Source organism: Psychrobacter sp. PSi21 (genome assembly GCF_054960615.1).
The window spans coordinates 57,672-105,581 of record NZ_JBHNYR010000012.1; the positions used below are offsets into that span (position 1 = coordinate 57,672).

General features: G+C 44.5%; 38 protein-coding genes, 1 tRNA gene and 2 pseudogenes (1 of these 41 cut by a window edge). 24 read left to right on the forward strand and 17 right to left on the reverse strand.

The genetic code is table 11. The features are described 5' to 3' along the window. Both ACFI32_RS09610 and ACFI32_RS09615 read right to left on the reverse strand, forming a co-directional pair. Positions 1-825: the 5' portion of a bestrophin family protein gene (locus tag ACFI32_RS09610; protein WP_462626367.1), read on the reverse strand. Its footprint begins 102 nt before the window's first position; 825 of the gene's 927 nt are visible here — the first part of the coding sequence; its start codon is at positions 823-825; the stop codon falls past the left edge of the window. A 190-nt stretch (positions 826-1,015) separates the two neighbouring features. Then, positions 1,016-1,597, reverse strand: coding sequence for a TetR/AcrR family transcriptional regulator (locus ACFI32_RS09615; protein ID WP_462626369.1), 582 nt, complete (start codon positions 1,595-1,597; stop codon positions 1,016-1,018). 185 nt (positions 1,598-1,782) lie between these two features. Here ACFI32_RS09615 and ACFI32_RS09620 point away from each other — a divergent pair, with 185 nt between their 5' ends. Beyond that, positions 1,783-2,196, forward strand: coding sequence for a RidA family protein (locus ACFI32_RS09620; protein WP_462626371.1), 414 nt, complete (start codon positions 1,783-1,785; stop codon positions 2,194-2,196). A 220-nt stretch (positions 2,197-2,416) separates the two neighbouring features. On the opposite strand, the gene ACFI32_RS09625 is transcribed toward ACFI32_RS09620, so the two are convergent. After that, positions 2,417-2,668, reverse strand: coding sequence for a contractile injection system protein, VgrG/Pvc8 family (locus ACFI32_RS09625; protein ID WP_462626410.1), 252 nt, complete (start codon positions 2,666-2,668; stop codon positions 2,417-2,419). A gap of 245 nt (positions 2,669-2,913) precedes the next feature. Between ACFI32_RS09625 and ACFI32_RS09630 the strand changes: the two genes are divergently transcribed. From ACFI32_RS09630 to ACFI32_RS09665, 8 genes are all read left to right on the forward strand, one after another. Continuing rightward, on the forward strand, positions 2,914-3,132 hold the full coding sequence (locus ACFI32_RS09630) for a DUF1810 family protein (RefSeq protein ID WP_462626411.1): 219 nt from the start codon (positions 2,914-2,916) through the stop codon (positions 3,130-3,132). 61 nt (positions 3,133-3,193) lie between these two features. After that, complete coding sequence (gene ppiC, locus ACFI32_RS09635; protein ID WP_462626373.1) at positions 3,194-3,472, forward strand: peptidylprolyl isomerase PpiC; 279 nt, start codon at positions 3,194-3,196, stop codon at positions 3,470-3,472. Positions 3,473-3,577: 105 nt separating this feature from the next. Further along, entirely contained in the window at positions 3,578-4,441 is an 864-nt protein-coding gene (locus ACFI32_RS09640) for a LysR substrate-binding domain-containing protein (protein ID WP_462626375.1), read from the forward strand. A 250-nt stretch (positions 4,442-4,691) separates the two neighbouring features. Then, positions 4,692-6,116: an aspartate ammonia-lyase gene (locus ACFI32_RS09645; RefSeq protein ID WP_462626376.1), complete on the forward strand. Its 1,425-nt coding sequence runs from the start codon at positions 4,692-4,694 to the stop codon at positions 6,114-6,116. 1,158 nt (positions 6,117-7,274) lie between these two features. Continuing rightward, complete coding sequence (locus tag ACFI32_RS09650) at positions 7,275-7,625, forward strand: IS630 transposase-related protein (protein ID WP_462626377.1); 351 nt, start codon at positions 7,275-7,277, stop codon at positions 7,623-7,625. Positions 7,626-7,886: 261 nt separating this feature from the next. Continuing rightward, positions 7,887-10,370: a tellurite resistance TerB family protein gene (locus ACFI32_RS09655; RefSeq protein ID WP_462626378.1), complete on the forward strand. Its 2,484-nt coding sequence runs from the start codon at positions 7,887-7,889 to the stop codon at positions 10,368-10,370. A 25-nt stretch (positions 10,371-10,395) separates the two neighbouring features. After that, positions 10,396-11,709, forward strand: a complete 1,314-nt coding sequence (locus ACFI32_RS09660; protein ID WP_462626379.1) for an ATP-binding protein — start codon at positions 10,396-10,398, stop codon at positions 11,707-11,709. 117 nt (positions 11,710-11,826) lie between these two features. Further along, positions 11,827-14,091, forward strand: a complete 2,265-nt coding sequence (locus tag ACFI32_RS09665) for a DEAD/DEAH box helicase (RefSeq protein WP_462626412.1) — start codon at positions 11,827-11,829, stop codon at positions 14,089-14,091. A 337-nt stretch (positions 14,092-14,428) separates the two neighbouring features. On the opposite strand, the gene ACFI32_RS09670 is transcribed toward ACFI32_RS09665, so the two are convergent. Further along, positions 14,429-14,503, reverse strand: a tRNA-Gly gene (locus tag ACFI32_RS09670). A 265-nt stretch (positions 14,504-14,768) separates the two neighbouring features. Here ACFI32_RS09670 and ACFI32_RS09675 point away from each other — a divergent pair. Together ACFI32_RS09675 and ACFI32_RS09680 are read left to right on the forward strand one after the other, a co-directional pair. Continuing rightward, the gene (locus tag ACFI32_RS09675; RefSeq protein ID WP_462626380.1) at positions 14,769-16,439 is read left to right on the forward strand and encodes an alpha-keto acid decarboxylase family protein; all 1,671 of its coding nucleotides are present in this window, start codon (positions 14,769-14,771) and stop codon (positions 16,437-16,439) included. 308 nt (positions 16,440-16,747) lie between these two features. Further along, positions 16,748-17,917 (forward strand): hypothetical protein, encoded by a 1,170-nt coding sequence (locus tag ACFI32_RS09680; RefSeq protein ID WP_462626381.1) that lies wholly within the window; start codon positions 16,748-16,750, stop codon positions 17,915-17,917. 8 nt (positions 17,918-17,925) lie between these two features. Here the strand turns inward: ACFI32_RS09680 and ACFI32_RS09685 are convergent, their stop codons facing one another. The 5 genes from ACFI32_RS09685 to ACFI32_RS09705 all read right to left on the reverse strand — a co-directional run bounded on the left by ACFI32_RS09685 (position 17,926) and on the right by ACFI32_RS09705 (position 23,781). After that, complete coding sequence (locus ACFI32_RS09685) at positions 17,926-19,059, reverse strand: HupE/UreJ family protein (protein ID WP_462626382.1); 1,134 nt, start codon at positions 19,057-19,059, stop codon at positions 17,926-17,928. Continuing rightward, a complete protein-coding gene (locus tag ACFI32_RS09690; RefSeq protein ID WP_462626383.1) occupies positions 19,056-20,309 on the reverse strand; it encodes a tetratricopeptide repeat protein in 1,254 nt (417 codons plus the stop codon). Before ACFI32_RS09690 ends, ACFI32_RS09685 begins: the two co-directional genes overlap by 4 nt. 77 nt (positions 20,310-20,386) lie before the next feature. Further along, a complete protein-coding gene (locus ACFI32_RS09695; RefSeq protein ID WP_462626384.1) occupies positions 20,387-20,671 on the reverse strand; it encodes a hypothetical protein in 285 nt (94 codons plus the stop codon). A gap of 27 nt (positions 20,672-20,698) precedes the next feature. Then, positions 20,699-22,228: a DUF4331 domain-containing protein gene (locus ACFI32_RS09700; protein WP_462626385.1), complete on the reverse strand. Its 1,530-nt coding sequence runs from the start codon at positions 22,226-22,228 to the stop codon at positions 20,699-20,701. A 410-nt stretch (positions 22,229-22,638) separates the two neighbouring features. Next, on the reverse strand, positions 22,639-23,781 hold the full coding sequence (locus tag ACFI32_RS09705) for a siderophore-interacting protein (RefSeq protein WP_462626386.1): 1,143 nt from the start codon (positions 23,779-23,781) through the stop codon (positions 22,639-22,641). A 436-nt stretch (positions 23,782-24,217) separates the two neighbouring features. Here ACFI32_RS09705 and ACFI32_RS09710 point away from each other — a divergent pair, with 436 nt between their 5' ends. From ACFI32_RS09710 to amaA, 6 genes are all read left to right on the forward strand, one after another. After that, positions 24,218-25,171, forward strand: a complete 954-nt coding sequence (locus ACFI32_RS09710; protein WP_462626387.1) for a LysR substrate-binding domain-containing protein — start codon at positions 24,218-24,220, stop codon at positions 25,169-25,171. Positions 25,172-25,376: 205 nt separating this feature from the next. Further along, positions 25,377-26,726: an aspartate aminotransferase family protein gene (locus tag ACFI32_RS09715; protein WP_462626388.1), complete on the forward strand. Its 1,350-nt coding sequence runs from the start codon at positions 25,377-25,379 to the stop codon at positions 26,724-26,726. A gap of 47 nt (positions 26,727-26,773) precedes the next feature. Beyond that, a complete protein-coding gene (gene hglS / locus ACFI32_RS09720; RefSeq protein ID WP_462626389.1) occupies positions 26,774-28,228 on the forward strand; it encodes a 2-oxoadipate dioxygenase/decarboxylase HglS in 1,455 nt (484 codons plus the stop codon). A gap of 127 nt (positions 28,229-28,355) precedes the next feature. Then, positions 28,356-29,852 carry an L-piperidine-6-carboxylate dehydrogenase gene (gene amaB / locus ACFI32_RS09725; protein WP_462626390.1) on the forward strand — a complete coding sequence of 499 codons (1,497 nt, stop codon included), beginning with the start codon at positions 28,356-28,358 and terminating at the stop codon, positions 29,850-29,852. 263 nt (positions 29,853-30,115) lie between these two features. After that, complete coding sequence (gene nhaC, locus ACFI32_RS09730; RefSeq protein WP_462626391.1) at positions 30,116-31,591, forward strand: Na+/H+ antiporter NhaC; 1,476 nt, start codon at positions 30,116-30,118, stop codon at positions 31,589-31,591. A gap of 57 nt (positions 31,592-31,648) precedes the next feature. Then, positions 31,649-32,935, forward strand: coding sequence for an L-pipecolate oxidase (gene amaA, locus ACFI32_RS09735; RefSeq protein WP_462626392.1), 1,287 nt, complete (start codon positions 31,649-31,651; stop codon positions 32,933-32,935). A 108-nt stretch (positions 32,936-33,043) separates the two neighbouring features. Here the strand turns inward: amaA and ACFI32_RS09740 are convergent, their stop codons facing one another. Beyond that, complete coding sequence (locus ACFI32_RS09740) at positions 33,044-34,051, reverse strand: GlxA family transcriptional regulator (RefSeq protein ID WP_462626393.1); 1,008 nt, start codon at positions 34,049-34,051, stop codon at positions 33,044-33,046. Positions 34,052-34,373: 322 nt separating this feature from the next. Here ACFI32_RS09740 and ACFI32_RS09745 point away from each other — a divergent pair, with 322 nt between their 5' ends. From ACFI32_RS09745 to ACFI32_RS09760, 4 genes are read left to right on the forward strand one after another with little or no spacing between them, the layout of a single operon-like run. After that, positions 34,374-36,179, forward strand: a complete 1,806-nt coding sequence (locus ACFI32_RS09745; RefSeq protein WP_462626394.1) for an acyl-CoA dehydrogenase — start codon at positions 34,374-34,376, stop codon at positions 36,177-36,179. 17 nt (positions 36,180-36,196) lie between these two features. Next, positions 36,197-37,213, forward strand: a complete 1,017-nt coding sequence (locus ACFI32_RS09750; RefSeq protein ID WP_462626395.1) for an NADP-dependent oxidoreductase — start codon at positions 36,197-36,199, stop codon at positions 37,211-37,213. Further along, positions 37,203-37,985, forward strand: a complete 783-nt coding sequence (locus ACFI32_RS09755; RefSeq protein WP_462626396.1) for an SDR family NAD(P)-dependent oxidoreductase — start codon at positions 37,203-37,205, stop codon at positions 37,983-37,985. The genes ACFI32_RS09750 and ACFI32_RS09755 overlap by 11 nt, the downstream gene beginning before the upstream one ends. A gap of 31 nt (positions 37,986-38,016) precedes the next feature. After that, positions 38,017-38,778 carry an SDR family oxidoreductase gene (locus tag ACFI32_RS09760; RefSeq protein WP_462626397.1) on the forward strand — a complete coding sequence of 254 codons (762 nt, stop codon included), beginning with the start codon at positions 38,017-38,019 and terminating at the stop codon, positions 38,776-38,778. Between the two features lie 239 nt (positions 38,779-39,017). Here the strand turns inward: ACFI32_RS09760 and ACFI32_RS09765 are convergent. Then, positions 39,018-39,673: pseudogene (locus tag ACFI32_RS09765) on the reverse strand (IS1595 family transposase). A 62-nt stretch (positions 39,674-39,735) separates the two neighbouring features. Between ACFI32_RS09765 and ACFI32_RS09770 the strand changes: the two are divergent. From ACFI32_RS09770 to ACFI32_RS09780, 3 genes and pseudogenes are all read left to right on the forward strand, one after another. After that, the gene (locus ACFI32_RS09770) at positions 39,736-40,836 is read left to right on the forward strand and encodes a Hint domain-containing protein (RefSeq protein WP_462626398.1); all 1,101 of its coding nucleotides are present in this window, start codon (positions 39,736-39,738) and stop codon (positions 40,834-40,836) included. Then, positions 40,782-41,282, forward strand: coding sequence for a hypothetical protein (locus ACFI32_RS09775; protein ID WP_462626399.1), 501 nt, complete (start codon positions 40,782-40,784; stop codon positions 41,280-41,282). Before ACFI32_RS09770 ends, ACFI32_RS09775 begins: the two co-directional genes overlap by 55 nt. 242 nt (positions 41,283-41,524) lie before the next feature. Next, positions 41,525-41,716: pseudogene (locus tag ACFI32_RS09780) on the forward strand (hypothetical protein); the annotation flags it as partial. A 124-nt stretch (positions 41,717-41,840) separates the two neighbouring features. Here ACFI32_RS09780 and ACFI32_RS09785 read toward each other — a convergent pair. The 6 genes from ACFI32_RS09785 to ACFI32_RS09810 all read right to left on the reverse strand — a co-directional run. Further along, complete coding sequence (locus tag ACFI32_RS09785) at positions 41,841-43,205, reverse strand: GW dipeptide domain-containing protein (protein WP_462626400.1); 1,365 nt, start codon at positions 43,203-43,205, stop codon at positions 41,841-41,843. 131 nt (positions 43,206-43,336) lie between these two features. Then, positions 43,337-43,603, reverse strand: coding sequence for a hypothetical protein (locus ACFI32_RS09790; protein ID WP_462626401.1), 267 nt, complete (start codon positions 43,601-43,603; stop codon positions 43,337-43,339). A 143-nt stretch (positions 43,604-43,746) separates the two neighbouring features. Next, positions 43,747-44,430, reverse strand: a complete 684-nt coding sequence (locus ACFI32_RS09795) for a hypothetical protein (RefSeq protein WP_462626402.1) — start codon at positions 44,428-44,430, stop codon at positions 43,747-43,749. Then, positions 44,427-46,814, reverse strand: coding sequence for a hypothetical protein (locus ACFI32_RS09800; RefSeq protein WP_462626403.1), 2,388 nt, complete (start codon positions 46,812-46,814; stop codon positions 44,427-44,429). The genes ACFI32_RS09795 and ACFI32_RS09800 overlap by 4 nt, the downstream gene beginning before the upstream one ends. Before the next feature lie 10 nt (positions 46,815-46,824). Beyond that, positions 46,825-47,400, reverse strand: coding sequence for a hypothetical protein (locus ACFI32_RS09805; protein ID WP_462626404.1), 576 nt, complete (start codon positions 47,398-47,400; stop codon positions 46,825-46,827). 38 nt (positions 47,401-47,438) lie between these two features. After that, positions 47,439-47,910 (reverse strand): hypothetical protein (locus ACFI32_RS09810; RefSeq protein ID WP_462626405.1); only part of this gene is annotated, 472 nt, incomplete at its 5' end.

Below are 47,910 nucleotides of genomic sequence, written 5' to 3' on the forward strand. Positions count from 1 at the left end.
CGGTAGCTGATTGGCTGCCAAGCCAAACGGATCTTCTAGCTCTTCGCTGAGGGTGTCGAGACCAAAAAAAGTATAAGCAATCACTGCACAAACCAGTGGCGTCATCCAGCCAAGTGAAGACACCAGCCCAAAGGGCAGCAAGATGCAGTAAAGGTAGGTGGTGCGATGTACCAATAGCATATAGGCAAAGGGTAGCGGCGTATTGAGTATGCGTTCGCAGGCAGCCAACACGATGGTCATAGAGTTTAGGCGCTCATCCATGTTTTGAATGATTTGCTCTGATACCATCTGCTCACGTCGGATCTGTCCTAGGGTCTGACCCATCAGGCGCATAATGGCATCAGGTACATTACGGGCGTGACGTAAGCGCTCGTATTGCTCTGACGTGACATAAGACTCAATATCTGCCCACGGTGCACTGCCACGCAGACGGTGACGGGTGGCATGGGTAAAGGCAATGGTAAGATGAATCATAGCGCGCTGCATCTGCCTCCCTTGCTCGGTATCGGCATCGATATAAGACAACACTTGGCGGGCGAGGTTACGGGCATCATAGACCAGCTGTCCCCATAGCGTCCGCGCCTCCCACCAGCGCTGATAACTGGCATTATTGCGAAAGCCAAGAAACAATGACAGCGCGATACCCAGTAAGGTAAAGGTGGCCGTACCATAATAGGGGAATGAGTCGGGTAGCCAGTGCTGGATAATGGTGGTCAGTAAGCTCAGCAAGGTGACCAGCAAAATTTGCGGATAGATCTTGGGAACGATAGAGCCACGCAGGGTGAAAAATATTCTAAATGGGTGCGGCTGCTGGCGAACAATCATGGGGTTTCCTAGCGGTGGAGGCGGTATCATTCTAATACAGAATTCAAATCTGTAAAGCCAATAACCCCGCTATAAATAGCGCCAGAAAAAATGAGCGTTGTAGCGTGTATCAAGCGACTGATAAGCTGATGAAACCAACAAACAGCCAAGTCACTTTGCCCAATCTCGATAAGCGTCGGGTAAGGCGCAATTATGCTTTAAGCCCAGATAAAATGAGCTTAAATGCCGCCAAAGCATTGGGTAGCGCCTCTTGTGGATTGGGACTTGCAGCAATCCAAAGTGAGGCGTTCATACCAGCACCATTAATGAGTATGGCGGCGACTTCTGGATCGACTTCCTTCATTGTGCCTTCTTGAATTAACTGCATTACAATCTGCTGGGTAGATAACAAGCAGCGATTTTGACTGGGCCAAAGAGAAGGGTCTCCTAGAACTGCAGGACCATCCAATAAGATAATTCTTTGGATTTCTGGATCAAGGGCGCTTTCTATATAAGTCTCTCCCTCAATCAGCAATCCTTCCCATAGGCTTGCACAGCTTTTTGCTCTGGTTTTTGCCTTTGCTACCATCTCTAAGTCAATTTCTTCAACGACTGCGGCAAACAGTCCTTTTTTGTCCCCAAAGTTGTGATAAAGCGCCCCTCGGGTCAGGTTTACCTCTGCAGTCAGTTTATCCATCGATGTGTCTGAATAGCCATATTCAGCAAATGATTTTCTGGCTGCAGCGAGTATGTTTTTTCTAGTTTCGGCCATTTTTAACGCGCGTTTTGACATGAGTGTGCCTTCAAATAAACAATATAAAATGACATACGACACGTATATTAACTTGACATACGCGACGTATGTTATAAATTCATATACGTAACGTATGTTACCTCATAGGACATACCATGAAAAGGGCTGCATGTGTTGCAAGCCAAGCGACAATCAATATCAATCAAAACTTATCGGAGACACTCATGACGCAAAAAACAGCCATATTTCCAGAAGGCAGACACGCGCTGTATGAAAAGCACGGTTATTCTGCTGCCATTCAATCAAAAGATTTGCTCTTCGTTTCTGGTCAAGTAGGCAGCCTGCAAGATGGCAGTGCAGAGATCGATTTTAAGCAGCAAGTCATCCTTGCTTTTGATAATTTACGTCATACCTTGGCGGCGGCAGGATGCACGTTTGAAGATGTCATTGATGTGACGACCTTTCATACAGACCCTGAAAATCAGCTGAGTTCGGTACTGACCGTGAAAAACAAAATTTTTAAAGAGCCACCATATCCTGCTTGGACGGCAGTGGGCGTGACGTGGCTTGCTGGTTTTGATTTTGAAATAAAGGTGATTACTCGATTGCCGAAAGCAGTGAGTGAGAGACAAGACTAAATATCAAAGATGATGACGAAGAGTCTTAAGTATCCGTAAGACTGAAAATAGATGCATAAAGAAATAAGCGCTAGAGCCTTATATATATGGCATTGCAAGGCATGAAATCAAGGTTCGGGTTATTTTTTATTCTTAATTTCATGCCTTGGTCACGCAATAAAAATAATCTACAACAGTAATAGAAAAGAAGAAGTAACGTTAAGAAAATATTTTTTACCTGTTACTTTATGGGCATGTCCATGATGTGGTTAGTGGCTTGCCATTCAAAATCGTAGTCTGAGAGTATTTGACTGATGATGTCCAAACAGGACTGCTGGCGAAAGCTGCGGGTATGCAGTGACTGGGTGAGTAGCCAATCAGGTGAGACCGCGCCTATGCTATAAAAGTGTAGTGCCCCATCTGAATGCTGATAGGTGATACTCTCAACGATGCCTGTTCTGGTGGTGGGGGCGCGAGTGGCAGAAAAAGGTATAAACGGCTGGTTGAATAAGGAGTTCTAAAGAATTTGCTTAGAAAATTATAGGCACTATTGGATTTAGACAGAATCAAGAATCTAACAATATGATCTATGGTAAGCACTGATATCGACTATAGATATATAGGTGGTGTTGAACAGTGTTAATAAAGTGATGAAAAAATAGCGAACGGGTAATTCTCAAGCTTGCACACAAAAAAGATATCGTTCGGTATCTATCGTACCATGCTTAAAGATGGATACTGCACAAGACTAAGTGTACCAAGCTATTGCAGCCACATCCTGATAACAGCGCGTCAGATATTTTTGGCACGCCAGACAAGCTCAAGTTGTATTTTTCATTGGCCATCTTTGCGTTAGCGGCTGGCAAAGACAGTACTTTTGAGCAACTTTTACAGCAATTCTTTGCTGGTCACTATGACACCAATACGCTAAACATAGTCAATCCAGCAGTAAGGTAAGCAAGTGCCACGAGTAATGCTATAATGTCCACATTATTGATCGTTTAGAAGGGTATCTCTCATGGCTCGTACTGCTAGCGCACTACATATTTTGGTCAAAAACAAAGAACTTGCTGAAAGCCTTATTGCCCAGCTGCAAAATGGCGCGCATTTTGATGTGCTGGCTAAAAAGCACTCAACTTGTCCCTCAGGCAAAAAGGGTGGTAATTTGGGCGAATTTACCAAAGGGCAAATGGTACCTGCCTTTGATAAAGTTTGCTTTACAGGTGAGCTATTCACTCCGCATTTGGTCAAAACCAAATTTGGTTGGCATGTAGTGAAAGTGCTGTACCGAACCTAAGCGTTAGACTCACAGCATAGATATGAAAAATGAATCAGTCAGATACCTACGGGGTCTGGCTTTTTTATAGCGTTAAAAACATATTTTGACAATATGGTGGTATCAATGATAAGAGAGCTTAAAACCTTTGTCGCCGTCTGCGAGTTAGACAGCTTTGCGGCGGCGGCTCGGCATATCAATCTGACCCAATCGGCGGTCAGCGCCCAAATCAAAACCTTAGAAGACAATTTAGGCATGTCATTATTCACCCGCTCTGCTCGGGCGATCACCCTTAACCCGCAAGGCACGCGCGTATTGCCGATCGCCAAAGAGATTTTGGCGCTTTACTCGACGATGCCGCTGTCCTCAGAGACGGATATTGCCAGCTACTATGGACAGCTTAGGATTGGCTCGATCAACTCAGTGCAAGTGGGTATCTTACCCGAGGCGCTAAAAGCGATTACGTTACTCGCCCCACTCATGCAGACAGAAATTGTTCCTGGACGTGCGGTAGAGTTGTTTGACAAGCTCGAAGTTGGAGAGATAGATGCAGCGATTACCATACAGCCAGCTTTTGCCTTACCAAAAGATATCGTAACCCAATCTATCATGACTGAGCCTTATGTGCTGATCAGTCCCAAAAAATGGCCGTTTCATAGTCTGAGACAAACGCTTGAGCAGCATCCTTTTATTCACTACACCTTACAGTCCTCAGCTGGCGCAAAGCTCAACAGATTTTTTAAGCAGCAAGATATTAAGGTCAATACGATTATGGAGATCAATGATCTGGATGCCATCGTGAGAATGGTAGAGTCAGGTCTAGGTGTGGCCTTGATTCCCTATGCAGGCTTATGGATCAGAAGTGCGCCGCCCGTCCAAATTCATTATCTAGGGGATAACAGCTTGGTGCGCGAAGTGGTGCTGGCATATCGTTATAGCGATCGTCAGCAGCCACAAATCAATGCGCTAAAGCAGGTACTGGGGCTATAAACCAGACCTCAAAATTTCTTTAAAAGGCCTACCTCAAAACTTTCTTTTTTCGATAGAGCCGTCTGATTTGTCATATTTCTTGAGCATCAAATATTTTGGGTCTGAGAGCCGAATATTTGCGTTTTTCTGTTGCTTATTTCTCGGTTACGATAGCGCCAATGTTTAGTAGCGCTAAGACAAAACGCTCAATGGATTCATGTTTGTCTGCCTACTACCTAAACCCCTCTCATTGCTAAGAAGTTATAACAATATGAAAAATACCGATAATCTCGTCGCTGACCAAGCACATACTCGCATTGAAAAAGATTTGCTGGGCGAGCAAGCCGTTCCTGCAACCGCCCTTTATGGCATTCAAACGCAGCGCGCCGCGCAAAATTTTGATATTACAGGGGTGTCAATCAGTCACTTTCCTGATTTGATCAAAGCACTGGCAATGGTAAAAGCCGCCGCTGCCAAGGCCAACTACCAGCATGGTTTGCTTAGTGAAGATAAGCTCGGCGCTATTACTGAGGCGTGTACGGATTTGATAGAAGGCGAGCACCATGAGCAATTTATCGTGGATCTCATTCAAGGTGGGGCGGGCACGTCGACCAATATGAATGCCAACGAAGTGATTGCTAACATCGGCCTAAAAAAAATGGGCTTTGACTACGGTCAATACCGTCATCTGCATCCCAACAACGACGTCAATCGCTCGCAGTCTACCAATGATGTCTATCCCAGCGCGGCGCGTCTGGCGATTGTGTTTGCAGCACAACCACTACAAGAGGCTATCAACAAGCTACAGAGCAGCTTAGCCGCCAAAGGCAAGGAGTTCAGCAGTATTTTAAAAATGGGCCGTACTCAACTGCAGGATGCAGTGCCCATGACGTTGGGTCAAGAGTTTGATGCGTTTGCCAGTGATCTAGGCGGTGAGACGGCGCGCATCGAGCAGGCTTGCCTACAGTTGTGCGAAGTGAATTTAGGTGGTACGGCGATTGGGACTGGTATCAACGCGCCTAAGGGTTACGCCAGCTTAGCCGTGAGTGAGCTGGCAACTATCAGCGGTCTGCCAGTCACGCTTGCCGACGATTTGATCGCCGCTAGCGCGGATATGGGAGCATTTATTACTTTCTCGAGTGCGCTTAAACGCCTGTCTATTAAGTTGTCCAAGTTAAGCAATGATTTGCGCTTATTATCCAGCGGACCGCGCACGGGTCTGGGTGAGATTAATTTGCCCGCCATGCAACCTGGCTCATCGATTATGCCTGGTAAAGTTAACCCTGTGATTCCTGAAGCCATGAACCAAGCGGCATTTCAGGTGATGGGTACAGATATGACGATCACTATGGCAGCAGAAGCAGGACAACTGCAGCTCAATGCAATGGAGCCACTGATTGTTTATAACCTACTCAATAATGCGCGTCTGTTAGAAAAGTCGATTGCGATGCTTGATGAGCGCTGCATTCAAGGGATTACAGCCAATGAAGCCCGCTGCGCGCAGCATGTTGAAAACAGCATCGGTATCGTGACCGCGCTGGTACCGCACATCGGCTACGAGAATGCCAGTCGTATTGCAGGAAATGCGCTGCTGAGCGGTTCAGGCGTCGCCGAGCTAGTCAGGCAAGAAAAGCTGCTTAGTGATGAGGCGCTTGCAGCGATTTTATCGCCCGATACGATGGTCAGCAGTATCTAAATATACTAAGTGCTAACCCAACCTATCAAAGTAGCGCACAGCAATACTAAGACTGCTGTGTGCTTGTCATGCTTATTTAGCTATAAGTATAAAATCAAAATATATCAATACATAATGTTATTGGTCTGTCTTGGCTCTTTTGCATGCTCGTGACTTCGTAAGCCTTTCATTGTGACTCGACACCTTTATGGTGATATGGGTCTTGAATGGATTGTAGAAAATATTTGTAATATTAATAAACGTTTTCCTATATCGAATACTGCATATGGAAGTAGGCATGTATTATCATTTTGATAACTATTCACACTGGTAGATTAGAAAATTTTTAAGTGAGATTGGGGTAGGTAAGCTAGTTTTTGAATCTGTCCAACATCATTTTATTTATGAAAGTGCAATTGAATATCTGGTGGTGTTCTAAAAATTATGCTGGCGATAAAAGTCAATCAGAAACCTATGCTAAGTTCTCTGTTTATATAGGGCTTTCAAGGCTTCAAAAATTGTTCAAATTTCAATCAGCATACTTTTTGATACACCATCGAATATCTAAGTGAACGCTACTTCTAGCAGCTCATAAAGATGTTCCCCATCTCCAACACATCATTAAGATTAGGCTGCGTATAGATCAATCGATCTTTTAACAGCCCCTTTAATCCTCACTAGCATAACCCGGAAAGGCTTCCATAATCAGCAATAATCTGGCGATAAATATGATGTTTGAATTGCCTTTCGTTTATTCTTTCGCCAGCATCTTCGCCTTTGATAATGTTTGTGCTGGACAAGTAGTTGGTAACTATTGCTATAATATCGCATCACTATGACTGGCTAAATAGGTCATAGCTGTTTTACACTTGATAGATGCTGCTACAGCATGGCAATGCATATTTATTGGTGGATAAAAGTATCAATTTTAGTCTATTATTAATAGTTCATATATGAGATACCATTTGTATAGGGATAGATGATGAATTTTTTGGCTATCGATGTAAAAATAGTCAATTCAGAAAAGATGAGCTGTCTATAAAACGTACAGAAGTTGCTGATAGCGCAGCAAAGCAAGGTGTTGATGTTAAAGCCAGTGTATCTAAAAAGCTTATTTATAGTCTAATCCAGATAAAACCGATACAATACTTATAACAAATTAATTTAACATCATCAACTATGACCTATTCAATAGACTATCGCAAACAGGTACTTTCTAGCATCGCTAATTGCATGACCATTCGAGAGGCTTCTTTGTTTTATGGACTTAGCACCAGTACTATTCACAGCTGGCAGCAGAATTTAGTTCCTAAAACAAAGAGAAATAAAGCACCGACTAAAATACCTGATGACAGATTGATCGAAGACGTCAGAAGATACCCAGATGATTATAACTACGAAAGAGCTCGCCGCTTGAACTGTAGTAAAACGGGTATCTTTCATGCCCTAAAACGCCTCGACATTAGTCAAAAAAAAGACCTTGGAACATCCAAAAGCGTGTCCGATAAAGAGAGTGATATATCTAAGTAAGCTTGATAGCTTTATGCAGCAAGGCTACCCCATCGTCTATATAGATGAAAGTGGCTTTGAGAGCCTCTGCGCCAAGGATGGATGGAGAATGATTTGCCTAAACTGTTTCATGATATGGGCTGTATCGATTTTATATTGAACTGATTGCAGTAGATATCGACATCAATATTATTACAGAACATAATTTTCTTAAAACGCTTAAACTCTGATCTTGCTATACTACTTTTTTAGTTAATGCTCTTGAAATGGGTTTTACAGGTAATGAAAAATTTTATCGACAATGTATTGGCGCTATTTAGAAAGAAACATAACGCCAAAAAAAATGAGGCGGAAAATCATTTCATAGATTTGCCGCCTGATATAGACCCGTCTAAAATTATTGTAGAGACCAAAGTTAATTCAGACGTTGTAAGTCATAATAACTTCACTAATCCTAGCACCCAAAATCGTTCTGCGAAACAGAGCAAGGCGTGCGGATATCGTAATGAGCATTTAGATGATATTGATGAGCTAGCAACTTTTGTAATCTCATCAAATAAGAAAAAGCATGATATCGCTTCATCGAATCATAAGCTAGGACGCTGGGTATCAAGGTATGAGTCTCTAAAGATACAGGGACGTATCATTGATAAGGGCTTCTTTTATTTTGGTGGCAAGCTTGAAACTTTGATTGGTTACGGCATTGAGCCATCGTTAATAAATGATAGCTTATCGGTCGGTTCGCCAAAGGCAATTGATAACAGCTCACAGATCTATAGTGACGAGTCACTTGGCTATTGGCCAAGTTATGATACGCTATCACCCTTATGCCGCGGGATTTATTTAGACTGGTTGGCTTCAGATCGGACGAATCCCAATACACCAATTGGATATGTTTTCATTTACTTTGGTGGGTTTGAACGTAGGGTGATTGAAGGTATTAGTAACGATATCGTGTCTGATGATGAGTTTGTCAATATTTATAATGAGGTGTTACGGCTGCATGATATTTATGGCAAACAATCCTCATTCAGTAATTATTCAGCGAATTTTTTAGAGTTTATGACGCTAGTACGCTCGCCACTTTTTGAATCAAAAATACAAACAGCACAGCTTTTACCGCCGCCAGCCAGTAGTCAAAATCTAACCTTTAAAATGCAATTAGCAAAAATGGTAACCTTAAAGCTACCTATTCCTGCCACCTTAGCATGGGAGTGGCTGATTTTTTCTAATGAATATAACTTCAAAACACCTGCAAGACGCTGTGAATCAGAGTTTAGCGATCTGTTTGAGGTTTTATATCAAAAAGCTTATCCAAATGGATTTATCGTCCCTCCTAATAAAACCAAATTAAAGATCAGTTATCATGCTGCGAGTCGATCCATTGTGAGTGTTGACCTTACCCTTGATGATTTGCAAGACCCAAGCGTTTTAAAAGCACCTGTCAAAAAACTGATAGCCATTGCCGAACAATGTAACGAGGCTTTGGATGCTTACAGTCGCCATCTGGGTAGAGAAGGTAACTCTGCAACAGACATAGACGCTATTATATTACTGCCAAAAGCGCTGATTCAGCAGCTGGCGTATCAAGAAAAGTATCCAGTCATACAAAACTTTAAGGCATGGGCAGAATCTGTTACTCAAAACGATGAAGGGCTGACGACAGTTAAAGAGCTATGGAGACATTTGGATGAGTGGTCGTCACATACTATGCCCAAATCATTTACTAAAAAATATGGTGAGATGATTACCAATTTAGCGGAGTTGGCTGGCTTTGGTGTTGTACCAGATCAGCGTTATCATCAGACGAGTTTTAAGACAGATGGGTGTGTGGTTTTATTTGATGGTGGTCATGGTCAAAACTTTGAGCCGAGTGCATCATTTCACCAGATCAGTTTGGCGCTTAGATTGGGTGCCATGGTTGCAACCATTAATGGTTATATCGATAAAAGAGAGGTGGATACGCTACTGACGATTATTGAGCAAGACCCTAAGCTTACTGCTATTGAAAAGGCGTCGCTAAAGGCTTATCTGTTATGGCGCTTAAATAGCCCCGATAATATGGCGGGTCTAAAGGCAAAGCTAGCATTACTTGATGAAAAGCACATTAGCTTTATCAGTCGTTTTATCATTTCAGTTGCCTTAGCTAACGGGAATGTAGAGCCAAGTCAAATCAAACAAATTGAAAAGTTGTATCAGGCTTTAGGTCTTGATAAAAACTCAGTGATTAGTGATATTCATCATTTAACCAGTGCTAAAAAGAGTATGCCAACGTTTAGTGATGGAACACAGAAAAAGACGACCAGTGACAATAGTATTGGGGCTAATGCTAATGTCTCAGATCGTAATAGTAAGCCATATATTTTTAATGCAGAATTATTAGCTGCGTATGAAAGCGAGACAGGCGACGCTAAAGCAATGCTGGCGAGTATATTTGCAGCAGATAATGATGATATGGAAATGGATAATGAGTCGCTATCAGATGAGCAAATAAATAATGACACTGAAGCTGATAGGCTCAAAGAATCTGTTGTTAAAGGTTTAGATACTATTCATAGTAAGCTTTATCGGCAGTTGATTAGTAAAGAGGTATGGCAAATAGAGGAAGCTGAAGTGTTATGTGAGTCCTTAAATTTAATGATAAATGGGGCTATCGAGACTATCAATGATTGGTCGTACGATAATGTCGATGCCCCAGTATTGGAAGCTGAGGATGAGATAGTGATTGACTATGAGATTGTCGAAGAGTTAAAAGTATTGGACTAAATATAAGAATCAGTAAGGATGAATAATGACCAGGAAAAAAATCAGAGCAAAAGAGCGTGATGCTATTATTCAATCATTGAAGGCGGGAGTTACGCCCAAGGTCGGGATTCAGCATATCCAAGTGGGGCGTATGAATGAGCTCAAAGCGCTCATAAGTGATATTGAGCGCGTCGCTGATGGTGGCTCGGCGTTTCGTCTTATTATTGGTGAGTATGGTTCAGGCAAGACCTTTTTTTTAAGTGTGGTAAGGGCCATTGCGCTTGAGCGCAAACTGGTCACTGTTAATGCTGATTTGTCGCCTGACAGGCGTATCCAAGCATCGTCAGGACAAGCAAGAAACTTATATTCTGAGCTTATGCGTAATTTGTCTACTCGTAATAAACCAGATGGTAATGGTTTGGCCAGTGTAGTAGAGCGCTTCATTACAGAAGCGCGCAAACAAGCAGATAGTACTGATGAGGCTATTAGTGAGGTTATCCAGCACAAACTGGCTGAATTAACAGAGTTGGTTGGGGGCTATGATTTTGCTAAGGTTATTGAAGCGTATTGGCAAGGTCACGAAGAAGGTAATGATGAGCTGAAGGTCAATGCGATTCGATGGTTACGTGCAGAGTACTCAACAAAGACCGATGCTAGACGTGATTTAGGCGTGCGTACTATCATATCTGATGCCTCTTTTTACGATGCGCTTAAAATAATGAGTTTATTCGTACGGCAGGCAGGTTATCAAGGATTGTTAGTCAATCTTGATGAGATGGTCAACTTGTATAAGCTTAATAGCACACAAGCACGCCAAGCCAATTATGAGCAGATTCTACGTATTCTAAATGACTGCTTACAAGGTACCGCTGAGTCTCTAGGGTTTTTATTGGGCGGTACGCCAGAGTTTCTACTCGATCCGCGCAAAGGGTTGTATAGCTATGACGCCTTGCAAACGCGATTAGCAGATAATAGCTTTGCCAAGCGGGCAGGTGTCATTGACTATTCTTCGCCTGCATTGCATTTGGCGAGCCTCACACCAGAAGAGTTATATATCTTACTTAAAAACCTGCGTCATGTTTATGCGGGTGGTGATGAAACTGAATATCTGGTACCTGATGAATCCTTACAAGCTTTTTTACAGCATTGTAGTCAAACAATCGGTGATGCTTACTTTAGAACGCCTCGCAATACCATTAAAGCATTTTTGGATATGCTAGCTGTCATTGACCAAAATCCAGACATTTTATGGGATCAACTTATTGAATCAGTAACTATCGACCCTGAAATGCCATCCGATATGGACATTGACATGAGTGGTATGGATGAAGAAGACGAGCTTACTGATTTTAGGCTATAGGTCACCAATAGTATCAATAAAAAACATGAGAAACTACCTTTGAGAGACGCTCATCTCCAGCTCGACTTCCGTATACAGCGTTGGATATTTAACCAAGGTTGGAGTGGATTGCGCGAAGTGCAAGCTAAGGCTATCGCGCCAATTTTGTCTGAAAAAACCGACGTACTGATTAGTGCGGCGACTGCTGCTGGCAAGACTGAAGCGTTCTTTTTGCCAGCGTGTAGCGCCCTTATCAAGTCATATGATGCGCAGAATGTAGATAGATATGAGAAAGAGGGGCAGGGCAACGGAGTAGGCATTCTATATATAAGTCCACTAAAAGCGCTCATTAATGATCAATATCGAAGGCTTGAGAGTTTAGCAGACCTGCTCGATATGCAAGTGACGCCATGGCATGGTGATAGTCCACAGAGTAAAAAGAATAAGCAAAAGAAGTCGCCATCCGGAATTATTTTGATTACACCTGAGTCGCTTGAATCTTTATTGGTTCGGGATGCAGGTTGGGTCAAACAAGCTTTTAGTAATCTAAAATATATTGTGATTGATGAGTTTCATGCTTTCTTGGGTAGCGAGCGTGGTCAGCATTTACTATCACTTTTGACGCGACTTGAGCATGTCACTGAACGTTTAAATTCACCTATCCCAAGGGTAGCGTTGAGTGCAACGTTGGGAGAACTTAGAAGCGTACCGCAGTCACTAAGACCTAATCAGTCACTACCTTGCGTCATCATTGAAGAGGATGAAGCAGCAGCTAGCATTAAGGTGCAGATAAAAGGTTACATAGAGCCCAGTCAGTTAGCGCTTAGATCAAATAATGAACACGTTAATGTTGAAAGTTTTGGCTCTAAATATTCTCTCTCTAAAGATACCGACTCTGAAAATATGGGTATTCAGCATCCCTATACTGCCGAAGCACAAGTCTGTACTGACTTATACCGTTTATGTCGTGGCGGTAGCCATCTAGTATTTGCTAATAGCCGCAAGCGTACAGAAATGATTGCTACAGAGCTGAGCGAGCTATGTGAGCGTAACATCGTGCCCAATGAGTTTTTCCCTCATCATGGCTCACTCTCAAAAGAGCTTAGGGAAACCTTAGAAACACGACTACAGAAAGAAGCGCTGCCAACCACCGCTATATGTACCATGACCTTAGAGCTAGGGATTGATATCGGTAAGGTTGATACGGTGCTACAAGTGACAGCGCCGCATTCTGTAGCCAGTCTTAGGCAGCGGCTCGGACGCTCAGGTAGGCGTGGTAGTTCAGCCGTACTTAGAATGCTCATTACCGAAAAAGAAATCAGTAAAGATACCAGTCTCATTGATGATCTACGTCTTGAGTTAATACAGTCACTAGCGATGATAAGACTGTTGATTGTCGATAAGTGGTTTGAGCCGGCGGACACTTCGTTATATCACTTCTCAACGCTATTGCATCAAGTACTAGCGACTATCGGTCAATGGGGCGGTATTCGTGCTGACCAGCTTTATATACTGTTATGCAAACAAGGACCTTTTCAAAAAATACAACCAACTTACTTTAAATCGCTGCTTAGCCAGATGGGAAGTGCTCAACTGCTTACCCAACTCGGTAATAATCAATTAGTGCTAGGTATTGTCGGTGAGCGTATTGTTGGGCATTACACTTTTTATGCAGTATTTAAAACCCCAGAAGAATATCGTATTGTGGCGGGTAATAGGACGCTTGGAACGCTACCAATCGAGACTATGCTATTACCTGAGCAGTACATCATTTTTGGTGGTAGACGCTGGCAAGTTAAAAATGTTGATATAGATAAAAAAGTAGTGGATGTTATCTCTGTTAAAGGCGGTGGTAAGCCTCCAGCTTTTAGTGACAGTAGTATGTCTATACATGACCGAGTACGCCGAGAAATGTATGAGATATTGAACAACGGCGATTATCGTATTGCAGTTGGCAAGCAACATCTAGATTTTGCTGATACGACGGCCAGAAACTTATTTTTAGAAAGTATGGATACTTTTAACAGGTACGATTTAAGCAATCGACCGGTTATAGATAAAGATGGTCATAGCTACATATTTATGTGGCGTGGCGATAAGATAGTGAACACTTTAAAAATGCTGCTTATACGAGATGACTTTGTCGTTGAAGATTATGCAGGTGTCATCCGTATTGATAAGATTACATCTGTTCACATGACCCAATATTTAAAAAATCTTGCCAATCAAACGTTGCCCACCGCCACTGAGCTTGCAGAAACGGTACCTAACAAAATGATTGAAAAATTTGATGAATACTTACCTGATGATTTGCTCAATATTGGTTACGGTGCCCAAATGTTTGATATCGTTGGATTGGAAGAGTGGTTGGAGCATTTTAAAAATAAACTCAGTATTTTGTGACATACTAGTGAAAGCGTGTCAGTAATGAGGAGATAATGAGCTAACTTATTATGGTAAGTAGCAATCGCACGGTACTTTTTAATCTTGGTTGTGTAGTTAGGGTTGCATTATATACAAGGTGCTTCAAAGCATAAATTAAGGTTGGGGTTGTTTTTATATTTGCTTTTCTCTGATTTGGTCACGGTACTGATGTTGAGACCTTTATCTCGTTAGATTAACTTAATAGTTTGATTGTATAATAATATATAAAAACGCTGCAACCTTCAAAAAATAAACAAAAAAAATCCTCACTACTTAATAAAAGTAGTGAGGATTTAGTGCTCTTTCAAGCCATATTTGGAGCGGGATAAGAGATTCGAACTCTCGACCCCAACCTTGGCAAGGTTATGCTCTACCACTGAGCTAATCCCGCTAAATCATCTGATAAACAATATATCGTCTAGATGATGACGAGATATTATACGCAGTTTCTTTTTAATGTCAAGCACTAATTTTAAAAAAAGTAAAAATTAGCAAAATAGGCATAGGAAGGGGCTGCCAACTTATGTTATAACTTATTTTTATGATTATCATTCCAAAAATATGGCTATGGATACCGTGTATTTATGGCCATGAATCATAAATAAATAGATGACTCAGATCATCATTATTCACGATAACAGACAAGGACAGAAAAAATGACACAGCACTATACGATTGCAGATTATTTGTTTGAACGTATCCACGAGGCGGGCGCGACTGATATATTTGGGGTACCAGGGGATTTTAATTTGCCATTTCTGGACAATATTATTGCTTCAAAAGACTTGCGCTGGGTGGGCAATACCAATGAGCTAAATGCAGGTTACGCCGCAGATGGTTACGCGCGCGAGCGTGGGTTTGCGGCGATGGTGACGACCTTTGGCGTGGGTGAGCTGTCCGCGATTAACGCCACTGCAGGCTCGTTTGCCGAGTATGCGCCCGTACTGCATGTGGTGGGTGCCCCTGCGATGGCACAGCAAAATGCCAAGCGCCGCATTCATCACACCTTGGGCGATGGCGTGTTTAATCACTTTATCAAGATGGTCGAACCCGTCACTGTCGCACGTGCGCAAATCACACCGGAAAATGCGGCATCAGAAATAGACCGCGTGATTCGAGTGATACTTAAAAAGCAACGCCCTGGTTATTTGATGCTGTCGCCAGATGTGGCGCGCCAGCCCATTTATCCACCGACCACCAAGCTCATGGACAGTGAAGAAGACATCACCAGTCAGGCGGCGCTCACAGATTTTAGACAAGCGCTGATTGAGTTTTTGCCCAATAAGACCACCACGCTGATGGCAGATCTGATGGTGCATCGTTTGGGACTGCAAAATGAGCTAAAAGCTTTAATCGCAGACACCAACATCCCTTACACCACGCTCTCTTGGGGCAAGACCTTGCTCGATGAGCATAGCGAGCGCTGGGCAGGCACGTACGCGGGTGTGGCTTCGCGCCCTGTGGTCAAAGACGCGGTGGAAAACTGCGAATGTCTAATCAAAATCGGGGTCAATTATACCGACACCACCACGGCAGGTTTTAGCCAAGATATTGACGATGATGTGGTGGTGGATTTGCATTATGAGCGCGCCTCAGTGAGCGGCAAGACATTTGCACCGATTGCGCTCAAAGACGCATTACATACCTTACATGAGGTCATGATCTCTGGCATTGACATTACGCCCAAACCATTTTGTGAGCCGATGCAGACGCATCAGCAAAATGGTGCAGACGATGAAGCAATCAGACAAGATGATTTGTGGCATATCGTTGCTGCCCAGCTGGCGGATAATAATTTGGTGTTTGCCGATCAGGGTACGGCTTACTTTGGTATCAGTGACGTGCGTTTGCCTGAAGGTGTCACTTGCTATGGACAACCAATGTGGGGTTCTATTGGTTACACGTTGCCTGCCAGCCTTGGCGCGGCAATGGCCTCGCCGAGTAAACGCAGTGTGGTACTCATCGGTGATGGTTCAGCACTATTGACCATACAAGAGCTGGCGACCATGATTGCGCAGCGTATCAACCCCGTTATCGTGCTAATCAACAATGACGGCTACACGGTTGAGCGCGCGATTCATGGCGAAAACCAGCCGTACAATGACATTCCAGCATGTCAGTGGTCACTGATGCCGCAAGCCTTTGGTGGTACGGATGAGTCGGTATTGGTACTAAAAGCCACGACTGCAGGCGAGTTGAAATCTGCCTTTGAGCAAGCTGCTGAGGCGACTGACAAGCTGGTGATGCTGGAGGTTATGACAGATAAGTATGACATTCCACCGCTGCTTGCGGACATTACCGCAGCACTAAAACCAAAAGCGGACTGATAGTAAAACGAGCGTTATCCATACTATATAAGCAGATATGCTAAAAAAGGCCGATACCATGTTATCGGCCTTTTTGTGTTGATAACTTGGTGACTGATGACATCGCTATGATAAATCGTCAATGGCATGCATCGCCGAATATCAACTGTATCATTTGGATGATAAAAAAATTAATGGTATCAATCAGTTATGATTACCGATAATCATGTATGAATTGAGTTGACTGCCTAATATTCCCCTTGTGGTGGCCTGCGAATTGACGCACTATAGAAGTCAGTGTCGGCTATCCATAGGCGGTTTTATCTACCATGATACCTACTTTATTTGCCCGTCCTATCACCATTTGGGTCACCATCATTGTGCTGATCTTACATGGTCTTGCTGTATCAGCAATGATGTCTGTGGAGACTGTGGTACTACCAACAATCGAGCCTGATGAGGCCACACCCATTCAATTTGAGTTGATTACGTTAGAGGCGCAAGAGGTGAGTGCGGTTTCATCGCAATTGACAGACCAGTTAGCAAATAAAGAAGTGTTGTCAACAGAAAAAGCATTGCTAAACGAAGATGATTCATCAAACGAAGACGATTCATCAAACGAAGACGATTTATCAAACGAAGACGATTTATCAAACGAAGATGATTTATCAAACGAAGATGATTTATCAAACGAAGATGGTTTATCAAACGAAGATGATTTATCAAACGAAGATGGTTTATCAAACGAAGATGATTTATCAAACGAAGATGATTTATCAAACGAATACGATTTATCAAACGAAGACGATTTATCAAACGAAGACGATTTATCAAACGAAGACGATTTATCAAACGAAGATGATTTATCAAACAAAGATGATTTATCAAACGAAGATGATTTATCAAACGAAGACGATTTATCAAACGAAGATGATTTATCAAACGAAGATGATTTATCAAACGAAGATGATTTATCAAACGAAGATGATTTATCAAACGAAAAAACGCAGTTAGATGAAAACTTGCAGGCTATCATTGACAGTGTCTTTGCAAACGACAGAGATAGTCAGAAGCAGCAAGCTATTAACTTAGTCAAACAAAATATTAAAGAGCAGCTAAGGGTTATGGCATTACTTCCAGACTCGAACACAAAGACAGAATTACCCACACACGTCTTTTCCGTCAGTGAGGTCAGCTGGCGTAGTCCGCCAGAGACAGGTTGTCCCTCATTGGCGTTACCTATTGATATGCAGCGCTCGATTGACATGGTATTGGAATTGTCTGTAGATACCACAGGCACGATTACCAAGGTACAGCTTGGCTCATTACCCATGAGTAGTATGGACAATGTGTCAGGCACTGATAAGCGCGCTCCCAGTATTGAAGATACAGTAGAAGGCCGAGCGCTCAAGACTCAACTGGAGCAGTGCCAATTTGATCCACTACGAAAAGAGGGCAACATTGTGGCTGGTATCGTCGTGTTGCCAATCTATCCTTAATATCTCCTTTAAAAGGCGCGCTCAAAAAACCACCATAAGGCGATAAATACACTCACCAATGAGCCGCCATAAAATATCACCGATTTATAAAAACGCGTGTGCCGCAGTAGCAGAGCGATAGGGAAGACCACAACAATAAAGAGCAGCTGCCCAAGCTCAATACCGATATTAAAGCTCAGCAAGGCCAATACCCGCTCACTGACCGCCAATGGCAAATCGACCAACACATTGGCAAAACCAAAGCCATGAATAAGGCCAAAAATAAAGGCCAAATAGGTGGCACGCATGCGAAAAATCGGCACGAGGTTGTTCACCGCCGCCGCCGCGATGGATAAAGCAATCAATGATTCAATAAAGCGCGCAGGAATACTGACCACGTTGAGCGCAGCCAGTGTCAAAGTGATGGAATGCGCCAGCGTAAATGAGGTGGCAATCCAAAACACTTCCAGCAAGGCCGCACGCGGTTTGTCGACGGGCAGCAGTTGTTTTTCATGACGCCGATATACCGCAGGAATCAACAATACAAACAAAAACAGCAAATGATCCAAGCCGATCAGCAAATGATGAATGCCACTTTTTAAGAAGTTCAGCGTAATCGACGACCAAGTGGCCTCAACGCCCAGCTGGTTTTCGCCCACCGTCAATACTTGGACGGCAGTGCCCGTGTCTGCTTGCGTGAGTATCAGACGGTGGTTGGCATCGACGCCAGCAAGTACCTCATAATCTAGCAAAGAAATAGGCGCCTGACAGTCGACGGCAAAGTCGGTATATAAGTAGTTAAAGCCGCCGCGCGTGTTCAGCGCCAGCGGTGCAAAGTCAGTGACGCGGCAAGCATTGCCATCAGCTTTCAAGAGCACTTGGGCGGTGATCAGCTGCTGGATGAGTTTTTGCTGGGCAGTCACCTCTGCCCAACTGACTGCTTTATCTTGGTTGGGATCGATATCCACGAGCACTGACAAGTCTCGCAGCGATAGCTCGTACTGGGCACGGTAGCTGACTTCATCACTATTTTCAGTAGTGCTGGGGCCTAGGTTGAGATAAGCGGTGCTTGATTCGTGCGCGTGAGCGACGGTGGCGCTCAGTATAAATAGCACGCAGGGCAGTAGATAGCGGCGTATATATTGCAAAATAGTCTGCCTCATGAGTGACTCCCTAATGCTAGCAATACGTTTGTGGCACGCGCGTTTAATGGTAGCACAGTGGGCATGGCCATGCTTTTAATCTGCGTGTCTGAGCGTTGACAGTCGGTACACCCTGCGATGGTGCCCAAACGTAAATCGCGGGCAAGGGCAGGATATTCAAACTGAGTCTCGGCCATGTACTGTTGCAGTTTTTCGATATCAGCAATGCTGCCTGCTTTGATGGCTGCGGTGGCATAGACCAACATATCAGCTGTTTCACGCTGTTGTTGCCAGTTTTCTTTTGCTAAAGCCAGCGCATAGTTCACTCGATTGGTCAGTAGGGCAAAGGTGGCTTGTTCGCGTAAGTGCGCGTTTTCTTGGCGTAGCTCCCAGACGTCCACGCGCTCTTTCATCAGTGCGATGTTTTTTTGTGCGTCAGGATCACGTAGTTTGAGCTGTGCAGTGATGAGCCGCAAGAGCAGCGCATCCTTATTGGTATGGTCTTGTAGCAATCGGCGCGCGTCTTCATAGTGGCCGTATTTGAGTAGCCAGTCAGCGCGTGCCATCAAGGCGGGCACAGTGTCGCTATCCATGTTGGTAAAAACTTGTCTTGCAAGGTCGCTATCTCGACTGCGCAGCGCTGCATCGGCCTGCATCAGATAGATCCAGCGGGCAGTCGCCCCATCGAGCTGCGGGGCAATAGCCGCCAGCTGGTTTAAGGTTTGTTTGGCTTTATCCAGCTCGCCTGTCATGCTTTGTATTTGCGCGTGGCAGGCCGCTTGGTACACCGCCAGCGCGGGATCATTGAGTTTGGCGCAATAGGTCATGGCGTCATCAAATTGCCCTTGCACCACCAGCAAAGACGATAAGGTCAATAAGGCATCAGGGTGTGCGGGGTCTTTATTGAGTATTTGATTCAATAACGCTTTGGCTTCAGTGAACTTATGATCAGATTGTAGCACCCGTGCTTGTAGCATCAAGGTGTCGATATCTTGACCTTTGGCCTGCTCAAGCTGAGCTTGGGCTTGCCCCAGCGCGCGTGGGTCACCTTGTAGGTAGGCGCGCTCCAGCAGTTGACTGGTTTGCTGAGGGCTGAGTGCCAATGGGCTTTCAAATAGATTGCCTGAGTTTTTATATAGAGGCGACGGCGTATCAGCGGGTAGGGTTTCGACGATTTGTTGATCGTCTGGAATAAAAGGCGCGGCATATAAGGTATGGGTAGCGACAAAAAATAAGAGACAGGTTTTTATTATAGGTGTTATCAGTTTCATACATTTCCTCCACTCAAAATATAAAAAAAGCACCCAACCAGTATACTGATTAGGTGCTTGATGGGTGCTCTGCCACCCTACAATGAAGCGTTGGCGTTATTGATAGCGACAGGCTCTGCCAAGTCAGCTTCAGGGAGGACCACTCGGCTGACGTCTTGAGGCTCATCGGTATCAGGACTGTTACTGGCTTCGATGACCGCTTCGGTATTACTGACGGCCACCTCGGCTTTGGCTTGATCGATTTTGACTTGCCCGTTATTTGGGTCAATAGGCTTTGAGCTACTGTTATTGTCATTGTCACCAAAGCAACCAGACAATGCAGCCGATCCGGCGATCAATACCGCTAAATAAATATAGCGCATCTTGTTTCTCCTTAGAGTAGATCGGGCTTATCGACTGCCTGGAATCGGGGTAGTCAAATAAGGAAAGGCGGATGCAAATTCGGTGGCAGGCTTGACCACGCGATCAGTAAATTGCAGTTTACCTGCGACCGCATCTTCAGGCATACACGTCACGTCTGCAGGTAGCGCATCAACATGGCAAAGTACACCCATGGATACGCGCAACGCAATATCTGTCACATCATCACCAGGGCGTCGGCCATTTGGAAATCCAGCAACATCCACTGCAGCACTAGGTTTACCATCGGTTTGGTTATCAGCAAGGCTAATTACGCCCAGATCGTTCTGATTGGCAGCCGCCACCGCAGGGGTGGTCGTATTCAAACGCAACATGTCTGCAGGTACGACGGTCGCAGGTTTGTTAATGGTCGGCACGCCTGTCAAAAATGCAGTGACTAAGTCCTGACGCGGGAAGTTGGTCGGGGCTTTAGCACTGGGATATAGGCTTTGGATATAGGCTGGCAGGGCTGGATAGAAGACATAAGGGGCAAAGTTTTTCACATCGTCTTTTGGCTCTGAGGCGTTAAATTTGTCTTTGTCTTTTAGCCCAATCACCACTTCATTGACCAGCGGCATACCGAGTCTAGACACCTGCGTCCATGCGCCGCCTTTTTTGGCAGTGGTACTGATACCTGAGGCTGGTGTTGCGTTCACAAGCGTCGCTTGACGTACGCTGGCCGTGGTCCATGCGCCAATAACCGGATCAACCGAATCCAATGAGCCGTTAGCGTCAGAATCAACGGCTAACGCGCTATTGACCAAGCAAGATTTTGGCACTTCTAGGGCAATGGAAGTGATGTTTTTATCTTTTAATACATTGGTGCCGCCATCACGTGATAATAGTGGGTTGAGATTGATCCGATCAAAAACCTTGCCCAAATCAATGGCAAAGCTCTCAGAACGCTGACCGACAAAGACGCGTCCGTTACCGCACCCGCCCAAATTGATCGGTTGAATAAAGTTTCGGGCGTAGCTTGGATAGTCTGAAAAAGACTTGGTGCCAATATAATCAAAAGGCTTGTCAAACGTGCCAAGTGCGCTACGTGCACCGCTACGCCGATCGCCCTTAACCATGGTGACTGAGTAGCTCTCATTGGTCTGAAGATTGCTACGATCGATGACCTTGCCCGCATTGACTACAGGAACGGCCACATTCGGCGTTGCTGGGTTGCCATCGGTATCGATCTCGATGCTGTTGAGCGTCTGGGTAAAGTCAAATTGGAAGGTGATGTCTTCAACGGCATCGCCATTATTATCGATGTGAATCTCATACAACGCATCATCGTCTAAGGCGAAATAATTGGGTCCGCCATAGGCATCCTGCAGTGGCAGATAGTTGGCAATGATCGTGACATAGTCGTCACGCCCATTTTCATAGCTGTTAAACATGTATAAGTCGGTAGCATCGACTTTTGGGGTTTTGGTAATCGAAGGCGCTTCTCGGTGGCTTGAGGCAATGGCGCTGGCGCTGGCACATAATGCCATCGCGGCTACTAGAGCATTCACAGTGTTTTTCATACGAATCCTTGTAAAAAAACGTTATAGGAAGTGGATACTAAAACCGCTTGAATCAGATAGAAAGTCATTGTTTTTTAATAACTTAAACTAAACCTTTCTTTTAACAAATTAAACGAAACTAAAAATAGATGCAAGGTTTTTATCATTATCTTTGCGTTTTTATTGCAAAAAATATTGTATTAGTTACAAAGCGTTGCGTGGCCATATCTGCCTAATTTGAATGATTATTTTGGTTAATGGATCATTTAAATTGCGCCAAGCTTTGGCATGCAAGTAGATAAATGTGTGCCATAAAAAGGCTTGCCATAATTGGCAAGCCTTTTGGTTTTTATTAAAAGCACATAACGTGTAAATTTATGGACGGCTATCGCATAGCCACACAGGTTGAACCGTTACCGCTTTACGGCAAATTAGCGGTTCTGTCGCCAGTAGACTTTTAATACCATATCTTGGCGCGGAATGTTCAGGATTGGCTTGAGCGCGCGGCGCAATTGTTTGGTGTCACGGGCTTCAAGTGCGCCCCAAACTTTGGTGATAGGAGTGCTCAACTTTTGAGTATAACCGATGACCGCATCAGCAATAGCCGTACTGAGATCAACATCGGCATTATTGGTGATGAATAGGTGCTGCACAGCAAAGTTGGGATCATCAGCGAGGCACGCACTAACGGTTATATCATCAAAATAAGCATGGTCGGCGGGGTCATTGGTGACAGCGATAACAATAGGCGCAATGGGGTTTTGCCACGTTTCCAGCAATCTGGCAACGGTGGGCATGGCCGTCTCGTCACAGATGAGCAAACATTGACCTTCGGACAAATGCGCAATTTTTTCGGGATATTCGCGGGTACTGGTCAGCTGGTCAATCGGTTGTAGCGCCCGTGCCCAATTGCCGCCCGATGTGTCGCCATGAATATAGACATCGACCCATGCGCTGATTTGGCTGTGCTGTGCATCATGCCATGCTTTACGTAGCGTGTAGTAGCAGTGGCGACGTGATACTGCCTCTGTCGGTGTATGAGTGTCGTTCGTGCCGTCAGGTATCAAATCAAACAAGTAGGCATAGCCTGCATGGTCTAAAGGCGTGTCGGCTGGTGCGCGCACTACCAGCCGCAGCATGTTTGGGCTGACGTAGTATTGATGCATCACCGTAAAACGCTGGTTTTTTAGCATCAAGGTGCGCTGCCCCAGTTTTTTAGCTGCCTGTTGGATCAGGGCAATGTAGTTGTCTTTTAAGCTGACATCCGCGCTGATTGGCTGCGTAAAGGCCATAAAATAGTGCTGATGGCCAGTGTTGTTGTCGACGCGTAGCAGCAGCCCTGAAAGATAGATTTCATCAACATAAATGGATGCTTGATCGCCCAGCGCCTTACCAGTGTGTGCTTGTATCAGCATGGCCAGCTCATCTTGGTGCTCTTCACTGACATGGCTGATAAATTTAGTTTTGTTGGTATGGCTGTTGGCGGGTAGTATTGTTTGTTGGCTAAGCTCAGCTTGAAGCGAGGCATCAGCCACCTGTGTACTTGATACAGGTGTGTCTAAAATATCGGTCATATACAGTCGTCCAAAGCCGTAGGCAGTAGGTAATCATGCAAAATATAAATGTTATTGATAACTATTATCATTTGCATATTATCGCGATAATGTGCCGCGCTGTCAACTGCTGGATAAGAGTAAGGACTGATAAATAGGGTCAGTAAAAGCAGATAGACACTAAAAAAAGCGGGTCAGTGTAAGCTGGCAAGCTTTTGTTTAGCTGTACGCACATGAAGAAAGGTAAGCGTTACGGCTGGCTATGTTCGTTGTTTTTTTATCTGCATGCTTTGCTTGCTCGCGCGGCGTGATACGTTTTATTATGGGGGCTATTGCTGCAAGCTGCTTAAGGACGGCGGGCGGGGCGACGCCAATCAGGACGACTTATTTTGCAATAGTGTGCCGCACTACTGCGGTTGATGTTTTTGATTTTCTTATTATGAATGGCAACAGACTTATGATTACTGACACCAATACGCCTTTATCGTTTAGACGCTACCCCTCGACCACCGCGCTGCAATGTTTTGAGACTGCAGCGCGGCATTTGAGCTTTACCAATGCGGCTCAAGAGCTACATATGACCCAAAGTGCGATCAGCAAACAGGTGGCGCAGCTTGAAGAGATGCTTAATATTGCGCTGTTTTATCGCACGCCGCATCGCATCTCGTTGACCCCAGCAGGCAAGACCTACTATTTAGAAGTGCTGAGTATTTTGAAGCATATTGAGGTATCAACTACCAATCTGATGTCACACAGCGATAATACCGAGGTGCTCAGTATCGTCTCGCATCCGACGTTTTGCTCGCGCTGGCTTATTCCTGCACTCAAAGATTTTAATCGTGCCTATCCATTGATCAGCCTTGATATTAAGGAGCGGGCGGGGCCTTTTTTTTGTGAAAATCAAAAGGTGGATATTGCCTTTTTATACGGGGACGGTATTTGGAGCGGCATGGAGGCGGTAAAACTGTTTGATGAATATTGCATCGCTGTTTGTCATCCTGATTACTTAATAGATAACACGCTGAGTACAGAGAGCCTGCAAAATTGCGTGCTATTACAAATCGGCTCGCGGCCCAGCGCGTGGTATGAGTATTTTAAGCAGCAAGATATCAGTGTCGATGGCACGTTTGTTGGTCCTTGTTTTGAGACGTTTTATGCTTGCATTGCGGCTGCCATGACAGGCTATGGTATCGCGTTAGTGCCAGAGCGTTTGGTTGCGCCTGAGCTGGAGGCTGGCACGCTGGTACAAGTGTGGGAGTACACGTCAAAGGGACGCGGTGCGTATTATATGGCTTATCCGCTTTCGCTTGGCCGCTCACATAAGACCAAAGTCATGGTCGATTGGGTCAATCATTATCTTGAAAACCTTGATAAGGTCACGGGCAATATGGATGCCGTGGCATCCATATAATGATATGCACACGCCGTATATCCCAGCACCCACATTGATATCAGTATGACTATTAACGTGGATGCTGGCAGCCACATGCGGCAACCGAACCGCTTAAAATAACCGCAATGAGCAAAAGGAATGAAGCCACAACTTTTATTCGTTTGCGGCGCAGAGGGGGTTTTGCTGAAATGACAGTCTAAATCAAGGACGTTAAGAGACTCTCATGGATACAAGACATAATGTGACTGATGCTTTTACAATGGTGCATCCCATCACCTTGACCTGCGGTAAAAACGCTAAAGTCTGGGACACAGACGGTCATTGTTATATTGATTTTGTGGGCGGTATTGGCGTGCTCAATTTTGGCCATTGCCATCCGCAGATTGTCAGCGCTGTCACAGAGCAGGCGCAATCATTGATTCATTACGCGTACAATGCCGCTGGGCATTTGCCGTATCAGACCTTTATGCCGCGCCTGTGTCAACTGGTTGCGGACAGCATGCAAGACCCAAAATCGACTCAGGCCAGCCCAAACCCTGATGACCACGACGCATCAGAGACCACCGACAGCATCGGTCTGTCTGGTATGTTGACCAACTGCGGCGCTGAAGCTACCGAAAACGCCTTAAAAATCGCGCGCCTAAAAACCAATCGTATCGGCGTCATTGCCTTTGATGGCGGCTTCCATGGTCGTACCCTTGCTGCCGTTAACCTTAACGGTAAAGTCGCCCCTTACAAACGTGGTCTTGGGCCACTCTCCAGCGCCGTTTATCACATTCCTTTCCCCAGTGCCGATAACGATACCAGCGATCAGCAGGCTATTGATGCCTTGACGCGCCTGTTTTCAGTCGAAACCGACGTGGACAACATCGGTGCCATCATCGTCGAGCCTGTGCAAGGCGAGGGCGGCTTTCAGTTACTATCCCCCAGCTTTGCTCAGTATCTGCGCGACTTCTGCGATGAGCATGGCATGCTGCTGATTATGGATGAAATCCAATCAGGCTATGGCCGCACAGGTACACCGTTTGCCTTTTCGCATTTGGGCGTTGATCCAGACATGATCTTGCTGGGTAAAAGTATCGCAGGTGGGTTGCCGCTTGGTGCCGTCGTGGGTAAAGATGCGGTGATGAACGGCCTTGCCAAAGGCAGTCTGGGTGGTACTTATTCGGGCAATCCTGTCGCCTGCGCGGCAGCGAATGCCACGCTGGACATCATGCAAGATCAGATGACATGGGATGGTGCACAGCACTATGCGCATGCCATTGAGCAGACCATCGCTCAGTGGCAAGCAGAAGATCTGTCCCCGTGGTTGCATGGCTTGACAGGCGTTGGCGCGATGCGCGGGATTGAATTGCGTCACGCCAGCGCGGGTACCAATCCGCAAGTGATGGCCTATGTGCTGTCTGAGGCACGCGCCCGTGGTTTACTACTCATGCCAAGCGGCAAATATCGGCACATCATTCGTTTGTTGCCGCCCCTTACTATCGAGCCTGAAACCTTAACGCAAGGTTTGAGCATCTTAAAAACGGTTTTGCAAAGCATTCCAGAGCAACTGGCGGATGTCTCAGCATAACCACTGTCGTGTAAGTTTACCTATCATGTTTAATCGGAGAAATGATCATGAGTGATACCCCATTTGTCAGTAGTGACCGCATCCGTCATGCCTTTTCTGTGGCCATGTCAGAGATGTACCAAAAAGAAGTGCCCCTGTATCAAGACTTACTTACCTTAGTATCGGATGTGAATGCTGGCGTACTGTCAGCGCAGCCTGAGGTCAAGGCACAGCTGTCGCATACCGGTGAGCTTGAGCGACTGGATATGGAGCGTCACGGCGCGATTCGCTTAGGCACAGCGGCGGAGCTTGCCATGATGCGCCGTTTATTCGCAGTCATGGGCATGTACCCTGTGGGCTACTACGACTTGGCACCTGCTTCGGTACCTGTGCACTCAACTGCCTTTCGGGCGATTGACCCCAAGGCGCTTAGCAATAGTCCGTTTCGCGTGTTTACCTCGCTATTGCGCCTTGATCTGATCGATAATGACGCGCTTAGAGAGGCCGCATTAACGGCACTGAATGCGCGCCAAATCTTTACCGATGAAGCCGTGGCGCTGATTGAACAGTTCGAGCGTGACGGCGGTCTGAGTGCAGAAGACAGCGCGCGCTTTGTCAAAGCCGCGCTTGAGACCTTCCGCTGGCATAGTGATACCCCCGTGTCAAAAGAGTTGTACGAACAGCTTTTGGATCAGCATCGTTTAATTGCTGATGTGGTGGGCTTTAAAGGGCCACACATCAATCATTTGACCCCGCGCACGCTAGACATTGATGCGGTGCAGGCGGGTATGGCCGCCCGTGGTATTCCGCCGAAAGCGATCATCGAGGGGCCACCACGCCGTCAGTGTCCGATTTTGTTGCGTCAAACCAGCTTTAAGGCATTAAAAGAAGCGGTGAACTTTCAGCATGCTAATGGACACTTTGAGGCGGGACAACACACAGCGCGCTTTGGTGAGATTGAGCAGCGCGGGGTGGCACTGACGGCGACAGGACGGGCGCTATATGACCAAATGCTCACGCAGGCACGCACGGCATTGGGCGAGCTGCCCAATGAGGAAAACGCTGGCGAATACATGCAGTTACTAGAAAAAGCATTTGCCGACTTCCCTGATGATTATCAGCGCTTGCATGATGAGCAATTGGCCTACTTCTATTATCAAACAACAGATGACGAATCTGCCGATCAAACGGCTGCTGATGTCAAAGTACTGCTTGATGATATCGGCGATGCCAAGCCCACGTTTGAGCAAATTGGCGACTTGATAGCCAAGGGCGTACTGCGTATTGAACCTATTGTTTATGAAGACTTTTTGCCAGTCAGTGCAGCTGGTATCTTCCAGTCTAATCTGCAAGAGGATAAGCCCAGTCACTATGCAGGTGAGTCCAACCAACAGGCATTTGAACAGGCGCTAGGCGCGGCTGTCTATGACGAAATGTCATTGTACATTAATGCCCAAGCAGACAGCCTTGAGCGTAGTATGCAAGCATTAGTATCATCTAACAAAAGTACGTCAATATCGTAATTTAGTCAGCCATTCCAAAACGGAATGGCTGCAAGAATTTTATTATTTTGCAAGCAAAGCCTGAGCAATGTAATTTTATAAGTCTCTCAAGGATGCAAAAAATTCTCACATAACGAAAGGAATGACTATGATTCAGCAATACATGTCCGCCATGGGTGTTACCGAAGATCAGTATCAAAATGGCGACTTTGCCGTGCATACCCCAATCGACGGTAGCGTGATTGGTAAAATCAACCTACACAACACCGATGATGTCAAAACCGCGGTCGATAATGCCAAATCTGCATTTAATGCATGGCGCACTGTACCTGCTCCAAAACGTGGCGAGCTGATTCGCCTACTTGGCGAAGTACTACGTGAGCACAAAGAAGACCTAGGCGCACTGGTGTCACTAGAAGCGGGCAAAATCAAAGAAGAAGGTTTGGGTGAAGTTCAAGAGATGATCGACATCTGTGACTTCGCTGTTGGGGTATCACGCCAGCTATACGGCCTCACCATCGCCTCTGAGCGCCCAGGTCACCACATGCGCGAAACGTGGCACCCACTTGGTGTTATCGGCGTCATTTCAGCCTTTAACTTCCCAGTCGCCGTATGGTCATGGAACACCTCACTGGCCATCATCTGTGGTAACCCTGTGATTTGGAAGCCTTCTGAAAAAACCCCATTGACCGCGATCGCTTGTCAGGCCTTGTTTGAAAAAGCCTTGGCTAAGTTTGATGACAGCGACGCGCCAGCGCACCTATCACAGATTCTCCTTGGTAAAACCGAAGTGGGTAACGCCTTGGTTGAAAACAAAGATGTCGCACTGATCAGCGCAACCGGCAGCACCCGTATGGGTCAAACCGTAGGGCCAAAAGTGGCTCAACGCTTCGGCAAATGCTTGCTAGAGCTTGGCGGTAATAACGCCATGATCCTAACCCAAAGTGCGGATCTTGACTTGGCACTACGCGGTATCTTGTTCTCAGCTGTGGGCACAGCAGGGCAGCGCTGCACCACCTTGCGCCGCTTGTTTGTCCATGAGTCGGTTAAAGATGACATCTTGCCACGTGTGAAAGCGGCTTATGAAACCGTCAGCATCGGTCATCCACTTGAGGGCAACTTGATTGGGCCACTGATTGACGAAGACAGCTTTAACAACATGCAAACGGCACTAGAGAACGCCAAGCAGTCTGGCGGCAGCGTCACAGGCGGTGAGCGCGTCTTGGCTGACCAATATCCTGATGCCTATTACGTCAAGCCTGCCATCGTTGAGATGGATCAGCAAAACGACGTGGTACGCAGCGAGACCTTTGCGCCTATCTTATATGTCATGACCTACAGTGACTTTGACGATGCATTGGCCATGCAGAACGATGTGCCACAAGGTCTATCGTCTTGTATCTTTACCAACGATTTGCGTGAAGCTGAATCGTTCTTAAGCGATCGTGGCAGTGATTGCGGTATTGCTAACGTCAATATCGGTACCAGTGGTGCAGAAATCGGCGGCGCGTTTGGTGGCGAAAAAGAAACTGGCGGTGGTCGTGAGTCAGGCTCTGATGCATGGAAAAACTACATGCGTCGTCAGACCAACACCATCAACTACTCAACAGAGTTGCCATTGGCACAAGGCATTAACTTCGGTTAGGAAGTCAGGGCATGTTATCTATATTTTAAGCTAAACATATTGTTTTGACGTTGTGATACTAAGTACCCTGCCGTACTTAGTGTCGCTCAAACCCCATGCTATGGCGACAACAAGTGTGGTCTGGCAGCTGATAAGAGAGGATGTCAGCGAAGAGGTGAGGTACCACCGCTAAGGGTCGTCATGACATCGTACCGGAGACATAAAGGTTAAATCAGGACGATCCTGCAACAATTGATTGCTGCTACTAAGGAAGGTAGGTATATATGATTACTGAAAAACCACACGACCCTAACGATGACGGCTATGGCCCGTCGTCTAACTTCTTACTTGATATTGCACCACTGGTATTGACAGCCATCATACTGATGGTGCAATTTTTTATCTTTAAAGACTTTACCCCGCATATTCCGCTGGCCTGCGGTATCTTGATCACAGGCTTGTTTATGAAAATGCGTGGCCGCGACTGGGAGGGCATGGAAGAGCGCTTCTTAAAGGTCGTCAAAATTGGTTTACCAGCGATTTTGATTTTGATGGGTGTGGGCATGCTCATCGGGTCGTGGATTATCGCAGGTACCGTACCCACTATTTTGTACTACGGGTTTAGCATTTTTTCTCCTTCCTCCTTTTTATTCTCTGTTTGTATCATTTGCGCCATCATCTCTGTCGCCACAGGCACCTCTTGGGGTACCGTCGGTACCGTTGGTCTTGCCATGATGGGTATCGGGGTTGGCCTTGGTATCCCAGCGCATTTCACAGGCGGCGCGATTGTATCTGGCGCATTCTTTGGTGACAAAATGTCGCCACTATCAGACACCACCAACTTAACGCCCGCAGCAGCTGGGGTTAACCTTTGGGAACATATTCAAGGGATGTTGCCGACCACTGTGCCTGCGATGGTGACCGCGCTGTGTATCTATGCGTGGATTGGTATGGGCTATGGTAGCGACAACATCGATATGACTTCAGTACAAGCGCTACAAACCACATTGATCGACAACTACACCATCAGTCTATGGACGCTACTGCCTGCAATCGTGGTCGTTGGCGCAGCGGTGCTAAAAATGCCTGCTATTCCAACGGTACTTAGTGGTGTGGTCGTGGCCTCGCTCGTCGCCTTCTTTATGCAAGGTGTTGGTGTCAGTGAAATCTTCACCGTGCTACAAAATGGCTTTGTGAGTGAAACGGGCTCTGAAGTGGTAGACAAACTACTGTCTAAAGGCGGCGTCATGTCGATGACGTGGGTTGTGACCTTAACCATCTTTGCCTTGGCCTTTGTCGGCTCACTAGAGCATTACGGCACGCTCAAAGCAATCATGGTCAAAATCAATAAGATGGTCAAATCGCGCCTCGGCTTGATCGGTACGACTTATACCAGTGTTATCGGTGTTGGTACCATCATCGGTGATGTATACACCACCTTGGTATTGCCAGCGCGCTTACTCAAAGACAAATACGAAGAGATGGGCTATAAGCGCACCACGCTAACCCGCTCTATTGAAGACAGCGGTACGCTATTGTCACCACTGATTCCTTGGAACATGGGTGGTAGCTTTGTGGCTGCGACGCTGGGTATTGCTACCTTGACTTATGCCCCGTTTGCATTTGCTTGCTGGTTGTCACCACTGTTTGGTTTGCTATGGGCAGTAATGGGTAAGTTTATTCCGCGCGAAGAGGCCAGCAAAACTGCAGCCTACAATGCCAAGAAGCATGAGTCATCAGTATCTATCGACGACATTTAATATTCATCAATCACAACAAGTATCAGGTTTAATATCAGTTGCACAGGAGGGCACGATATGTTGCAAGAGCATTGTTTATGGGACATTACCGCGCCCAAAGCGCCACACTGTGAGGCACTGACTCAAGACGTCACCACCCAAGTATGTATCATTGGCGGCGGCTACACAGGACTCTCGGCAGCCATTCATTTGGCAGAAAAAGGCGTTAGTGTCGTCGTACTAGAAGCACATACGGTCGGTAGTGGCGGCTCAGGAAAAAGTGTGGGACTGGTCAATGCTGGCACATGGGCACGCCCCGATGACCTAAGCACGACGCTGGGCGAGCACGATGGTGAGCGCTTGACGCAAGCCTTGGGTGATGCGCCAAGATTGGTGTTTGATCTGATCAAGCGTTATGACATTGATGCTCAAGCCGTCAATGCAGGCAATATTCATATGGCACACAATCGCAAAGGTGAAGAAGATGTTGATATTCGCTATGAGCAGCTGACCCGCCGCGGCGCGAATGTTGAGGTATTGACAGGTGCGCGCTGCCATGAGTATTGCGGCACCACTAGTATCAACAAGGCGCTACTCGATCACCGTGCAGGGACGATGAACCCACTGGCCTATGTCAACGGTCTTGCCAAAGTGGCGCTCAGCCTTGGCGTGACTATCTATGAGCAATCGCCTGTACACAGCCTTGAAAAAGCAGATGGGCAGTGGTATGCCAGAACGGATAGCGCTGCCGTAGGGGCTGAGCGGGTTATCATCGCTACCAATGCCTATACTGAGGGCGAATGGACGGAGGTTAACAAAGCCTTTTATACCGTGCAATATTATCAGATTGCCTCTGAGCCGCTCAGTGGTGAAGTGGCTGATCGTATCCTGCCATATCGCACAGGCGCATGGGACACCCGTTTGGCACTCTCAAGCTTCCGCCGTGATAAAGACGATCGTTTGCTGCTTGGTACGGTTGGCGGCAGTGCCTGCAAGCCTGCTTCTTTTTATCAGTCATGGGCCAACTATGTACAAAAAAGCTACTACCCTGATTTGCCAAAATTCAACTGGCAGTATGAGTGGTTTGGCAAGTTTGGCTTCACGACAGATCATATCTTTCGCGTGCTAGAGCCTGATGAAGGATTGCTGACCGCAACCGCTTATAACGGTCGCGGTATTACCACAGGGACGATGATGGGCAAGTGCTTTGCTGACTATATCTTGACTGGTGACCGCAGTACGATTCCGTTGCCCTTTAAAACCTTGGAAGAGTCGAAGGTGCCAATGGCGGGAATGAAATCGATGTTTACTGAGGTAGGGCTTACGCTGTATCACTCAGGGCAGTGTTTGCGTATCATCAGATAATTGCTATTCATGTTATCACTGTGCTTTTGAGCCTCACTTTGGTGGGGCTTTTTTTTTGGTTTGTTATTTGCTGGAGCCGTTATCATTTATTCAACACACATCCCCATCCTAAATCGCAATCCGCGAAAACTTACTTTGATATTCTTTGGGCGTCAGATCGGTGCTGCGTTTAAACAAGCGTGCAAATGAGGACGTGTCATCGTAGCCAACCTGATGCGCCAAAGACTTAATCGAAACCTCACCTGATTCCAGCAGTCTTTTGGCCTGTTCAACACGTACGGCCTGAATGTATTCAATCGGCCGCATGGCCATGCATGTCTGAAAGCGACGATTTAAGGTACGCGGCGTGACATTGACCATCGTGGCAAGCTGGCTTACCTGCAGGTGCTCGCGAAAATGTGCCTCAATATAGGCTTGCACGCGTTTGACCAGCGCATCGGCATGCGGCTTATATAGGGGCACATTGCTATAGCTGCTTTGGTTGCCGCGCTTGCTGTCGATGATTTGAGTCTTTGCCACTTGGGTTGATACTTCACGACCGCAGTAACGCTCAATCAGTAGCAGCGCCAATTCATAAAAAGCACTGCCACCTGCCGCGCAAAAGATATTGCCTGATTGCGTCACAAACTGCGCTGCCTGTAAGTCAACCTGTGGAAAATCTGCCCGAAACTTGCTGGCATAGCCCCAGTGCGTGGTGGCTTGCAAGCCATCAAGTAGCCCCGCTTTTGCCAGAAAAAACGCCCCGCTACAATTGCTGGCGATATCGGCTTTGGTTGCCGCCAAACGCCTGATGTGCGGTAGCAGCTCAAGGTTGTTGCTGAGCACCTTATCGATCGCATCACCAATGGTCGGGATCAGTAATACATCACAATCAGTAACTGCTGCAATGTCACAGTGCGCCTGCATCAACAGGCGGTTGCTACACCTGATATCCGCGCCGTGTAAGCTGGCGATTTGTACCTTAAATCTGGGCATGACAGGTTGATCTAAAAACCGTTGCCAGCTGACCCCAGTAAAAGAAAACAAATCCAGCGCGCCCGCCAGCACGCTACCCAGCACGCCATCAAAGCCCAAGATAATGACACGAAAAGGCATGATGTCATGTGGCGCAGGCATAAGTGGAGACTCCAAAGATAAAAAGATAAGCGGTAGGTGCTTAAAAAGCAGATGCTTAAAAAATAGACGAGCGTTATGTTTTATCAATTAATTTCAATCAATATAAACATGGAAAATGTCTGATTTCACCTTGATTATGTCATAAATGACAATGGGGAGTGGCTCTAAATTAGACTAGTATAAATAAACCAGCGCCAAATACGTGCCAAACAGACACACCATATCGCCGACCAGCCGGTATACCATGGACGAATATAGGGATACGGTTAGACGCATCTAAAACGCAAGATGCGCCAATCACACCATAATTAGTGAGGACAGCATGGCTGCAAATACTTTAATCAACGAGTTTGAACTTCCCTTTCAGTTGTATGACGTGCTCGATACAGAAAGTCTGTGCCACGCCACAAGATTCGAGGAGCATAGCCGTGCCACTTTTGATGCGGTACTTGAGACCGCCGATAAAATGGCGACGCAGTTGTTTTTACCGCACAATCATATCGCGGATCAACATGAGCCGCAGTTTGATGGTCATAAAGTCAGTATGATTGACGAGGTCAAGGTGGCGTTTGATGCCTTTCGCGAATCGGGCTTTATCGCGGGGCGTTATGGCTTTGATGATGGCGGCATGCAACTGCCTGAAACGGTGATGACGGCGGTTTCGGCCTATTTTATGGCGGCCAATCCGTCTACCACGGCCTATCCTTTTTTGACCACCGCTGCTATTAATGTCTTGGCGCACTTTGCCAGTGATGAGATCAAGGCCGCCTTTATGCCGCGCATGCTGACCGGCGAGTTTACAGGGACAATGGCACTCACTGAGCCGCATGCTGGCTCGTCGCTGGCAGACATCAAAACCACTGCCGAGCCGCAAGATGATGGCTCATACCGCATCAAAGGCAGCAAGATTTATATCTCAGGCGGCGATCATGAGCTGTCTGACAATATCGTCCATCTGGTATTGGCCAAAATCCCTGATGGCCCCAGCGGCGTAAAAGGCATTTCACTATTTGCTGTGCCCAAATATCGCCTCAACGAAGACTTGTCCATCGGTGTGCGTAACGATGTACATTTGACAGGATTGCTGCACAAACTGGGCTATCGCGGCACGACCTCAACGGCGCTCAGCTTTGGCGATGCGGGTGACTGCCATGGTTATCTCATTGGCGAGCCGCATTTTGGCCTGCGTTATATGTTTAAGATGATGAATGAGGCACGTATCGCTGTGGGTTTTGGTGCGGCGATGATTGGCTATCGCGGTTATCAATACTCGCTGGCGTATGCCAAAGACCGAACCCAAGGGCGCATTGCCCCCAATAACAAACCTGAAGACGATGCCAGCGCCATCATTCATCACGGTGACGTCAAGCGTATGCTACTGGCGCAAAAAGCGTATACCGAGGGCGGTATTTCACTCTGCCTATACGGTTCAAACCTAATCGATCGTATCAATACCTGTACCGATGACACGCTGAAAGCAGAACTGTCAGAGCTACTGGATTTATTGACCCCAGTGCTTAAAGCATGGCCATCTGAATATGGGCCAAAGGCCAATGATTTGGGTATCCAAGTGCTGGGCGGCGCAGGCTATACGCGCGAGTACTTTGCCGAGCAGTTTTGGCGTGACAATCGTCTCAATCCGATACACGAGGGCACCAACGGTGTACAGGCGTTAGACTTATCCTTTCGTAAACTGTGGCAAAACAATGGACTGGGTATCCACGTGTTAAAGCGTGAAATCATGCAAGATTTACAGCGTATTCGTACGCCAAAATCTACTGAACTGGCAGGCAAGTTGACGCCATACCTTGAGCAGTTGCCCGCGTTACTGAACCATCTGGCAAAACTGCTGCAAAGCGAAAAAGCCATCACCTTAACGGGTAACGCGCAGGCATTGATGAATATCTTTGCCAGTATCATCGTCAGCTGGATTTGGATTCGTCAAGCCCATACCGCCGAGCAGCGGCTGGCAGACTGCCAAAACGAGCGAAAACAAGCCTTTTACCACGGCAAACTGCAAGCCGCCACTTACTATATCGACTGGGAATTGCCCAGCATCACCCGTGATATTGCTTTATTGCTTCACGACAACAGCGTCTGCACGGACATGCACGCAGACTGGTTTTAATCTAAGGACAGAAAACGATGAAAATCAATAAACAATGGCAACTCAAAGAACGACCTATCGGTGCGCCCAGTATGGACACATGGGTGTTTGATGAGGCTGAAATGCCCAGCATTACCGACGGTCAAGTGCTGATTAAGATTGAATATATCTCTCTTGACCCCGCCATGCGCGGCTGGCTCAACGATGCCAAATCCTACATTGCCCCTGTGCAAGTCGGCGAGGTCATGCGTGCGGGTACTGTTGGGCAGGTGATTGATAGCAAGCTTGAAGGCTTCGCCGTTGGTGACTATGTTTGTGGTTATGGCGGCGTGCAGTCGTATGCCGTCAGTGATGGTAAGGGGCTGTATAAAGTCGATCCTGAGTTGGCACCTTTGTCTTATTATTTGGGCGTACTGGGCATGCCGGGGATGACAGGCTATTTTGGTTTGCTCAAAACAGGCCAGCCCAAAGCAGGTGAGACCGTTGTGGTCTCAGGGGCGGCGGGTGCAGTCGGTGGGGTGGTCGGGCAAATTGCCAAAATCAAAGGCTGCCGTGTGGTCGGTATCGCAGGCGGCGCAGAAAAATGTCAGTTTTTGGTTGACGAGCTGGGTTTTGATGCGGCAATCGACTACAAAAACGAATCGGTGAAAGCCGCGCTCAAACGCACTTGTCCAGAAGGCATCGATGTGTTTTTTGACAATGTCGGCGGCGATATTTTGGATGCCGTACTGACCCAAATCAACCGCCATGCGCGTGTCGTTATTTGTGGTGCGATCAGCCAATACAATAATACTACCGCCGTCAAAGGGCCGTCCAATTATCTGTCGCTTTTGGTTAACCGCGCCCGTATGGAAGGCATCGTGGTGCTCGATAATGTCAAAAACTACCCGACAGCCATGAAGGACATTGCTGGCTGGATCCAGTCTGGTGAGCTGACGGTCAAAGAACATGTCGTTGAAGGTATAGAGACCTTCCCAGAGACGCTGATGATGCTCTTTACAGGTAAAAACTTCGGTAAACTGATACTTAAAGTAGGAGATTCAGATGACGTATAACAATAACAATGTGGCCGCAGACGTTACGGGTAAACGGGTATTAATCACTGGCGGTGCGTCTGGTATCGGTGCGGCAAGTGCCTTGCTGCTGGCCAGTCGCGGCGCGCGGGTAATCATCGGGGATATCTCTGAGGCGCAAGGCCAAGCAGTGGCGGAGCAAGGCCAGGCCGCAAGTCATGATATTGTCTTTAAAAAGGTAGATATCACCAGTGGTGACGAGGTACGCGCCTTGTTTGCTTTTGCCGCTGAGACGCTCGGCGGTTTGGATGTGGTGGTAAACAATGCTGGCGTCGATCACAAGCCTGCACCCTTGCACGAGCTGAGCGACGATGATTTTGATCGTAATATCGCGGTCAATCTAAAAGGCGTGTGGCACTGTATGCGCGCCGCCATCATGTATATGGCACCGCAGGGTAGCGGCCATGTGATTAATGTGGCTTCTGTTGCAGGTTTGCGTTCGTCACCCACCATCGCCGCTTATAGCGCCGCCAAACATGGCGTTATGGGGCTGACCAAAACAGCGGCGGTCGAATACGCCAAAGCAGGTCTGCGCTTTAACGCGGTGTGCCCAAGCTTTATCGACACACCCATGGTCAGAAACACCATGGCCGTTATGGACGAGCGCGGCCAACAAGCACTGTTGAAATCCAATCCGATGCGCCGCTTGGGCACGGTTGAGGAAGTGTCAGGGGCGATCGCGTGGCTGGCAAGTGATGAAAGCAGCTTTATGAACGGTCATGCCTTTACCTTAGATGGTGGTATGTTGGCCTAGTGGGTCATCAATCAATACGCAAGGAGTAGCGATGAAAAATTTATTTGATTTAACTGGAAAGATAGCACTGGTAACCGGTGCCAGCCGCGGTATCGGGGAGGCAATTGCGCGGTTATTGGCTGCGCATGGTGCCCATGTGATTGTATCGAGTCGCAAAATCAATGCCTGCCAAGCCGTTGCTGACAGCATTGTGGCAGAGGGCGGCAAGGCCAGTGCCTATCCGTGTCATGTGGGGGAGATGGCGCAGATTGCTGCTATTTTTGCACATATTAAAGATGAATATGGTCGCATCGATATCCTCGTTAATAATGCCGCCGCCAATCCATACTATGGGCACATTCTTGATACCGACGAGGCCGCGTATACCAAGACTGTCGATGTGAATATCCGTGGTTATTTCTTTATGTCTACCGCCGCAGGCAAAATGATGCGCGAGCAGGGCGGCGGCGTTATCCTCAACACCGCTTCGGTCAATGGCGTGATCCCAGGAGACAAACAAGGCATTTACTCTATCACCAAGGCGGCAGTTATCAGTATGACCAAAGCCTTTGCCAAAGAGTGCGGCCCACTTGGCATCCGTGTCAATGCGCTATTGCCGGGCTTGACCGATACCAAATTTGCCTCGGCGCTCACCAGTAACGATGCCATCTTAAAAACCGCGCTACATACCATCCCACTTGGCCGCGTTGCCAGTCCTGAAGAGATGGCAGGAACGGTGCTGTATCTGGTATCTGACGCGGCAAGCTATACCACAGGCGCGTGTGTCATTGTTGATGGTGGGATGCTTGCCTAAGCCAAATCCTGTTTTATGATATTAATATAGTCTGTTCTTTAATTAAGTGGGTTTATCATAGTGTGTCTTTTGTATTTAGACTAAATAATAGAACAGTAACTATAAAAGGTGATTATAAAAAACAGACATCGTGATAGCGGTGTCTGTTTTTTTGTATGGCATATTACCCTTGCACTATTGATAAAGATGCAGCATTGGCGCATGATTATTTAAAAAATAGGGGCTGTAGTAGATAAGGATTAAATATTACACCATTTTCTCAGAGTTTTAAGCTGATTAGAAGGTGAGCCATAGTTAAATCTAAACTCACACTCTTTTAAAAACAAATGGAATTTTTTCTTATCGATCCCATTATATTTTCTGAGCGTTCGTTTAGACTGGTTCCAAAAGTTCTCAATGCCATTGATGTGATTGTTTTTACCGCAAGTGAACGCTTTAGAGTGATTAACTCTGAAATGTTTAAACTCGCTCACATCTAATGCATTGTAACTTCGCTAACTATCCGTATAAACAAAGCCGTCAGGCTGGATTTTACGTTTAATAATAGGCATTAGAGTAGCCTGTTTGGTGTCTGCTGCGACAATGGTATAAACCTTACCGTTTCGTTTTAGTATACCAAATACAGCTGTTTTACCAGCAGCGCCGCGACCTCTTTTGCCTTTACGTATGCCGCCAAAATAACTTTCATCTCATTCGACTTCACCATCAAAAAGCTCATCAGCTTCTAATGAGAGATGGTAATCTATCACAAGTCTTATTTTATGATAAAAAAGTGCAGCAGTGTTAGGCCGAATATTGAGCAAATCTGCGGCTGTTCTAGCAGTCACTTCAGCCGTGAAAAACTCTAACAGCCTTCGCTGCACTTTTTGCTTATTTTACAATGGGTTATCTTCATAAAAGTAGTCTAGTATAGTGCTGCATCTACTACAGCCCCAAACCTAATACAAAGGGTAAAAAATGAAACATGTGCCAGCAAACGAGCTATCCGATAGGACACCTATTAGTCTTGAGCAATATTTAGGTGAGCGCTGCTTGCCTAGTTTAAAAGATGCTCAATATTTAACTTGGTTAAATACTGCGGTATTGAATAGTACTAATCAGACCGTTACTTCTCATGACACACCTCAGCATGCTTGCTTTGCCGCAGGTGTCCTCGTGCATACCGATAAAGGCTTAGTACCTATTGAGCAATTAAAAGTCGGTGATATGGTATTGTCTGCGCCTGAAGATGCGAAACCGTCGTTAGCAGACGGCAAGCTTGAGACCGCTTATAAACCCATTACTAAAGTATTTAAGTCTGCCGAAAAACAAGCGCTTATGGCTCCTTTAGGATATCCCGCAGTCATATGTACTACCAACCATCCCTTCTGGAGTCTTGAGAGAGGCTGGGTAAGGGCAGATGAAGTAGATAATGCTACGAGTATTTATCGATTATTTCCATCACTATGGAGCAAAGGAAAAGGAGGTTGGGTACAGGGAGAGGATATGGAAACTTATAGCAAACTTTATCAATTAACATCGCCACAGAAACTCAGGCTTGAGCATTATTATCGAAATAGCTTTCAAATTGGAGATGAATATAAATATGCACTCCATTTAGCTTCATACTATTCAGAAGGGAAGATGAGGTATCTACTACAGACGCCTTTTGAAGGTATTGCTGTTGGATTCGATAATGATGATGATGTTGGACCGCATAATCTGTACAGTGATAGACGAGATAATGGACCCTATATTCAGGATTTCAATAATGGTAAATACATAACATCACAGCATTATGGTGATTTTGATGGAGAGGTAACAGAAGAAGAAAGCATTATGTACGATGCTGCGATCTACTACGTACTGGAAGATATGAACTATGATTTCTACAAAGATACTGTTTATAACATCGAAGTGGCGGACTATCACACTTATTTTGTAGGGAATGGTGGTACATGGGTACATAACTGTGACTCTAGTACTATTAACAACGAGTTCGCTACGCTTAATGACCCTGAGCAATGGCAGCATCAAGGCAAGATAAATACAGAGGCAGCTATCAAAGCGTCACTTTAGTTGAATCTGATATTGTTCACACTAGCCTGCGCCAAGCTTTTAGTTTAAATGAGGACAATCGCCTACTAAGCTTTACCGTTGCAGATAGCAGTATAAACAATGCTACTAAACAAGCAGGCGATGCATTCGAAGCCGCATTATTGAGTGCTAAGACTGGCAAGGCCGTCACGCAGATTACTGATATGACTCGTACCGATAGCTTACTCAATATCCAAGCTGATGGCAGAGAACAGGTTGCTACGGGCGTACAAAAAGTCTTAAATGCGGATGGCACGTCTACTTACTACATCGACCTTACCAGCTGGTATCAAGCGCAGGTTGCTAATGGCGCTAGCACGGACGTACTACTAAGCTTTGACTTGCTTGGTTTTGGTGATGCCGACAGCAGTGTTAGTATCCGAGATATCAAACTAACGAGCGATCCTATTGCCTCTCATGACCGCTAAGGCGTTGCAGATGGTGTGTCAGACGCGCTTAAAGCCAAGTGGCGTGTTGTTTCACTCTGATCAAGGTACCCATTGCACCAGTAAGACATTCGCTGAATCCGTGGCCAGTCGTAATGGCATGACGCAAAGTATGAGCCGAAACGGTAATTCACTACGGGCACAGCCCTTCGTCTTGCACTCGGGCAAAGCAGTGCTTTGCTAATCCTCGCTCATAGGATAGTGCCCCTACTGAACGCTTCTTTAAAAGCTTCAAAACAGAATGGATGCCAAAAGGCGGTTATGAGAATGTCGATGAGGCATCAACCGCCATTACTGACTATATTTTCGGCTATTATCAAACCCTGAGGCCCCATATTTTCAACAATTATTTAGCACCAGCTGAAAAAGAAAAACGCTACTTTAATAAAAACCTCTTATCAGATGTCCTAAATTAGTTGACCACTACACATAAGCATGGCTTGGCACATTGTCTGATAGGAGCTGCTGCTCTAGCCAGTTTTGGATCATGGCTTGGTACTGGTAGGAGACGCTGTCACTATCAGGCTCAATACCCACAAATTAATCTTTAATAGGCCTTAGATTATTTTTATCTATCCAACCAAATTTAGTACCATTTTTATAAGAAACTTGTATCCAGTCTTCATTTTGGTTAACAGCTTCAATCAAATCACCTCTGATATAGTAATTTGGTTTAAATCCTGATTGAAATTTTTCGTTAAGAATTTCAGCTTGCTCCGTTTCAACAACGTACTTGGTAGGAGGTGGAGGGCACTGACTGAGAATATTGGTTTCAGATTTGTGAATTTCTAAATTCTCTGGGTCAGCGGCCAGATTAGATACATCATGATTTATGAGATGTTCACAGTAAAATGCATTATTATCTATATAGCCTTTCACTATTACTTTTACAATCCCCCATTCGTCATTATCTAATACAAAATAATAGTCTTTATATGGATAACCTCGGCTACCAAAATATGTTGATAAAATAAATCCTGTACTATCAATTCGTGGAGAAATATTCCTGAAGTAAAATAAACCATCTTCAGTGTAGTTAGTACTATTTAAATTGAGCCTATATTTATTATTAGAAACTCCTAAGTATACAACTAAGTCATCTCCTTGATAACCACTTCCGCTTGAATTTTCTTTATTAATATGTGTGATGATTTTATCATCAATACCATCTGTATTGACATCAAAAGTGAAGATCTTATGTGCATTTTCCTCATACTTTTCTTCGATATCTGTAGAAGAAAATAATTTAGGCTCTTCCTTTATGTACTCCTCATCAATCAGATAGGTACGAGTGCTACAACTCTTAACTGTATTATCTATAACTTTAATGGCGTTAGCATTGCCTTTGATGTTTGCAGTTATCGATTCAATATCCCCACAATGCCATTCAGCTATTTCAAACATGTAAGTGTGTAAAAATCCACTGTCATCAAACAGAATGGCGTTGTATGTCAGGTATTCTTCTGTTGTCGCAGGTAATATCAAAATTTGCCTATCAGTATCATTAGTAAAAACACCAACTCTCTTTAATGCACTTTGTAAATCTACTCCATAAGTATAATTAAAATTACTATCAAGCCCTTTGCTGACAACGCTGCCATTCATCATTAAGGTTAAATCAGACTCATCACCACCAAATAATCTGATAGAGATGGCAGTACTATCATATTTAATGTCAATTTTTTTCTGATGATCATCATAGGTGGTTAATGAATTTGTTCTATTAAAAATAAGCGGGTTGCGGTTATATTCTAATAGAGAGTTGTTTTCAATATTCGTTATAATTGTATTTTTATTTATAATATTCTTTTTATTGATGACGTCATTGTTTTTATTAGTATCACTGTAGTTATTTGTGCATGATACTAATAAAAAAATGAAAAAAAGAGTGACTATGATTTTCACTGTAGAACCCTTGTATTTAATATACATTAAGTATGCCTAGTTTTTGCTATATTCTGTTGTAATATTTCCTTCTTCAGACATCTCGTCATAAGTCTTATTATGAAAATAAAACCTTGGGTTGCATCTATAGCTTAACCCTGATGCGGGGCAAACTGCCAGCCATGACTACTGCCTGATGACAGTTGTAGGGTACGTAGGGGCGGAGTGCTGCCATCATCATGCGGGCTGATGCCGGTGTAGACGGGGGTGGTTGGGATTTGTTGTAGGATGTCATCGGTAACGCTTGAGGCGCAGCTTGGGCTTGATGAGGCTGAGATGCTGACTTCTCCAGTACGGGTTTGGGTGAATGCTTTGTAGCTGTGACTGACAAATAATTGTTGGCTTGGATAGAGGGGCATAGGCAATGGTTTGCTATAGTGTCGTGGCTGTAAACTACACACCAGTGTTACGAACAATAATGTATGCGTGATTGAAAATATATTTTTTAGTAATTTAATGAACAGTAACAAAAGTCATTTTAAATACCAAATAAATTATCAATTCATTTAACTTTCTTTAACCACAATGCATCCTTTTCATAACAGCTTACAGATAACTCCCCACCGATATTACTGTTGGTTTTCTCATAATCCTCACAATCAATATAGTATTCATCCTCATAACTCATAAAATTAATTGATTCACTTTCGTCGACTTTATACGATTTTTTTTTATCGCTTATCGGGATATAGTCCATATTTTCGTAAGGGTAGAAAGGAAGTTCATCGAAGCTACCATCATTTTTATAGCCGAAATTTTGAAAGTAACTATCTCTTGAAAGTACAAAACCACTGCTGTTTTGATTCAATTTAGCTTTAAACCAGCCAGAAATAGGATTCTCTATGAAATTACTATAAAAATACACCTCTTGGCTTTCACCGTTTTTTATTAAATAAAAATCATCGAAAGAAGTATTAAGTCTAATAACATAGTCATCATTGATCTCTAATGGACTCCACATTTCCACTTCATCTTGGTTACATTTTGGCTTAGATGATTCCGACTCATATTTACAGCTTTTATAAATATAATAAATACCATCCTCAATATTTTTATTATTTAAAATATTAGATACTTTACTATCATTTATATCGTTATTTTTTTTTGTGCTATTGTCTTTATCGTAATTTGAGCATGCTGATATCAAAAAAGATATGAAAATATATTTAATAAGTCTAATGTTCATTGTGGTATCTCCAAGTGAAATGCACCTTCAGCGCCGTCTCCAGATATATATTTCTTAATCTTACCTGATTTTTTGGCTTCATCACAGGCTACTTTAAATTTTTTACCTAGTGTTGTTAGATATTTTTTCTTATTTTTGTAATAGACAAAACCATTACTGTTATTTCCTAGATCAACCACATTAAGTTTTGCATATATTTCAAAGGTTACGCAATGATTTGAAGTACGTTTACCTTGAGCTAAATATGACCTAATGGCCTTTGCCATTTCTTTAGTCCTCCGTGCTTCACCATATTTATTATAACGACTACCTACATCATGCACTGCTTTACCTACTTGCCCATATAAGCTTCTCTTTCCCCACATGGCTCTCGCTTGTTCTTCAGGTGTCCTTAAGGTACTAGTTATATATATATTTGACATTCCGCACTGCTCTGCTAATTCAGCTATAACTAATTTAGATTTCTGACTTACAATGCTTTGCCTATCCACATTATTAAATAATACCTTTGAACTTGGTGTTTTAGGCTTCTTTGCCTTATAAACATAGGGAATATCATTTCGATCAGCACTTGCTGTAATAACATCTTTCTCAACTTCCTTACTGTCTTCATACACCAATACTGTTATATCAACACCTACTAGCGAATCATGTGTTCTACCTCTAGTACCATCCTTTCCTGTCACAGAAGTATTCTTACCATATTTAGTAGACTGAGTAATATATGAAAGTCCTGATAAAGGTTTATTAGTTTTTTCATCAACGAACTTTATAGTAATTCTAGCTTCATCTAAGGCAGCCTCAAGCGTCGGTCCTTTCTCTATGTCTTTTTCAACTTCTGTGATTTTCGGCTTTTCTATTTTTATAACAGGCTCCTGCTCTGTTTGAGGTTGCGATGTGTCATTTGGTTTGCTTATTTCTGGAGTACTCGATGCTTCTTGACTTAAAGTATCTAAGGCATCGCTTATATTTTTTTCGTTGATATTTGTACCTATGATTATAGTCCATTGTTTGGAGCCGTAGGTAACGATGGCGGTTGTTTTTGCTCTACCTTGTCCATCGATAAGGGTGAGTTTTTGGCCGGCAAGCGCTTTAATAGTGCTAACACCTTGGCTATTTGCTCTTTTTATAGCAGATTGTTTACCACGATATAGAGTTTTAAACTGGTAATTAGATATAGGTTTATGGTTATTATCAATAAATTTAACACTGAAGGTAACAACTGGCACTTTGAGTACTTTGGTCTGTCCGTTTAAGTCACCTGTTACTGGAAATGCCATGCTGTAAATAGACTGTTTCTTGCCACCGTCATCGTCAAGGTAGACGCCAATAGATTGGCAGATATTTGCCTTGATATCTGAATCAATACCTGAGTTGTCAGTTCTGTGTGATTTGACATTATTTTTGTATTCGAGATAATAAACTGTATCTGGTAATGACTTACCAGTATCTGCTTCTACTAGCTTTATGTTAAAGGTAACTTCATCCATAGGTACACTATCTCTAATAATTTCATCATTCTTTGGTGAAACCATAGAGACACTAACACTCGTGACAGTATCATTGCTTCTACTTGAATTATTTAGCAACTTCTCATGCTTGGCTAATGTGGACTTAAAGCCATTGTCTGTGTCGACAATTATAGTTGCTATAATATCTTTATTATTTGGTAGTATTCTTATATTCTTACCTTTTTTGTCTTTTAAGTATTTGCCGTTAACGACAAACCTTGCACCCATTTCTATTCTAGCAAAAAATACGGGCAGCTGACCTTCTTTGTTAGTCTTCAGGTTAGACAATACAGGAACGCGTTTACCATCAGCAAATCTTATATCAACATTTATATCGCTTAGTGGTAGTCCTTGACCATCATAAATAGTAATAAACATTTTTGAACGTTTGAACCTTAGCCACTGAAAATCATCATTTTCAGTTCCTGAAATTGAAACTATTTCTTTTTTATTATCTTCAACCCAGCTTGGTGTTTCTGTAGTGTAAAGCCTAGGTTTATTTCTATGCAATTGTCTTTGTGCTTTCGGGCTCCAATAGAATACAACACCATTAGTATCATCTTTAACTCTACCTTCATATATTGGTAAGACAGTGTCAATAATTTCTTTAACTATTCTACCAGTATTATCTGAACTGAAGTCATTGTTATTGATTTTTTTCATTGCGTTTCGGTAAGGATTAGTATTATGAGTATAAGCATCAAACCCTGTTTCAGTTACAATAGCATAAATAGTACTATAACCTGTCCAGTTGCCAAAACCAATTCGATTTCTTATAGAATGTGCAATTACCTCCCAGCTCCGTTTACTACTATTCCCAGCTTCTCCGTATATTGTAGAAACAAAAACTTTAAACTCTTCGCTATAGTTCACATACCTCTCCCTAGCAAATATTTTTTATATTAATATTTATTAAATTGGAATTATATCCAAAGGCATAAATATGCAAGTTGTTTCTATTATCAATAAATGCATCTTCTTTAAATATTTCATGTAAGGGCTTCATGTCTAACAACTCATTATAGTAATCACTATTATTATATTTATCCACCTTATGGAAATCATAAACCTCTTTACTGATGTTTTCGTCTATAACTCTATAAAATATTTTCATTGTATCTGATTCTGCATAAACTACGCATTTTCTTTTTTCATCAAATAAAATCTCATTGTCTTCTGTTATAAATAAATTATTACGTGTAACGTAATGTCCATACCCACAAGGGTTGCCGCAAGATATATGGAAGTAATATATCTCATCATTTATTTTAACTACATCACTAATTCTATATTTACCAGATGTGATAATATTTTTGTTGTTGTTGTTAACAACTCTAAATATAGAGCAAATTTCTTTTGAGCATTTTTTCACTAATGAAAATCCAACTTCATCTTGTGAAAAAACTATTTTTGGAAATAGTAAAAATAAAAGTATAGATATTTTTAAAGTTTTGTGCATGGTTGTGCCTAATTATGTTTAAAATAAGATATTTTTGTTTAGCAGCAAAAGTCATCATCATTATAGTAGTCATTTTTAATTTTACTTCCTTTGAAGGCACTAGGTGATTCAATGATATCTTCTTCATTATATATTTTTTTATATTCATCTAAAAAGTAAAATCCTTGCTCGAATCGCATTTCGATACTTTCTGAACTATCACTAAATACTCTTAAAGTCTGACCATTTTGATCAAGCGTTCCTTCAATCTCTGTACCTTGACTATGATTAATAATTTTATATTTCATACCTTGATCTATCAGCTCTTGTGGTATGAGCTTTTTAAGGTCAAATGCTTTACTAAATAACCCAGACGTTGGTAGTGATACCATCGGTGCATTCACTTTCATCCCCGCAACCATGTCTTTCTTCACCGCCTTGATCTTAATCGTTCCTGGGCAGACCAGCTTCACGCCACTGTCATCGATTGTGATTGATGCACCGCCTGAGGTTTGTAGCTTAATGCGCTTT

Coding starts and splice junctions, on each gene's coding strand:
- ACFI32_RS09615 (WP_462626369.1), bottom strand. CDS start 1,597: ATGTCAAAACGCGCGTTAAAAATGGCCGAAACTAGAAAAAACATACTC.
- ACFI32_RS09620 (WP_462626371.1), top strand. CDS start 1,783: ATGACGCAAAAAACAGCCATATTTCCAGAAGGCAGACACGCGCTGTAT.
- ppiC (WP_462626373.1), top strand. CDS start 3,194: ATGGCTCGTACTGCTAGCGCACTACATATTTTGGTCAAAAACAAAGAA.
- ACFI32_RS09640 (WP_462626375.1), top strand. CDS start 3,578: ATGATAAGAGAGCTTAAAACCTTTGTCGCCGTCTGCGAGTTAGACAGC.
- ACFI32_RS09645 (WP_462626376.1), top strand. CDS start 4,692: ATGAAAAATACCGATAATCTCGTCGCTGACCAAGCACATACTCGCATT.
- ACFI32_RS09650 (WP_462626377.1), top strand. CDS start 7,275: ATGACCTATTCAATAGACTATCGCAAACAGGTACTTTCTAGCATCGCT.
- ACFI32_RS09655 (WP_462626378.1), top strand. CDS start 7,887: ATGAAAAATTTTATCGACAATGTATTGGCGCTATTTAGAAAGAAACAT.
- ACFI32_RS09660 (WP_462626379.1), top strand. CDS start 10,396: ATGACCAGGAAAAAAATCAGAGCAAAAGAGCGTGATGCTATTATTCAA.
- ACFI32_RS09675 (WP_462626380.1), top strand. CDS start 14,769: ATGACACAGCACTATACGATTGCAGATTATTTGTTTGAACGTATCCAC.
- ACFI32_RS09680 (WP_462626381.1), top strand. CDS start 16,748: ATGATACCTACTTTATTTGCCCGTCCTATCACCATTTGGGTCACCATC.
- ACFI32_RS09685 (WP_462626382.1), bottom strand. CDS start 19,059: ATGAGGCAGACTATTTTGCAATATATACGCCGCTATCTACTGCCCTGC.
- ACFI32_RS09690 (WP_462626383.1), bottom strand. CDS start 20,309: ATGAAACTGATAACACCTATAATAAAAACCTGTCTCTTATTTTTTGTC.
- ACFI32_RS09695 (WP_462626384.1), bottom strand. CDS start 20,671: ATGCGCTATATTTATTTAGCGGTATTGATCGCCGGATCGGCTGCATTG.
- ACFI32_RS09700 (WP_462626385.1), bottom strand. CDS start 22,228: ATGAAAAACACTGTGAATGCTCTAGTAGCCGCGATGGCATTATGTGCC.
- ACFI32_RS09705 (WP_462626386.1), bottom strand. CDS start 23,781: ATGACCGATATTTTAGACACACCTGTATCAAGTACACAGGTGGCTGAT.
- ACFI32_RS09710 (WP_462626387.1), top strand. CDS start 24,218: ATGATTACTGACACCAATACGCCTTTATCGTTTAGACGCTACCCCTCG.
- ACFI32_RS09715 (WP_462626388.1), top strand. CDS start 25,377: ATGGATACAAGACATAATGTGACTGATGCTTTTACAATGGTGCATCCC.
- hglS (WP_462626389.1), top strand. CDS start 26,774: ATGAGTGATACCCCATTTGTCAGTAGTGACCGCATCCGTCATGCCTTT.
- amaB (WP_462626390.1), top strand. CDS start 28,356: ATGATTCAGCAATACATGTCCGCCATGGGTGTTACCGAAGATCAGTAT.
- nhaC (WP_462626391.1), top strand. CDS start 30,116: ATGATTACTGAAAAACCACACGACCCTAACGATGACGGCTATGGCCCG.
- amaA (WP_462626392.1), top strand. CDS start 31,649: ATGTTGCAAGAGCATTGTTTATGGGACATTACCGCGCCCAAAGCGCCA.
- ACFI32_RS09740 (WP_462626393.1), bottom strand. CDS start 34,051: ATGCCTGCGCCACATGACATCATGCCTTTTCGTGTCATTATCTTGGGC.
- ACFI32_RS09745 (WP_462626394.1), top strand. CDS start 34,374: ATGGCTGCAAATACTTTAATCAACGAGTTTGAACTTCCCTTTCAGTTG.
- ACFI32_RS09750 (WP_462626395.1), top strand. CDS start 36,197: ATGAAAATCAATAAACAATGGCAACTCAAAGAACGACCTATCGGTGCG.
- ACFI32_RS09755 (WP_462626396.1), top strand. CDS start 37,203: ATGACGTATAACAATAACAATGTGGCCGCAGACGTTACGGGTAAACGG.
- ACFI32_RS09760 (WP_462626397.1), top strand. CDS start 38,017: ATGAAAAATTTATTTGATTTAACTGGAAAGATAGCACTGGTAACCGGT.
- ACFI32_RS09770 (WP_462626398.1), top strand. CDS start 39,736: ATGAAACATGTGCCAGCAAACGAGCTATCCGATAGGACACCTATTAGT.
- ACFI32_RS09775 (WP_462626399.1), top strand. CDS start 40,782: ATGGCAGCATCAAGGCAAGATAAATACAGAGGCAGCTATCAAAGCGTC.
- ACFI32_RS09790 (WP_462626401.1), bottom strand. CDS start 43,603: ATGCCCCTCTATCCAAGCCAACAATTATTTGTCAGTCACAGCTACAAA.
- ACFI32_RS09795 (WP_462626402.1), bottom strand. CDS start 44,430: ATGAACATTAGACTTATTAAATATATTTTCATATCTTTTTTGATATCA.
- ACFI32_RS09805 (WP_462626404.1), bottom strand. CDS start 47,400: ATGCACAAAACTTTAAAAATATCTATACTTTTATTTTTACTATTTCCA.